The 54,811-nt window shown below is 62.7% G+C and carries 58 protein-coding genes and 1 tRNA gene (2 of these 59 only partly in view); 37 read left to right on the forward strand and 22 right to left on the reverse strand.

What is annotated here, in order from left to right; genetic code table 11:
* On the forward strand, window positions 1–1,027 hold the 3' portion of the coding sequence (locus FJ426_RS18355; RefSeq protein ID WP_140521779.1) for an MFS transporter. Its footprint begins 188 nt before the window's first position; only the last 1,027 of its 1,215 coding nucleotides appear in the window; the start codon falls outside the window, past its left edge; it ends in the stop codon at window positions 1,025–1,027.
* Between the two features lie 14 nt (window positions 1,028–1,041).
* Here FJ426_RS18355 and FJ426_RS18360 read toward each other — a convergent pair whose 3' ends face one another.
* Complete coding sequence (locus FJ426_RS18360; RefSeq protein WP_140494031.1) at window positions 1,042–1,614, reverse strand: NADPH-dependent FMN reductase; 573 nt, start codon at window positions 1,612–1,614, stop codon at window positions 1,042–1,044.
* Here FJ426_RS18360 and FJ426_RS31415 point away from each other — a divergent pair.
* From FJ426_RS31415 to FJ426_RS18385, 5 genes are all read left to right on the forward strand, one after another.
* The gene (locus tag FJ426_RS31415; RefSeq protein ID WP_181165181.1) at window positions 1,531–1,740 is read left to right on the forward strand and encodes a hypothetical protein; all 210 of its coding nucleotides are present in this window, start codon (window positions 1,531–1,533) and stop codon (window positions 1,738–1,740) included. The genes FJ426_RS18360 and FJ426_RS31415 overlap by 84 nt on opposite strands.
* A 79-nt stretch (window positions 1,741–1,819) precedes the next feature.
* Window positions 1,820–2,731, forward strand: coding sequence for an ABC transporter substrate-binding protein (locus FJ426_RS18365; protein WP_140560577.1), 912 nt, complete (start codon window positions 1,820–1,822; stop codon window positions 2,729–2,731).
* A 316-nt stretch (window positions 2,732–3,047) separates the two neighbouring features.
* Complete coding sequence (locus FJ426_RS18375) at window positions 3,048–4,211, forward strand: ABC transporter permease (RefSeq protein WP_140556991.1); 1,164 nt, start codon at window positions 3,048–3,050, stop codon at window positions 4,209–4,211.
* Window positions 4,208–5,146, forward strand: coding sequence for an ABC transporter ATP-binding protein (locus FJ426_RS18380; protein ID WP_140515705.1), 939 nt, complete (start codon window positions 4,208–4,210; stop codon window positions 5,144–5,146). Before FJ426_RS18375 ends, FJ426_RS18380 begins: the two co-directional genes overlap by 4 nt.
* Window positions 5,143–5,892, forward strand: a complete 750-nt coding sequence (locus FJ426_RS18385) for an ABC transporter permease (RefSeq protein WP_140494023.1) — start codon at window positions 5,143–5,145, stop codon at window positions 5,890–5,892. The genes FJ426_RS18380 and FJ426_RS18385 overlap by 4 nt, the downstream gene beginning before the upstream one ends.
* Before the next feature lie 25 nt (window positions 5,893–5,917).
* On the opposite strand, the gene FJ426_RS18390 is transcribed toward FJ426_RS18385, so the two are convergent.
* Window positions 5,918–6,259 carry a hypothetical protein gene (locus FJ426_RS18390; protein ID WP_246675574.1) on the reverse strand — a complete coding sequence of 114 codons (342 nt, stop codon included), beginning with the start codon at window positions 6,257–6,259 and terminating at the stop codon, window positions 5,918–5,920.
* Between FJ426_RS18390 and FJ426_RS18395 the strand changes: the two genes are divergently transcribed.
* Together FJ426_RS18395 and FJ426_RS18400 are read left to right on the forward strand one after the other, a co-directional pair.
* Window positions 6,231–6,731 carry a DUF2165 domain-containing protein gene (locus FJ426_RS18395; protein WP_140560578.1) on the forward strand — a complete coding sequence of 167 codons (501 nt, stop codon included), beginning with the start codon at window positions 6,231–6,233 and terminating at the stop codon, window positions 6,729–6,731. The genes FJ426_RS18390 and FJ426_RS18395 overlap by 29 nt on opposite strands.
* A gap of 230 nt (window positions 6,732–6,961) precedes the next feature.
* A complete protein-coding gene (locus FJ426_RS18400; protein ID WP_140494017.1) occupies window positions 6,962–9,103 on the forward strand; it encodes a sodium-translocating pyrophosphatase in 2,142 nt (713 codons plus the stop codon).
* 246 nt (window positions 9,104–9,349) lie between these two features.
* Here the strand turns inward: FJ426_RS18400 and FJ426_RS18405 are convergent, their stop codons facing one another.
* Complete coding sequence (locus FJ426_RS18405; RefSeq protein ID WP_140494015.1) at window positions 9,350–9,865, reverse strand: outer membrane protein assembly factor BamE; 516 nt, start codon at window positions 9,863–9,865, stop codon at window positions 9,350–9,352.
* 114 nt (window positions 9,866–9,979) lie between these two features.
* Between FJ426_RS18405 and FJ426_RS18410 the strand changes: the two genes are divergently transcribed.
* From FJ426_RS18410 to FJ426_RS18440, 7 genes are all read left to right on the forward strand, one after another.
* Window positions 9,980–10,528 carry a ubiquinol-cytochrome C chaperone family protein gene (locus FJ426_RS18410; RefSeq protein WP_140560579.1) on the forward strand — a complete coding sequence of 183 codons (549 nt, stop codon included), beginning with the start codon at window positions 9,980–9,982 and terminating at the stop codon, window positions 10,526–10,528.
* Window positions 10,525–11,073: a DUF177 domain-containing protein gene (locus tag FJ426_RS18415; protein ID WP_140515709.1), complete on the forward strand. Its 549-nt coding sequence runs from the start codon at window positions 10,525–10,527 to the stop codon at window positions 11,071–11,073. The genes FJ426_RS18410 and FJ426_RS18415 overlap by 4 nt, the downstream gene beginning before the upstream one ends.
* Window positions 11,074–11,192: 119 nt before the next feature.
* Entirely contained in the window at window positions 11,193–12,263 is a 1,071-nt protein-coding gene (plsX, locus tag FJ426_RS18420) for a phosphate acyltransferase PlsX (protein ID WP_140494009.1), read from the forward strand.
* 9 nt (window positions 12,264–12,272) lie between these two features.
* Window positions 12,273–13,244 carry a beta-ketoacyl-ACP synthase III gene (locus FJ426_RS18425; RefSeq protein WP_140494008.1) on the forward strand — a complete coding sequence of 324 codons (972 nt, stop codon included), beginning with the start codon at window positions 12,273–12,275 and terminating at the stop codon, window positions 13,242–13,244.
* Between the two features lie 100 nt (window positions 13,245–13,344).
* The gene (locus tag FJ426_RS18430; RefSeq protein ID WP_140494007.1) at window positions 13,345–13,668 is read left to right on the forward strand and encodes an integration host factor subunit alpha; all 324 of its coding nucleotides are present in this window, start codon (window positions 13,345–13,347) and stop codon (window positions 13,666–13,668) included.
* 224 nt (window positions 13,669–13,892) lie between these two features.
* Window positions 13,893–14,432, forward strand: coding sequence for a MerR family transcriptional regulator (locus FJ426_RS18435; RefSeq protein ID WP_140494005.1), 540 nt, complete (start codon window positions 13,893–13,895; stop codon window positions 14,430–14,432).
* A gap of 100 nt (window positions 14,433–14,532) precedes the next feature.
* The gene (locus FJ426_RS18440) at window positions 14,533–14,835 is read left to right on the forward strand and encodes a hypothetical protein (protein ID WP_140494003.1); all 303 of its coding nucleotides are present in this window, start codon (window positions 14,533–14,535) and stop codon (window positions 14,833–14,835) included.
* A gap of 283 nt (window positions 14,836–15,118) precedes the next feature.
* Here the strand turns inward: FJ426_RS18440 and FJ426_RS18445 are convergent, their stop codons facing one another.
* Together FJ426_RS18445 and FJ426_RS18450 are read right to left on the reverse strand one after the other, a co-directional pair.
* The gene (locus FJ426_RS18445; RefSeq protein WP_140494001.1) at window positions 15,119–15,304 is read right to left on the reverse strand and encodes a hypothetical protein; all 186 of its coding nucleotides are present in this window, start codon (window positions 15,302–15,304) and stop codon (window positions 15,119–15,121) included.
* A 220-nt stretch (window positions 15,305–15,524) separates the two neighbouring features.
* Complete coding sequence (locus FJ426_RS18450) at window positions 15,525–16,136, reverse strand: hypothetical protein (RefSeq protein WP_140560580.1); 612 nt, start codon at window positions 16,134–16,136, stop codon at window positions 15,525–15,527.
* A 286-nt stretch (window positions 16,137–16,422) separates the two neighbouring features.
* Here FJ426_RS18450 and FJ426_RS18455 point away from each other — a divergent pair, with 286 nt between their 5' ends.
* Window positions 16,423–16,707, forward strand: a complete 285-nt coding sequence (locus FJ426_RS18455; protein ID WP_140560581.1) for a helix-turn-helix transcriptional regulator — start codon at window positions 16,423–16,425, stop codon at window positions 16,705–16,707.
* A gap of 151 nt (window positions 16,708–16,858) precedes the next feature.
* Window positions 16,859–17,320, forward strand: coding sequence for a YbaK/EbsC family protein (locus FJ426_RS18460; protein ID WP_140560582.1), 462 nt, complete (start codon window positions 16,859–16,861; stop codon window positions 17,318–17,320).
* A gap of 46 nt (window positions 17,321–17,366) precedes the next feature.
* Here FJ426_RS18460 and FJ426_RS18465 read toward each other — a convergent pair.
* Window positions 17,367–17,443, reverse strand: a tRNA-Pro gene (locus tag FJ426_RS18465).
* A gap of 389 nt (window positions 17,444–17,832) precedes the next feature.
* Between FJ426_RS18465 and FJ426_RS18470 the strand changes: the two genes are divergently transcribed.
* From FJ426_RS18470 to FJ426_RS18480, 3 genes are all read left to right on the forward strand, one after another.
* A complete protein-coding gene (locus FJ426_RS18470) occupies window positions 17,833–19,230 on the forward strand; it encodes a cytochrome B6 (RefSeq protein WP_140560583.1) in 1,398 nt (465 codons plus the stop codon).
* Between the two features lie 23 nt (window positions 19,231–19,253).
* Entirely contained in the window at window positions 19,254–19,856 is a 603-nt protein-coding gene (locus tag FJ426_RS18475) for a DUF4142 domain-containing protein (RefSeq protein WP_140493992.1), read from the forward strand.
* Window positions 19,857–19,973: 117 nt separating this feature from the next.
* On the forward strand, window positions 19,974–20,483 hold the full coding sequence (locus tag FJ426_RS18480) for a DUF892 family protein (RefSeq protein WP_140493990.1): 510 nt from the start codon (window positions 19,974–19,976) through the stop codon (window positions 20,481–20,483).
* A gap of 80 nt (window positions 20,484–20,563) precedes the next feature.
* On the opposite strand, the gene FJ426_RS18485 is transcribed toward FJ426_RS18480, so the two are convergent.
* From FJ426_RS18485 to FJ426_RS18500, 4 genes are all read right to left on the reverse strand, one after another.
* The gene (locus FJ426_RS18485; RefSeq protein WP_140560584.1) at window positions 20,564–21,838 is read right to left on the reverse strand and encodes an O-antigen ligase family protein; all 1,275 of its coding nucleotides are present in this window, start codon (window positions 21,836–21,838) and stop codon (window positions 20,564–20,566) included.
* Complete coding sequence (locus FJ426_RS18490; protein WP_140560585.1) at window positions 21,835–23,370, reverse strand: undecaprenyl-phosphate glucose phosphotransferase; 1,536 nt, start codon at window positions 23,368–23,370, stop codon at window positions 21,835–21,837. The genes FJ426_RS18485 and FJ426_RS18490 overlap by 4 nt, the downstream gene beginning before the upstream one ends.
* Window positions 23,371–23,463: 93 nt before the next feature.
* Window positions 23,464–24,594 carry a glycosyltransferase family 4 protein gene (locus FJ426_RS18495; protein WP_140560586.1) on the reverse strand — a complete coding sequence of 377 codons (1,131 nt, stop codon included), beginning with the start codon at window positions 24,592–24,594 and terminating at the stop codon, window positions 23,464–23,466.
* Between the two features lie 9 nt (window positions 24,595–24,603).
* Entirely contained in the window at window positions 24,604–25,167 is a 564-nt protein-coding gene (locus FJ426_RS18500) for a polysaccharide biosynthesis/export family protein (RefSeq protein ID WP_140493982.1), read from the reverse strand.
* Between the two features lie 253 nt (window positions 25,168–25,420).
* Between FJ426_RS18500 and FJ426_RS18505 the strand changes: the two genes are divergently transcribed.
* Window positions 25,421–27,670: an exopolysaccharide transport family protein gene (locus tag FJ426_RS18505; protein WP_140560587.1), complete on the forward strand. Its 2,250-nt coding sequence runs from the start codon at window positions 25,421–25,423 to the stop codon at window positions 27,668–27,670.
* A gap of 46 nt (window positions 27,671–27,716) precedes the next feature.
* On the opposite strand, the gene FJ426_RS18510 is transcribed toward FJ426_RS18505, so the two are convergent.
* On the reverse strand, window positions 27,717–28,943 hold the full coding sequence (locus tag FJ426_RS18510) for a GNAT family N-acetyltransferase (RefSeq protein WP_140560588.1): 1,227 nt from the start codon (window positions 28,941–28,943) through the stop codon (window positions 27,717–27,719).
* A gap of 88 nt (window positions 28,944–29,031) precedes the next feature.
* Here FJ426_RS18510 and FJ426_RS18515 point away from each other — a divergent pair, with 88 nt between their 5' ends.
* The gene (locus FJ426_RS18515) at window positions 29,032–30,090 is read left to right on the forward strand and encodes a polysaccharide deacetylase family protein (RefSeq protein WP_140560589.1); all 1,059 of its coding nucleotides are present in this window, start codon (window positions 29,032–29,034) and stop codon (window positions 30,088–30,090) included.
* Window positions 30,091–30,107: 17 nt separating this feature from the next.
* Here FJ426_RS18515 and FJ426_RS18520 read toward each other — a convergent pair whose 3' ends face one another.
* On the reverse strand, window positions 30,108–30,323 hold the full coding sequence (locus FJ426_RS18520; protein ID WP_140522178.1) for a DUF2842 domain-containing protein: 216 nt from the start codon (window positions 30,321–30,323) through the stop codon (window positions 30,108–30,110).
* Between the two features lie 183 nt (window positions 30,324–30,506).
* Between FJ426_RS18520 and FJ426_RS18525 the strand changes: the two genes are divergently transcribed.
* Window positions 30,507–31,595: a COX15/CtaA family protein gene (locus tag FJ426_RS18525; RefSeq protein WP_140521817.1), complete on the forward strand. Its 1,089-nt coding sequence runs from the start codon at window positions 30,507–30,509 to the stop codon at window positions 31,593–31,595.
* Between the two features lie 82 nt (window positions 31,596–31,677).
* Here the strand turns inward: FJ426_RS18525 and FJ426_RS18530 are convergent, their stop codons facing one another.
* The 3 genes from FJ426_RS18530 to speB are packed head-to-tail and all read right to left on the reverse strand — an operon-like array spanning window position 31,678 to window position 34,480.
* Window positions 31,678–32,520 (reverse strand): aminoglycoside phosphotransferase family protein, encoded by an 843-nt coding sequence (locus FJ426_RS18530; RefSeq protein ID WP_210240547.1) that lies wholly within the window; start codon window positions 32,518–32,520, stop codon window positions 31,678–31,680.
* Window positions 32,517–33,443, reverse strand: coding sequence for an N-acetyl-gamma-glutamyl-phosphate reductase (argC, locus tag FJ426_RS18535; protein WP_140560590.1), 927 nt, complete (start codon window positions 33,441–33,443; stop codon window positions 32,517–32,519). Before argC ends, FJ426_RS18530 begins: the two co-directional genes overlap by 4 nt.
* Window positions 33,444–33,472: 29 nt before the next feature.
* The gene (gene speB / locus FJ426_RS18540) at window positions 33,473–34,480 is read right to left on the reverse strand and encodes an agmatinase (protein WP_140493966.1); all 1,008 of its coding nucleotides are present in this window, start codon (window positions 34,478–34,480) and stop codon (window positions 33,473–33,475) included.
* 123 nt (window positions 34,481–34,603) lie between these two features.
* Here speB and FJ426_RS18545 point away from each other — a divergent pair, with 123 nt between their 5' ends.
* The 3 genes from FJ426_RS18545 to FJ426_RS18555 all read left to right on the forward strand — a co-directional run bounded on the left by FJ426_RS18545 (window position 34,604) and on the right by FJ426_RS18555 (window position 38,434).
* On the forward strand, window positions 34,604–35,809 hold the full coding sequence (locus FJ426_RS18545; RefSeq protein ID WP_140560591.1) for an acyltransferase: 1,206 nt from the start codon (window positions 34,604–34,606) through the stop codon (window positions 35,807–35,809).
* A gap of 96 nt (window positions 35,810–35,905) precedes the next feature.
* Window positions 35,906–36,964, forward strand: a complete 1,059-nt coding sequence (locus tag FJ426_RS18550; RefSeq protein ID WP_140515740.1) for a glycerophosphodiester phosphodiesterase family protein — start codon at window positions 35,906–35,908, stop codon at window positions 36,962–36,964.
* 81 nt (window positions 36,965–37,045) lie between these two features.
* Window positions 37,046–38,434: an MFS transporter gene (locus FJ426_RS18555; RefSeq protein ID WP_224619368.1), complete on the forward strand. Its 1,389-nt coding sequence runs from the start codon at window positions 37,046–37,048 to the stop codon at window positions 38,432–38,434.
* A 60-nt stretch (window positions 38,435–38,494) separates the two neighbouring features.
* Here the strand turns inward: FJ426_RS18555 and rpsI are convergent, their stop codons facing one another.
* The 4 genes from rpsI to FJ426_RS18575 form a co-directional block, all read right to left on the reverse strand.
* Complete coding sequence (gene rpsI / locus FJ426_RS18560; RefSeq protein WP_140493960.1) at window positions 38,495–38,977, reverse strand: 30S ribosomal protein S9; 483 nt, start codon at window positions 38,975–38,977, stop codon at window positions 38,495–38,497.
* 1 nt (window position 38,978) lies between these two features.
* A complete protein-coding gene (gene rplM, locus FJ426_RS18565) occupies window positions 38,979–39,443 on the reverse strand; it encodes a 50S ribosomal protein L13 (protein ID WP_010915638.1) in 465 nt (154 codons plus the stop codon).
* 274 nt (window positions 39,444–39,717) lie between these two features.
* Window positions 39,718–40,365, reverse strand: coding sequence for a LysE family translocator (locus FJ426_RS18570; RefSeq protein WP_140666791.1), 648 nt, complete (start codon window positions 40,363–40,365; stop codon window positions 39,718–39,720).
* A 62-nt stretch (window positions 40,366–40,427) separates the two neighbouring features.
* Window positions 40,428–40,874: a PaaI family thioesterase gene (locus FJ426_RS18575; protein ID WP_140560593.1), complete on the reverse strand. Its 447-nt coding sequence runs from the start codon at window positions 40,872–40,874 to the stop codon at window positions 40,428–40,430.
* Window positions 40,875–41,026: 152 nt separating this feature from the next.
* On the opposite strand from FJ426_RS18575, the gene FJ426_RS18580 reads away from it, so the two are divergent.
* The 6 genes from FJ426_RS18580 (at window position 41,027) to FJ426_RS18605 (ending at window position 45,454) form a co-directional block, all read left to right on the forward strand.
* Window positions 41,027–41,848: an enoyl-CoA hydratase gene (locus tag FJ426_RS18580; protein WP_140560594.1), complete on the forward strand. Its 822-nt coding sequence runs from the start codon at window positions 41,027–41,029 to the stop codon at window positions 41,846–41,848.
* A gap of 11 nt (window positions 41,849–41,859) precedes the next feature.
* Window positions 41,860–42,282 carry a VOC family protein gene (locus FJ426_RS18585; RefSeq protein WP_140521831.1) on the forward strand — a complete coding sequence of 141 codons (423 nt, stop codon included), beginning with the start codon at window positions 41,860–41,862 and terminating at the stop codon, window positions 42,280–42,282.
* On the forward strand, window positions 42,282–43,064 hold the full coding sequence (locus FJ426_RS18590) for an AAA family ATPase (protein ID WP_140521833.1): 783 nt from the start codon (window positions 42,282–42,284) through the stop codon (window positions 43,062–43,064). Before FJ426_RS18585 ends, FJ426_RS18590 begins: the two co-directional genes overlap by 1 nt.
* Window positions 43,061–43,582 (forward strand): CoA-binding protein, encoded by a 522-nt coding sequence (locus tag FJ426_RS18595; RefSeq protein ID WP_140560595.1) that lies wholly within the window; start codon window positions 43,061–43,063, stop codon window positions 43,580–43,582. The genes FJ426_RS18590 and FJ426_RS18595 overlap by 4 nt, the downstream gene beginning before the upstream one ends.
* Before the next feature lie 157 nt (window positions 43,583–43,739).
* Window positions 43,740–45,020 (forward strand): O-acetylhomoserine aminocarboxypropyltransferase, encoded by a 1,281-nt coding sequence (locus tag FJ426_RS18600; RefSeq protein ID WP_140493947.1) that lies wholly within the window; start codon window positions 43,740–43,742, stop codon window positions 45,018–45,020.
* 83 nt (window positions 45,021–45,103) lie between these two features.
* Window positions 45,104–45,454, forward strand: a complete 351-nt coding sequence (locus FJ426_RS18605; protein WP_181165167.1) for a cupin domain-containing protein — start codon at window positions 45,104–45,106, stop codon at window positions 45,452–45,454.
* Between the two features lie 41 nt (window positions 45,455–45,495).
* Here the strand turns inward: FJ426_RS18605 and FJ426_RS18610 are convergent, their stop codons facing one another.
* Window positions 45,496–46,746, reverse strand: coding sequence for a cytochrome P450 (locus FJ426_RS18610; protein WP_140560596.1), 1,251 nt, complete (start codon window positions 46,744–46,746; stop codon window positions 45,496–45,498).
* 104 nt (window positions 46,747–46,850) lie between these two features.
* On the opposite strand from FJ426_RS18610, the gene FJ426_RS18615 reads away from it, so the two are divergent.
* Window positions 46,851–47,954: an FAD-dependent oxidoreductase gene (locus tag FJ426_RS18615; RefSeq protein ID WP_140493943.1), complete on the forward strand. Its 1,104-nt coding sequence runs from the start codon at window positions 46,851–46,853 to the stop codon at window positions 47,952–47,954.
* Window positions 47,955–47,956: 2 nt separating this feature from the next.
* On the opposite strand, the gene FJ426_RS18620 is transcribed toward FJ426_RS18615, so the two are convergent.
* Window positions 47,957–48,547, reverse strand: a complete 591-nt coding sequence (locus FJ426_RS18620) for a hypothetical protein (protein WP_140493941.1) — start codon at window positions 48,545–48,547, stop codon at window positions 47,957–47,959.
* A gap of 335 nt (window positions 48,548–48,882) precedes the next feature.
* Between FJ426_RS18620 and clpP the strand changes: the two genes are divergently transcribed.
* From clpP to FJ426_RS18640, 4 genes are all read left to right on the forward strand, one after another.
* Entirely contained in the window at window positions 48,883–49,512 is a 630-nt protein-coding gene (gene clpP, locus FJ426_RS18625) for an ATP-dependent Clp endopeptidase proteolytic subunit ClpP (protein WP_027028064.1), read from the forward strand.
* A 295-nt stretch (window positions 49,513–49,807) separates the two neighbouring features.
* Entirely contained in the window at window positions 49,808–51,082 is a 1,275-nt protein-coding gene (gene clpX, locus FJ426_RS18630; protein WP_140493939.1) for an ATP-dependent Clp protease ATP-binding subunit ClpX, read from the forward strand.
* A gap of 272 nt (window positions 51,083–51,354) precedes the next feature.
* Window positions 51,355–53,766 carry an endopeptidase La gene (gene lon / locus FJ426_RS18635; protein ID WP_140493937.1) on the forward strand — a complete coding sequence of 804 codons (2,412 nt, stop codon included), beginning with the start codon at window positions 51,355–51,357 and terminating at the stop codon, window positions 53,764–53,766.
* Window positions 53,767–53,962: 196 nt separating this feature from the next.
* Window positions 53,963–54,235: an HU family DNA-binding protein gene (locus FJ426_RS18640; RefSeq protein WP_006201846.1), complete on the forward strand. Its 273-nt coding sequence runs from the start codon at window positions 53,963–53,965 to the stop codon at window positions 54,233–54,235.
* Window positions 54,236–54,328: 93 nt separating this feature from the next.
* On the opposite strand, the gene FJ426_RS18645 is transcribed toward FJ426_RS18640, so the two are convergent.
* Window positions 54,329–54,811, reverse strand: partial view of an aldo/keto reductase gene (locus FJ426_RS18645; protein WP_140515754.1) — the 3' end only. Its footprint extends 540 nt past the window's final position; only the last 483 of its 1,023 coding nucleotides appear in the window; its start codon lies off the right edge, out of view — the gene reads right to left on this strand; the stop codon is at window positions 54,329–54,331.

A 54,811-nucleotide genomic window follows, 5' to 3' on the forward strand; every position in this document is an offset into this window, starting at 1 on the left:
GGCACTCGGTGCGCTGCCGGCGGCGGCCATCATCCGCGCCATGGGCCAGCGCGGCGGCTTCGTGACCGGTACGATCGTCACCGCGCTTGGCGGTCTGGTTGCGACGCTGGCACTCTTCCATGGCAGTTTTTGGCTGTTTGCCTTCGGCCTGACGGTGATCGGTGTCGGTGGCGCCTTCGTCCAGCAGTTCCGCTTTGCCGCCGCCGACAATGCGCCGCCGCAGTTCAAGGCGCGCGCCATCTCCTTCGTGCTGGCGGGCGGCATCATCACCGCCATTCTCGGACCGCAGATCGTCATCTTCACCCGCGAGTTGTTCGCACCGGTGATGTTTGCCGGTTCGTTCGCATCCATCCTGGTGCTAGCCGCCGTCGGCGCGGCGATCCTGTCATTGCTGCGCCTGCCGGCGAGGGCCGCCGCCGGCGGAACGGAAATTGCCGGCAGCGATGCCCGGCCCTTGGCCGAGATCGTCACGCAGCCGCGTTTCGTCGCGGCACTCTTCTGCGCGGTCGGCAGCTATGCCCTGATGAGCTTCGTCATGACCGGCGCGCCGCTCGCCATGGTCGGCTGCGGCCTGTCGGAGGACGATGCGACGCTCGGCATTTCGTGGCATGTCATGGCAATGTTCGGGCCGAGCTTCTTCACCGGATCGCTGATTCATCGCTTCGGTGCTGAACGCATTGTCGCTGTCGGCCTCCTGCTGCTGATCGGCTGTGCGGTCGTCGCGCTGTCCGGCTTGGCGCTATGGCAATTCTGGACGGCGCTGATCCTGCTCGGCCTCGGCTGGAATTTCGGCTTCATCGGCGCCACGGCCATGGTCGCGGCAAGCTACCGGCCTTCCGAAAAGGGCAAGGTGCAGGGGTTCCACGACTTCGTCCTGTTCGGCTCCGTGGCCTGCGCCTCGCTGATGTCGGGCATGGTCTACAATGCCTGGGGCTGGACCATGCTGAACTGGATGATCTTTCCCGTCACCGTGCTATGCTTCGTCGCGCTCGGCGCGCTGAGGATTGCGAGCTTGCGTCTGGCTTGACGCCCAATTTGAATCTATGCGTCCGGCGGCAGAACCTGAAGCACTCGCGCAATGAACATGTGAAACTCAGCCATGTAGTTGCGCAGGAAGTCCTCAGTGGATTCGACCGTCACCTCGCCGTCGTCGGTGATCAGCCCCGGCGTGAACTGTATGTAGGCTTCAGGCGCGTTCATCTGGGGCGAATTGCAGAAACTCAGAACGCTTCGAAGGCTTTGTTGGGCGACGGCGGTCGCGATGGCGCCCGGCGATGTTCCGATGACAGCCGACGGTTTGCGCGCGAACGAATTCTTGCCGTAGGGCCGACTGGCCCAGTCGATTGCGTTCTTCAATCCTCCAGGGATCGAGCGGTTGTACTCCGGGGTGACGAACAATACGGCCTGGACGGAGGCGATCGCCTTTTTGAAATCCCGGGCTGCCGGTGGGAAGTCGGCGTCATAGTCGTAGCTGTACAGTGGCAGATCCTTGAAGGCGATTTCGGTCATGTCGAGTTCGGGAGGGGCAAGTTGAACGAGCGCCTTCGCGAGCTTGCGGTTGATGGATTCCCGGGCAAGACTGCCGATGAGGTAACCGACTTTGTGTATGGCCATGACACGCTCTCCGTGTTTGCCACCCGCACCCTCACCGCATTATCCGCCAGATGGCAGCAGATCGCCAGCGTCGCGTCGCAATTGGCCTTCCGAACAAAAATATTGCGTCTGTACCACTTGTTATGAAACCGTGTGCCCCGACGAGACGTTGGAGCCGTGCTCATATGCGGCACCGAATTCCGGTTCACAGCAAGGGATTTTCACAATGTTTTCAATCAAGCTTCTGGCTGGCGCGGCGCTCGCGCTCGGCATCACGGCGGCATCGGCGAATGCTCAGGTGGTTGTGTCCTCAAAGATCGACACCGAGGGCGGCGTGCTAGGCAATATCATCCAGCTCGTCCTCAACGCCAACAACATCAAGACCACTGACCGCATCCAGCTCGGCGGCACGCCGGTGGTGCGCAAGGCGATCACCGCCGGCGAGATCGACATCTATCCCGAATACACCGGCAATGCCGCCTTCTTCTTCGAGAAGACCGACGACCCGGGTTGGAAGGACGCCGCCAAGGCGTATGAGACGGCCAAGAAGCTCGATTACGACGCCAACAAGATCGTCTGGCTGTCGCCGTCGCCGGCCAACAACACCTGGGCGATCGCACTGCGCAAGGAGGTGGCCGAAACCAACAAGCTCGCCACCCTGTCCGATTTCGGCAAATATGTCGCCGGCGGCGGCAAGGTGGTGCTCGCGGCCTCGGCCGAGTTCGTCAATTCAGCCGCGGCCCTGCCGGCGTTCCAGACCACCTACGGCTTCACGTTGAAGCCTGACCAGTTGATCACGCTCTCCGGCGGCGACACGGCCGCGACCATCGCGGCGGCAGCCAACCAGACCAATGGCGCCAACGCCGCCATGGTCTACGGCACTGACGGCGGCATCGCGCCCTCCGGGCTGGTCGTGCTCGACGACGACAAGGGCGTGCAGCCGGTCTACCAGCCGGCGCCGATCATCCGCGAGGCGGTGCTGAAGGAGCATCCCGAGATCGAGACGTTGTTGAAGCCGGTCTTCGCCAAGCTCGACCTCATCACGCTGCAGGAACTCAACGGCCGCGTCCAGGTCGGCGGAGAGCCGGTCAAGGGTGTGGCGGAAGACTTTTTGAAGAAGAATGGGTTCTTGAAGTAGTCAGCGCTTAGCTGACCGTGATGCTGGTGCGAGGCGCCCCCCTCTGGAAGCTGCCGATCTCCCCCCTTGCGGGGGAGATGTCCGGCAGGACAGAGGGGGGTGCTGTCCCGCCGACCTCTCAACTCGTCACAGCTGCGCGCTCGGACAGGACCGTTTTCGAACAAGCCGACGCTCGAAAGTTGGCGATCCTTCACACCCCCCTCTGGCCTGCCGGCCATCTCCCCCGCAAGGGGGGAGATCGGAAATCGCGTCGGCTTTCGCCAGTCGCCAGCCAACTGTGTACCTCGTGGCAGATTTCCCCCTTTGAGGGGCAGCCATGACCCTCCGCTTCGACAAGCTCGGCGTGGTCATCGCTGCGATCGCTGCCTATGCGGCTTTCGTAGCACCCTTCGCCACGTTCCGCGCCAATCGCATCGTGCCCGGCCAGGCGCGCTCGATCGTAGAGGCACTTCCGGCAATGGCCGGCCCGCTGCTTTTGGCCATCGTTGTCGCAGCCGCGCTTGTCGCGCTGCTGAAAACGCCGCTCGTCCTGCGCCTTGCCGCCAGCGTGATCACGCTGGCGGCTCTCGCGCTGTTGATCGGCGTCACCGGGACATTCCTGACCCCGGCAGGCAATACCTTCGCGCGCGTTTCGCCGGCCTCCGGGTTTTGGCTGCTGATCTTTGCCTTTACCCTCCTGCTGGCCGACGTGCTGACGAGAATGAACCTGTCTCCCTGGTCACGTGTCGGCGTGCTTGTCGTTGCCGCGCTCGCCATCGGGCTGCTGCTCATATCGGGATCCTGGGACAGCCTTTCGATCCTCAAGGAATATTTCAACCGTGCCGACAGTTTCTGGGCCGAGGGCGCCAAACATGTCACGCTGGCGCTTGGTTCGCTGGCGGCGGCGGTGATACTGGGCCTGCCGCTTGGCATCCTGTGTCATCGCGTCGAGCGCCTGCGCGCCGGCGTGCTCAACGTGCTCAACATCGTCCAGACCATTCCCTCGATCGCGCTGTTCGGCCTGCTGATCGCACCGCTCGGCTGGGTGGCGGCGCATGTGCCGGGAGCGGCCGCGCTCGGTATCCGCGGCATCGGAACGGCACCTGCGTTCGTGGCGCTGTTCCTCTATTCGCTGCTGCCGGTCGTCGCCAATACCGTGGTCGGCCTTGCCGGTGTGCCGCGTGCCGCCAATGACGCGGCGCGCGGCATGGGCATGACCGATCGCCAACGCCTGTTCGGCGTCGAGTTTCCGCTGGCCTTCCCGGTGATCCTCACCGGCATCCGCATCGTGCTTGTGCAGAACATCGGCCTCGCCACCATCGCTGCCCTGATCGGCGGCGGCGGCTTCGGCGTGTTCGTGTTCCAGGGCGTCGGCCAGACCGCGATGGACCTGGTGCTGCTTGGCGCCGTGCCGACGGTCGCGCTCGCCTTCGCTGCTGCCATCATTCTCGACGCGGTGATCGAAATGACCTCAACCAAGCGCAGGGCGGACCCCGCATGATCGAGATCGAAGGCATTACCAAGCGCTACGATGCGACCACGGTGGTCGATGAAGTCTCGATGATCATCGAGCCCCGCACCCTTTGCGTCATCGTCGGCACCTCGGGCTCCGGCAAGACGACGCTGCTTCGCATGATCAACCGGCTGGTCGAGCCGACTTCCGGCGTCATCAAGCTCGACGGCGCCGACAACCGCTCGGTGCCCGGCTACGAGCTGCGGCGCAGCATCGGCTACGCCATCCAGGGCCACGGCCTGTTCCCGCACCGAACGGTGGCGCAGAACATAGCCACCGTGCCGGTGCTGCTTGGCTGGGACAAGGATCGCATCAAGGCCCGTGTCGACGAACTGATGACGCTCTACCAGCTCGACCCGCAGGCCTACGGGCCGCGCTATCCGCACGAGCTCTCCGGCGGCCAGCAACAGCGCGTCGGCGTCGCCCGCGCGCTCGCGGCCGAACCCAACGTGCTGTTGATGGACGAGCCGTTCGGCGCGCTTGACCCCATAATCCGCACCAAGGCGCAGGAAGACCTTCTTGCGATCCAGAGGCGCTTCGGCACCACCATCATCCTCGTCACCCACGACATGGAAGAGGCCGTGCATATGGGCGACAAGATCGCCGTCATGGATGCCGGCAAGCTGGTACAATATGCCAGGCCGGCGGAGATACTGGCGAGGCCGGCCAGCGGCTTCGTCGAGACCCTGGTCGGCGCCAGCGAAAAACCGTTTCGGCTGCTGTCGCTCGGCCGCGTGCGCGACGCAGTCGAAAAGGGCGCGGCGGAAGGTGAGGCGATTCCTGGCGACGCCAGCCAGCGCGACGCGCTGGCCGAACTTCTCTGGTCCGGCCGCCCGGCGCTGCCGGTCAAGGATGCCGACGGCAAGCCGCTCGGTCGCGTTACCGTCGACGGCTTGGTGAAGCGTGCGGCGAGGCCGGCATGAAAGCCTGGCTGCCGTTGCTGCTCAGGCTTGCGCTGGTGGTGCTGCTGGTCGCTTTCGTCACCAGTCCCGGCTGGTTCGAGCCGCTGCTCAAGCCGCTGACCGAGAACGGCGCGCCGGTGATCTACAATCAGGGTAGCCTGCTGACGCTGATGCTGCTGCACCTGCGCACCGTGCTGATCGCCACGCTCGCCGCCACCATCGTGGCGGTCGCGCTCGCCATCCTGGTCACCAGGCCTGCCGGCGCCGAATTCCTGCCGCTGTCACGCAGCCTGGTCAATATCGGCCAGACTTTCCCGCCGGTGGCGGTGCTGGCGCTTGCCGTGCCGGCGGTCGGGTTCGGCGAGAAGCCGACGCTGATCGCATTGTTCCTCTATGGTCTGCTGCCGATCTTCGAGAACGCGCTGACCGGCCTGACGACGTTGCCCGGCAATGTCATGGAAGCGGCGCGCGGTGCCGGCATGACCGGTTGGCAAAGGCTGCTGAAGGTCGAATTGCCGCTCAGCGCGCCGGTCATCCTCGGCGGCATAAGGCTGTCGGTGGTTATCAGCCTGGCCACCGCCACCATTGGCTCGACGGTTGCAGCGAAGACATTGGGCGAGGTGATCATTGCCGGGCTCTTGTCCAACAATCTCGCTTTCATCTTGCAGGGCGGCCTGATCGTCGCCGCCTTGGCCGTGCTGATCTATGATGGGTTGTCGGCGGTCGAACGCTATGCCGCGCGGCGCATGGGGCGCCAGGCCGAGTAGGCTTCTGTCCCGGTGCTCCGATCTTTCAACGTCCACTTGAACGGGCAGGGTGGTCGAGCGTCAGTTCGAGTTCGATGCCTTGCTCTTTGCAGATCCAGCGGCGGCACATGACGGCAAAGTCGTGTTGTGTGCCGGCTTTCACGAGCGAGACAAGATCACCCACGGCGCAATCGCTGCCGAGCTGGAGCGCCTCGATGGGTTCGGCGATGACTTGCTTGCCGGCATAATGTCTTGCGCTGGCCGTGAGCGTAATCAACACCCGCCTGCCAGTTGCGCGATCTTCGGGACTCGGCGATTGATTGGGCCGATGCCCCGATCCTTCAGCAGGAGTTCTTGCCATGACCTTGCGCTTCTCCAAGATCGTCATGTGTCTCTGTCTGGCGGCTTTCGCCTTTCTTGTCGCTCTCGGCAACGTCACCGATTACGGCTCAAACTTCGCCTTTGTCCAGCACGTGCTGAGCATGGACACGACCTTTCCCGGCAACGCGCTGATGTATCGCTCGATCACCAACCCCTCGCTATGGACGACGGGCTACTGGCTCATCATCGCCGGCGAGGCGCTGACCTGTCTGCTCTACCTGATCGCGGCCTGGAACCTGTGGCAAGCGCGCAATGCCAGCGGAGAGGTTTTCAACGATGCCAAGAAATTCGCCGTTATCGCCGCGACGATGGGATTCCTGATCTGGTATCTTGGATTTATGGTGGTGGGCGGCGAGTGGTTCGCCATGTGGCAATCGAGCATCTGGAACGGCCAGCAGAAGGCATTCATGTTCTACATGACCATAATGGCGGTGCTGATCTTCGTCATCCAGCCAGACGGTGATCTGCGCCAAACCTGAGTGCTGATCCGTGATTTCAATCGATATAAAGCAGCAGCGGCATGGCGACACCTGCCGCCGTCTGGCTCTTTTGGGCGAAAGCCGGGCAAAAACCGAACAATATCTTGACGTTCGCGGCCCTGTTTCGCATACACCGCTGCGAAGAGGGGGATTCCGCGCACGGGATTCCGTCTTTGTCTCAACGGCCCAGGGAGGGGTTCTTTTGGGCCAGCAATCGAGGAAAACCCGGCATGACCATAATTTCCGCCGTCATCGCCTGCGGCCTGCTTTCTGTCCTTTACGCCATCTGGGCGACACGTTCGGTCCTCGCGTCGGACCAGGGCAATGCACGCATGCAGGAAATCTCCGCCGCCATCCGTGAGGGCGCGCAAGCCTATCTGGCGCGCCAGTACACCACCATCGCCGTCGTCGGCGTGGTCGTGCTGCTGCTCGCCTGGTGGCTGCTGTCCATCACCGCCGCGATCGGCTTCCTGATCGGGGCCGTGCTTTCGGGCGCGGCCGGCTTCATCGGCATGCATGTTTCGGTGCGGGCCAATGTTCGCACGGCACAGGCCGCTTCCAACAGCCTTGCCGCCGGCCTCGACATCGCATTCAAGTCGGGCGCCATCACCGGCATGCTTGTTGCCGGCCTTGCCCTGCTTGGCGTGTCGATCTACTACCTGATCCTCACCCATTTCATGGGGCTTCAGCCCAATGACCGTATCGTCATCGACTCGCTGGTTTCGCTCGGCTTCGGCGCCTCGCTGATCTCGATCTTCGCCCGTCTCGGCGGCGGCATCTTCACCAAGGGTGCCGATGTCGGCGGCGATCTGGTCGGCAAGGTCGAAGCTGGTATTCCCGAGGATGATCCGCGCAACCCCGCCACCATTGCCGACAATGTCGGCGACAATGTCGGCGACTGCGCCGGTATGGCGGCCGACCTGTTCGAGACCTATGCGGTGACAGTCGTCGCCACCATGGTGCTGGGCGCCATCTTCTTTGGCGGCACCGCGGTTCTGAGTGCCGCGATGCTCTATCCGCTCGCTATCTGCGGCGCCTGCATCCTGACCTCGATCGTCGGTACTTTCTTCGTCAAGCTCGGCTCCAACGGTTCGATCATGGGCGCGCTCTACAAGGGGCTGATCGTCACCGGCCTGTTGTCCATCGTGGGCTTGGGCGTCGCCACCTCGGCCACGCTTGGCTGGGGCGAGGTCGGCACTGTCGCCGGCATGGTCATCACCGGCAAGAACCTGTTCATCTGCGGCCTGATCGGCCTCGTGGTGACCGGTCTCATCGTCGTGATCACCGAGTACTACACCGGCACCAACAAGCGTCCGGTCAACTCGATCGCCCAGGCGTCGGTGACCGGGCACGGCACCAACGTCATCCAGGGCCTTGCGGTCTCTCTGGAATCGACGGCACTGCCGGCCATCGTCATCGTCGGCGGCATCATCTCGACCTATCAGCTCGCCGGCCTTTACGGCACGGCGATCGCCGTCACCACCATGCTCGGCCTTGCCGGCATGATCGTCGCGCTCGATGCCTTTGGCCCGGTCACCGACAATGCCGGCGGCATCGCCGAAATGGCCGGCCTGCCCAAGGAAGTGCGCCACTCCACCGACGCGCTCGACGCGGTCGGCAACACCACCAAGGCGGTGACCAAGGGCTATGCCATCGGTTCGGCGGGCCTCGGCGCACTGGTGCTGTTCGCGGCCTATTCGAACGACCTGAAATTCTTTGCCGCCAATGGCGACAAATATCCCTACTTCCAGGGCATGGGCGAGGTCTCCTTCGATCTTTCCAACCCCTACGTCGTCGCCGGCCTGATCTTCGGCGGCTTGATCCCGTATCTGTTCGGTGGCATCGCCATGACGGCCGTCGGCCGCGCGGCGGGCGCCATCGTCGAGGAGGTGCGCAAGCAGTTCCGTGACGACCCGGGCATCATGGCCGGCACGTCCAAGCCGAACTATGCGCGCGCGGTAGATCTTCTGACCAAGGCGGCGATCCGGGAAATGATCATCCCGTCGCTGCTGCCGGTGTTGGCGCCGCTCGTCGTCTATTTCGGCGTGCTGCTGATCTCGGGCTCGAAAGCGTCGGCCTTTGCGGCTCTCGGCGCCTCTCTGCTCGGCGTCATCGTCAACGGCTTGTTCGTCGCCATCTCGATGACTTCGGGCGGCGGCGCCTGGGACAACGCCAAGAAGTCGTTCGAGGACGGATTCACCGACAAGGACGGCATCAAGCACCTGAAGGGTTCCGAGGCGCACAAGGCCTCGGTGACCGGCGATACGGTCGGCGATCCCTACAAGGACACGGCCGGCCCGGCGGTCAACCCGGCGATCAAGATCACCAATATCGTGGCGCTCCTGCTGCTGGCGGTGCTGGCGCACGGCTGAGCGGCAAAGCTCGACATTGAAAACACCCGCGGGGAGCAATCCCCGCGGGTTTTTATTTGACGGCGGTTTTGGAAGGCGGAAAACGAATTTCAACGGCTGCGTCCGCGTCCTGCCGTCGCTGTCTGCCCATCGCCGACGAGCCGGCCTCTCCCGCCCCATGATAACAAAAACCCGTGGGATCGCTCCCACGGGTTTTTGGTCGCCTGAGATGGTGCTGCCATCCCCAAGGGGAAGGCGGGTCTGAGATCAGGGAGTGCCGCCGCCGGGAATGCCGGGCGCCAGCTTGCTGGCGCCGTTGATGATCTGGCTGAGGAAGTTCTGGTCCTTGCCGCCAGTCGGCGTGGTGCGCGAGATGAAGTCGAAGATCTTGCCGTCCTTCAGGCCGTAATTGGCGATCTGGGTGACCCGCCCATCGGCCCCGAAATAAACCGCCAGCACATGCTGATCGATCAGCCGCGGCTTGTCGAAGGCGACATAGCGCTTGCGAGTCTGCGAGATGTAGTAAAAGGCTTCATTGTCGAAGGTCGCCGTCGTCGAGGGCGTGCCGAGCGCGAGCAGCACCTGCTCGCGGCTTGAGCCGACCGGCACCGAATCGATCGCCTGCTGATCGATGACATACCCCTGCGTCAGCGTTTCGCTGGGGTTCAGATCACCGATCATCTTGGAACTGTTGCAGGCCGAAAGCGCCGCAATGATGGCCAGCAGCGAGATCGCGCCAGCGGGCCTGGAAGAGAAGGTCGACTTGAAATTCAGCGCGCGCAACAACAATTCTCCACTATATCGCCGCAACTTGCGCTGGGCCGCAAAACCGGTAAACCAGCTTGCTTGCCGATGCAACAAGGCCAATTCAACAAACGGTCCCCGGAGACCATCCCCATGTTCCAGCGCCTTTTTGGTCGCGAACGCCACGCCAACCGCGCCATCACCGACGCGCTTTACGCACAAATCGTGGCGGCCGCGCGGCAGACCGTATTTTATTCCCACTGGAATGTGCCGGACACGCCGCTTGGGCGTTTCGAGATGCTGTCGCTGCACATGTTCCTGGTCCAGCACCGGCTGCGTGGGGAAGACGGCGTGGCGCAGGAGATCGCGCATGTGCTGATCGACGAATTTTTCCTCGACGTCGACCATTCGCTGCGGGAACTCGGCATTGGCGATGTCGGAGTGCCCAAGCGCATGAAAAAGCTGGCGAAGATGTTTTATGGCCGCACCGCCGCCTATGACGACGCATTGGAGCGCAATGATCATGATGGGCTCACCGCCGCCCTTGCACGCAATGTCCGGCCCGACGCCGCGGCTTGGGCGGAAGCGTCACGACTGTCCGACTATGTCGCCGATGCCCGCAATGGGCTGGCCACGCAGCCGTGCCGGGCGATCGTCTCCGGCACGGTGACCTTTCCGCTCGCCCAGGAGGCAGATCGATGAAGCACGCCGATCCGCAAAGTCCGGTATCGTTTTTTGCCAACGTCGCCCGCCTGCCGCAGAAGGGCTTGCCGGTGGTCATCGAGGCCGACGCCACCCAGCGCGCGACACTCGCCGAAGAGCACAGCTTGCTCTCGGTCGAAGCCTACCGTGCCGAATTCCTGGTGACGCCGTGGAAACGCAATGGCGTGAAGGTCAGCGGCCGGGTCGAGGCCGACATCACCCAGGCCTGTATCGTCACGCTCGATCCGGTCGGGGCGCATATCGACGAATCATTCGAGGCTCTGTTCCTGCCCGAGGATTCCAAGCTTGGACGACAGGGATTCGAAGGCGGCGGCGAGATCCTGCTCGACGCGGATGGACCTGACAGTCCCGAAACATTTTCAGGCGACACGATCGATGTCGGGGCACTCGCCGAGCAGTTCTTCGGACTGGCCATCGATCCTTATCCGCGCAAGCCGGGTGCGTCGCTTGATGCCGGCCGCGAGGCCGAACCGGTGGAGAATGAATTTCAGCAGAAACTGCGATCGCTGTTGGGAAAATCCTGAAAACCTCACCCGCGACGGAAAAGTCGGTTGTGCGAATGTCCAAAACCGCTATTTTCGCCGAACCTTCGCGATCACTAAAACGATCCGCCGCCTAAGCAAAACCGTGAGATGAATACCGCGTGATCAGGATTTCCATCGATGCCATGGGCGGCGATCACGGACCAGCCGTGGTCATTCCGGCGCTCATGACGGTCGCGACCCGCCGTCCCGACGTCCGCTTCGTCATCTACGGGCGGGAGGAGGCCGTACGACCCGAACTGGCCAAATTTCCCAAGCTGGCCGGTGTGAGCGAATTCTTCCACTGCGAGGTGGCCGTCAGGATGGACGACAAGCCGAGCCAGGCACTGCGCCATGGCCGCTGGAAGTCATCGATGTGGAAGGCTGTCGAGGCGGTCAAGTCGGGTACGGCGGACGCCTGCGTCTCGGCCGGCAACACCGGCGCGCTGATGGCGATGTCGAAATTCTGCCTGCGCACCATGGCCACCATCGACCGCCCGGCGATCGCGGCACTTTGGCCGACGCTGCGCGGCGAAAGCGTGGTCCTCGACGTCGGCGCCACCATTGGCGCGGATGCGCACCAGCTCATTGATTTTGCCATCCTTGGAACCGGCATGGCCCGATCGGTCTTCGGCGTCTCGCGGCCCAGTGTCGGCCTGCTCAATGTCGGCGTCGAGGAGATCAAGGGCCAGGAAGAGGTCAAGGAGGCTGGGCGCATGCTGCGTGAAGCCAATATGGCCTCGATGAACTATCACGGTTTCGTCGAGGGCGACGATATCGGCAAGGGCGTGGTCGACGTCGTCGTCACCGAAGGCTTCGCCGGCAACATCGCCCTGAAGACGGCGGAAGGCACGGTGCGCCAGATTGGCGGCTACCTGCGGGCGGCGATGAGCCGTACGCTGATGGCCAGGATCGGCTATATCTTCGCCAAGGGCGCGTTCGATCGCCTGCGCGAAAAGATGGATGTCGGCCGCTCCAATGGCGGCGTTTTCCTGGGGCTGAACGGCATTGTGGTGAAAAGCCACGGCGGCGCCGATTCGGATGGTTTCGCCGCCGCCATCGAACTCGGCTACGATATGGTGCGCAACAATCTGCTCGACCGCATCGAGGCCGACCTGGACTTGTTCCATGCGCGCAATCCGCATGCCCAGACATCTAGGAAATCCGACGTCGTCAGCGACGCAAAGGAATAGGAAAGAACTTTGATCAGATCAGTCGTGCGCGGCATGGGCGCCGCGCTGCCCCGCCGCATCATGAAGAATGCCGACTTTGAAGGCATGGTCGAAACCTCGGACGAGTGGATCGCCCAGCGCACCGGCATCCGCCAGCGCCATATCGCGGCCGACGACGAGACCACCGCTTCGCTGGGTGAGGCGGCGGCGCGCGCAGCGCTCGCCGATGCCGGCCTGACGCCCGGAGACATCGACCTGATCGTGCTGGCGACCTCGACGCCCAACAATACTTTTCCGGCCACGGCCGTCGAGATCCAGAACCGGCTCGGCATGCATCACGGCTTTGCCTTCGACCTGCAGGCGGTATGCTCGGGCTTCGTCTATGCGGTAACCACGGCCGACCTCTATATTCGCGGCGGCTTGGCCAAGCGCGTGCTGGTGATCGGCTCGGAAACCTTTTCGCGCATCCTCGACTGGACCGATCGCTCGACCTGCGTACTGTTCGGCGACGGCGCCGGCGCCCTGGTTCTTGAAGCCGGCGAAGGGGGCGGCAGTATTGCCGACCGCGGCGTGCTAGCGATGAGCCTGCGCTCCGACGGCGCGCACAAGGACAAGCTCTTTGTCGACGGCGGGCCTTCGACGACGGGAACGGTGGGCTACCTCAGGATGGAAGGCCGCGAGGTCTTCAAACATGCGGTAGGCATGATCACCGACGTCATCGAGGCGACGTTTTCGCAGGCCGGCATCACCGCCGACGACCTCGACTGGTTCGTGCCGCATCAGGCCAATAAACGGATCATTGACGCTTCCGCCAGGAAGCTCGGGATAGCCGAGGAAAAGGTGGTGGTGACGGTCAATCTGCACGGTAACACCTCGGCTGCTTCCGTGCCGCTGGCGCTTTCCGTGGCTGTTGCCGATGGCCGCATCAAAAAGGGCGACCTTGTGCTTCTGGAAGCGATGGGCGGCGGCTTCACCTGGGGCGCGGTTCTGCTTCGCTGGTAAGTGCCGGACGGTCGGGTTCGGTCCTTGACCTTGCCGGATCAATTACTTAGGCTCTGCCGCTGTTGTGTCGATTTTATGTTTGAGCTGATGGGACGGTCGCATGGGGGGAAAGACACTTACGCGCGCCGACCTTGCCGAAGCCGTTTACCGCAAGGTAGGTTTGTCGCGCACTGAATCGGCCGAACTCGTCGAGGCGGTGCTGGACGAGATCTGCGAGGCGATCGTCCGTGGCGAGACGGTGAAACTGTCGTCTTTCGCGACGTTCCACGTCCGCTCCAAGAACGAGCGCATCGGGCGCAATCCCAAGACCGGCGAAGAGGTGCCGATCCTGCCGCGGCGGGTGATGACCTTCAAGTCGTCGAACGTGCTGAAGAACCGCATCTTGCGCTCCCACCAGAGCGGCAAGGCGAAGGGCGGCAAGTAGGCTCGCTGCAAATGCACGGTTGAAAACAGGCCTTGCGATGATGCCGGGCTTGAATATTGCCTCACAAACCGCTGAAATGAGACCCGATTCGGCAACATGGCCGGATTGGTGTTCCGCGTGATCGTTACGCGCAGCCGGAATGAGCTCCCCTCCTGTCGAGGGAATCCCGTTCGAACGCCGGTTCCCATGTCCCGGGATCATGCTCCAGTGTGAGGATTTCGCCCATGGACAAGAGCCCTGACGCCTTTCGCACCATCAGCGAGGTCGCCGAAGACCTCGATCTGCCGCAGCACGTGCTGCGCTTCTGGGAAACGCGTTTCAACCAGATCAAGCCGATGAAACGCGGCGGCGGCCGCCGCTACTACCGGCCGCAGGATGTCGAACTGATCAAGGGCATTCGCCATATGCTCTACGACCAGGGCTACACCATCAAGGGCGTGCAGAAGCTGTTGCGCGAAAACGGCAACCATTTCCTGGTTGCCATCGGCAATGGCGATATGGCCGCCGTCGAGGCGATCTCGCAACGAAAGCAGGCCGACCAGGTGCCGTTGACGGCGGCAGCGCAACCGCGCGGCGGAGATGACGAACTGGTTGGCCAGCCGAGGGTCAAGCCCAGCCGCCGTTTCTTCGGTCTTGGCAAGAGCGACGAGGAAGGCCCGGTCCAGCCGGACGCTTCGAAACTGTCGCGGGACAATCGCGCGCTGTTGCAGGAAGCTTTGTTCGACCTCCTCGAATGCAAGCGCCTCCTCGACCAAGTGCGCTGACGGGCAACCGGCCGGCGCCTGAAGAACGGGAACCCGCCTTTGGGTGATGCGTTACGTTTTCTTGAGCAAGACAAGGCTTGAGCAGACAAGGAAACGCATCATGGCATTATTCTCGACCCTCTCGGACGTCGATCTCGACAGGCGGGTCGCTGCACTCTCCAGGGAATTGGCGGCCCTGAAGAAGGCTGCGTCCAGGCGGGGCGGCGCCTATTACGAAGACGGTCGCGACGCGGCGCTTGACACGTATTCCGACCTTGCGGAACGTCTGCACGATGCGTTGCCGGCGATCCGCGAGCGGGGCAGGGCGATCGAGAAATCCGCCCGCGAGCATCCGGCGGCGGCCGCAGCGATCGGCTTTGTGGTGCTTGGTCTGGTCGCCAGTCTGCTGTTCAGCCGGCGCTGACCTTTATTTTATTCCTCGGTTCCGCTGGATCGGTGCGCGGGCGATTCATGTTGCCCGAAAGTGCACCCGGTTTAGGACAGCGGCGCCTGTGGGTGCCACGAAAAAAGGGCCATAGCCCCAGCTTGTCGGTCTGCAGCACGAACAGGGGTTTTTTCGTCAGAGCAGGCGCTCGTTGTAGCGCTGCGAGATCGCGCTGATACGGCGCGTATCCGGAGGAAACCAGGAGAAGACCGGCTTCGAACAAGAAGCCAAAGCCGGTCTTCTCATTGGCAGTCGGTTAAGCTCAGGCCTTCTTGCCCATAACCTTGTGGTGGTGGTGATGATGGTAGTGGTGGCTGCGATGGTGCTTGCGATGATGACGATGATGCTTGTGCATCGGCGCCGCATCAGCGCTGGTCGCGCCGAGGATTGGCATGGTGAATGCAAGTGCAACTGCAAGCCCGAGGGCCGAGAGGAGGGACTTCTTCATGGATATCTTCCTTTTTTCGCAGGCAATCTGAATCAGGCCAACAGCCTGTTCGCCGCGAGCGGGATTACGCTCCCGTTTTTTTTCGTCAGTATTTCCCGAATATAGAATTTTGTTTCTGGAATGTGTCTGGCGGCGAAGGCTGTGGGCTCCACCGACAGGCTGAGCCCACAGCGCCGATGAGCGGGAGAAATTTCGGTACGGGGCCGCAGACGCAACCGGCTTACATGGGCGGGACCACGCCATTGTTGCCGACCACGACGCGGTTGGCACTCAGCGTGCCGTCGGCGCCGCGCGTCGCGGTGACCACGACGGGCGCGCCGGGCTTGAGATCGGCCGGCGTGGCCGGCGCAAAGGTGACGACCGGCGTCTTGTCGGGGATTGAGATCTTCTTTGTCTGGCCGTTGTCATAGGTCAGCGTCACCGCGCGGCCATTCACGTCGGTCACGTCGGCGACGGTGCCGTTGGTCATGCGGCTGTTGGGCTTGAGGTCCCAGGCGCGGTCGCCTTCGCCCGTGCCTTTCAAGGCTGCGGGAAACACCACGACCTCGAGCGCGCCGCTGCCGCCATCGGCCTTCGACACGGACGCTATGCCGAGGAAATCGCCGAGCTTGATGTCCTTTACCGACGCGCCCGCGACGCCCGATATCTTCCATCCGGCGGCGAGCTTGATCTTATCCATGCCACCCTGGCGGTTTTTCACCGTCAGCTGGGATTGGTCGGAACTGGCCACGACGCCGCGCACCCGCACCGTGTCTGCCGCCGGCGCGCTGGTTGCAGCAAGGCCAAGGCTGGAAAGCGTGCCGAGCACGATCATGATTGTCCGCAATTTCATCGCATCGATCCTTTCAGGAAAATGACAGCCGCGCCGGCAACGGTCCTGGGTTTCGCGCCGGCGCAATTGAACCAACGAACGGGGTCGTAAAAATCATCGAGCGACGAGGTGATCAGGTGTTCAAAAGAACTTGATCGAGAGCGGTTGCGAGCGGCGTGCGCCAGGCATGGTTCACGATGCTGTGACGGCCAGTTTGTGACTTGGCAAATCACCCGCAAGCGGGCATGTTCTCGCCGTCTCAGGCAACACCATTTTCATCAAACTCTTTCAGCCAACGGAGTTGCCAATGCCATACAGTGCAAAGCGCGAACCCCTCCCGGAACTGGTTGCCAGCGAAGCCGGGCAAGGCCATAGCGCCCTCAGAACGATTCGGGAAACCAAGGGATACAGTGTCGAGGAGCTTTCCCTGACAACCGGTCTGGCGGTCGACGAAATCGAGGATATCGAGAACGGCAGGACGGCCGATCCGTCGCAGCTGCGCCGTATTGCGTCGGCGCTTCGGCTTCCTCAGGAGGCGCTGCTCGGCACGGCCGTGCAGGCGCGGGCCGCGCAAGACCGCCCCGCGCTGTAGCGCCAGTGCCATGCATGTTCGAAAACCCGCCGGGGACCTTGGCGGGTTTTCTGTTTGCCGTGACTGAAGGCTTGCCTGCTTACCCTTGGCACGTGTTTATGGACGCGCCGGCCTAGCTTGCTGCTTCGTCATTTCGATCCGCGGGGTTTCGATGAGCCTGGAATCCGTTCGTGCCTTTTTCGCCAGCAAGGCGCCCGATATCGACGTGATCGTGACCGAGGCGAATTCGGCGACCGTAGCATTGGCTGCGCAGGCACACGGCGTGTTGCCGGCGCAGATCGCAAAGACGATCTGCCTTCGCGTCGGCGAACGCACCATGCTGGTCGTGACCAGCGGCACCGCCAGGCTGGACAATCGCAAGTTCAAGGATCGGTTCGGCAGCAAGCCGCGCATGCTGGAGGCCGCTGAGGTTATCGAGGCAACCAGCCATCCGGTCGGCGGTGTCTGCCCGTTCGGCCTGCCGGCGCCGCTGCCGGTCTATTGCGACGTGTCGCTGCGCGGTTTCGAAGAGGTCGTGCCTGCCGCCGGCGCCACCAACGCGGCGGTGCGGATCGCACCGCAGCGCATGGCTGATCTCACCGGCGCCGAATGGGTCGATGTGTGCCAGGGGTAGATGGCGATCGATGAGACGGACTTTGGGGGTAAGTCCTTGTTTAAAATGGTCGGAGTGGCCGGATTCGAACCGACGACCCCTTGACCCCCAGTCAAGTGCGCTACCGGGCTGCGCTACACTCCGGACCGCGCAAAGCCATATATATTCGAGGCTTGGCGCGCAAGCGCTAAAACCGCCTCCGGAAGCAGAACCAACCATCGCCGATAAATCGCGTCAAACCTGACCGGAAGTCCCACGGGCGTTCCCGGGTCGCTCCGTGGACCATGCCATGAGCAAGGCTTCCTTCAGAGTAAATGCCTCCACCTGTCGGGGCCCTCTTGGCCGGGAATTGCTTTCCAAACGTGGCGTCGCCGTTCGAGGCGGGGAAGATGTCGCCCTGCATTCAGAGATGACGAGCCCGGCGATGGCTCAATCCGGTGGCGGAAATAAATTCCCTTTCGCCAACTCCCGCCTTGGAACAAACCGCCCCCGGTCCGGTTTGGCAACCGTCCGGGGAACTTAGGAGGGACGAAATGACCGGCAAACTCCATATCGGCCTTCCGTGCGCGATCATCGTCGCGGCGGCCAGCATGAGTGCGTTCTCGGATCCGCTGCCTCCTGACATCACCTATCGGCCATTGCCGAGCCAGCCCTTTTCCGCGGTGAAAGCCGATGACGAGGCGCAGAAGCCTGGCGTGATGGAGCGTCAGAAAAAGCTTTTGGAGCAACGTTATGATCTGGCTGACCGTCCGATACCGGGCGTGATGATGACCGACGGCAAGAAGCCGGTCCAGGGTGGCGTCAGGGTCAAGCTGGCGGGTGCCTCGACCTGGGACAGGCTAAGCTCGATGAGCCCCGGCGATATTCGTGACCAGGGTCTTCTGCCGGCTGGCTTCCTGCCGCTACCTCATGTCAAGCAGGCTGCCGGTGGCCAAGTGTTTCCCGAGAAGGAAATCCGCGAGATCGGCCGCCAGGAAGGCCGTGATCTGCGCCGCTTCGACGTCGATTTCGATCTTCCCGATCACCTGACGCCCGAATTCCCGCCACCGATTTTCCTGACCACCCACCCTGAGCTCGGCGATGTCTCGCGCGGCGAGCTGCTTACCATCCGCAATTACTACGAGATCATGAACGGCATCATCACCCCAGTACAGATGGAGGGTTTGCGGCTTCTGCTGACGCCATTCCCGCAGGAAGAGTTCAATCAGACCGAGGACCGCAAGGTCGCTGGCCAGAGCATGGGTGTCGCCTGCCTTGATTGCCATTCCAATTTCAACACTAACGCCGCCTTCCATCAGACACCCGACATCAGGCCGCAGGCGGCGCGCTTCCGTCTCGACACCACCAGTCTGCGCGGCCTCTTCAACCAGCAGATACATGGATCGAAGCGCTCATTGCGGTCTGTGGAGGATTTCACCGAATTCGAGCAGCGCACCGCGTATTTCAATGGCGATCATGTCAGTGCCACCCGCAAGGGCGTCAACCTGCCTGACCGCCCGAACCAGGTGGCGATGATGGCACAGATGCAAAACATCATCGATTTCCCGCCGGCGCCTAAGCTCGATCCGTTTGGCCGCCTCGATCCGGCACTGGCGTCAGCAGAGGAATTGAAAGGGGAAGCGGTGTTCATGGGCAAGGGCCGCTGCTCCCAATGCCACAATCCCCAGACGTCCTTCATGGACAACAACATGCACGATCTGAAGCTCGATCGTTTCTACAAGGCAGGACAGACCGTCAACGACATGGTCGAGCTTCCCGACGGTCCGATCAAGACGTTCACGCTGCGCGGCATCAAGGACACGCCGCCCTATTTGCATGACGGCCGCCTGATGACGCTCGCCGACACGGTCGAGTTCTTCAATCTGGTGCTGGGCACCAAACTCGACCAATCGGAAAAGGACGCGCTGGTCGCCTATCTGCTCGTGCTCTGAGAAAGCTTCCCGAGGAGGTTCGCATGCGTCTACTCGCAACTGTCGTGGGGCTTGCGCTTCTGCCTGCCGCCACCGCCTTCGCCCAGTTCGGCAATCCGGCTGGCATGGCGCCGGACACGATGAAGGAATCTCCCGGCAAGCCAATGCCTCACCAAACCAACTATCAGGACCGGCTGTTCGCGCAGCTTACCGCTGCTGGCGGTCTGGCCGAGGTCCGCTTCGGCGAGCTTGCCGGAAAATCCGAAAATGCCGCGGTGAAAGACTTTGCCCGCAGGATGGTTGACGACCACCAGAGGGCGAACGACAGGCTGAAGTCGCTCGCCGAAGCGGCCAAGATGCCGCTTCCGCCTGGGCTGGATGCCGAGCACGAGGAGATGCGTACCAGGCTGGAAAAGCTTACAGGCGTCGAATTCGATCTGGCTTACATCAGCGGCCAGATCGTCGAGCATCAGAAGACTGTGCAACTCCTTGAATGGGAGATCGGCTCCGGCCAGGATCCGGATGTCCAGCATTTCGCCTCGGATATCCTGCCGGCCGTACTTGAGCATCTGCGAATGGCGCGGGACGTCCGCAGCAAGCTGGTGAACCCGGCATTGGCCGATGCCTCGGGCCAGAGCAAGAAGTGACCGTCGCGTCGGCGGCCAATCCGCGCGTCGGCCGCGCCTCTGGCCGAACCTGCCATAGTCCGGGCGGAACAATGCTCTCCACTCGCGGTTTGGGCGAGCAACCCAAGGGAGACCTTCATGACACAATCGCGCGACTGGTTGATACAGTGGCTGAGAGACGCTCACGCCATGGAGGAGCAGGCCGAGACGATGCTCTCCGGGCAACTGTCACGCCTCGAAAGCTATCCGGAACTCGGCGACCGCATCCGTCAGCATCTCGACGAGACGCGGCAGCAGGCCTCGCGCCTCAAAAGCTGTCTTGACCGGATCGGAGAGGGATCCTCCGCGATGAAAGACGCAGGCGGCAAGCTCACCGCCATGGCCCAGTCGATCAGCGGCGTGTTTGCCGGCGACGAGGTGATGAAGGGCTCGCTCGCCAGCTATACTTTCGAGCATATGGAGATTGCCTCCTACACGATGCTCATCGCCGCGGCCAACGCCGAAGGGGAGGCCGAGGTGGCGCGTGTGTCTGAGCAGAATCTGCGCGAAGAGGAGGCGATGGCGGATTGGCTCAAGAGCCATCTCGCCGAGACGACGCAGATGTTCCTGTCTCGCGCCGCGGCCGACAGCGATGCCGCAAAACGATAATCGGGCCTGTCATCGCGTCGAATTTCGCCGGCCATGATCGTGCGACAGCGGTAGCGCGCGCTGCCTGTCGGCGGCGGCGACTATCGAGCCGATAGCGCTCCGCGGTCAGGTGAAGCTTTCGGCATCGCCAGCCGTAATTGCCGCTGATGACGGTGTTCCAGCGCGATCGCGCCCCAGACCAATCCGAGCAGCAGATAGACGTGGCGCCAATGGTCGATGTCGATGAAGGTGCCGAGCCCGACATTGCCGATGAAGGCGACATAGGCGCACAGGAGATAGGGCTGCCATGGCCGGTCGCGCAGCAGGATGCGGAATCCGGCACATATCGTCCAGAGGACAAGCGTCAGGAACGATACGAAGCCGAGCCAGCCATAATCCATCAGCATCTTCAGCCAGATGTCGTGGGTGTCCTCGCCGAAGATGGTGCCGAACACCAGAGGCCCGATGCCGAACGGGTGCTCCATCGCCATTTGGAAGCCGATTGCATAGCGGGCGAAGCGGCCGAGGCGGGCGGTGTCGTAGCTCTGTTCGAGATGGGCACGGTTGGAGAACATTTCCGCCACGCCCGGCAGCTGCAGGATGACGATCATGGCGATCGTCAGCAGCGACAATGCCGCGATGGTCATCACCACCACGCGCAGCCGGAACATGCCGCTGTTGCTCTGCAGGAACAGGCAGCCGGTAAGCAGAACGGCAGAGACGGCAAACATGCCCCAGGCGCCGCGCGAGAAGGAGAAGAAGATGCCTGATGTGATGATGAGCAGCGGCACCGCCAGCAGCGGCATGCGCGAGACCGGCCCGGTCAGCAGCAGATAGAGCAGATAGATGCCGGGCAGCACCAGGAACGGCCCGAACACGTTCGGGTCCTGGAAGGCGCCTGCGGCGCGGTCGTATTTGGTGAACATCTCCGCGCCCGGGAAGGCATGGAAATACCCTGCTATGCCGAGCAGCGAAGTCATCACCGCGGATACGACATAGGCAATGAAGATCAGCCGGTAGAGGCTCGGCTGCGTGGCGGTGACCGATGCGAAGAAGACCGCGCTGAAGGCGAGAAACAGCGACACTGCAAGGTAGAGCGGCGTGTTGGCGAGGTCTGACATCTGCGTCATGGCGATCATGCCGCCGATATTCATCGTCACCAGAAGCACCAGCAGCGGCGCGGCCGCGTGCGAAATCCTCAAACCGAAAAGCGCCCAGATGGCGATCAGGCCGGCCATGTAGATCTCGTAAGGAGCCGGCTCGCTGATGACGAAGCCGGAAAGCAGGATGCCGAGCCCGACCGCGCCCGAGGAAATCAGCGCGATCAGCTTCGCATTGACCGCCGCGCGCGGCAGGTCATGGGTGACCGCGCTCAATAGGCGTTTTCCGTGTTGAGCAGCCGAATCGGCGTCAGGAACAGGATCCGCAGGTCGAACAGCATCGACCAGTTCTCGATATAATAGAGGTCGTATTCCGTCCGCATGCGGATCTTCTCGTTGGTGTCCATCTCGCCGCGCCAGCCATTGATCTGCGCCCAGCCGGTAACGCCGGGCTTGACCTTGTGGCGCGCGAAATAGCCGTCGACCACTTCGTTGTAGAGCAGGTTGTGCGACTGCGCGGCAATCGCGTGCGGCCGCGGGCCGACCAGCGACAGCGAACCCAAGAGCGAATTGAAGAACTGCGGCAGCTCGTCGATCGAGGTCTTGCGGATGAAGCGGCCGACGCGGGTAACGCGCGGGTCGTTCTTGGTGACCGTCTGTCTGGCGGTCGGGTCCGACCGGTCGGCATACATCGAGCGGAATTTGTAGACTTCGATCACCTCATTGTTGAAACCATGCCGCTTCTGGCGAAACAGCACCGGTCCCATGCTGTCGAGCTTGATGGCGATAGCGGTCGCCGCCATCACCGGTGAGAACACGACGATGCCGATCAGGCTGAAAACGATGTCGAAGGCGCGCTTGGCCACCGAATCCCAGTCGTTGATCGGCTTGTCGAAGATGTCGAGCATCGGCACCGAGCCGATGTAGGAATAGGCGCGTGGACGAAACTGCAGCGCGTTCGAATGCGCCGACAGCCGGATGTCGACCGGCAGCACCCACAGTTTCTTCAGCAATTGCAGCACGCGCGATTCGGCGGTCAGCGGCAGCGACACGATCAGCATGTCGATGCGGGCGATGCGGGCGAATTCGATCAGCTCCGAGATCGTGCCGAGCTTGGGATAGCCGGCGACGATAGGCGGCGAGCGTTTGTCGCTGCGATCGTCGAAAATGCCGCAAATGCGGATGTCGTTGTAGGGCTGCCTCTCGACCGAGCGGATCAGGACCTCCGCTGCCTTGCCGCCGCCGACGATGACGGCGCGCCGCTCCATGTGGCCGTCGCGCGCCCAGCGCCGGATCAGCTTCGACATCACCAGCCGCAGGCCGAAGATGAGAATGAAACCGACGGCGAACCAGGTGCCGAACAGCAATCGTGAATAGTTTTCAGATATCTTCATCACGAATGCCGTCAGCGCCATGAGGGCGAACGTGCCGGCCCAGACCAGCAGCAAACGTCCAAAATTGGCGATCGGCCGCATGAGCGAGACGATCTGGTAGCAATCGGTGACGTCGAGCAGCACCACTGCAAGGAACGACGCGGCGGCGATCGTCAGCGGATATTGCCAGGCGAAATAGTTGAAGAAGCCGACAAAGTAGAAATAGACGCCGAGGCCGGAAAGGAACAGCACTGCGAACTCGACCATCCGCAGGACGCCGCTGACCATGATCGGCGACATCGTATCGCGCCGGTATTGCGAGGCGACCTGACGGGCGACATCATTCATGCCGCCCGGCATGCCGCCATCGGTCGGGGTGTCGAGTTTGCGCACAGCCTCTGCCGAAAAGCGGTGCACGGGATCGATCTCGTTCATGGGATTTCCGCAAGCTTCCCCCAGGCAATAGCAAAAGAGAGCTAAGAAACCCTTGAAACAACGCGTGGCTTTGGAAGGGCTTGGGCCGGTGGTTTATTTGGCCAGCGCCGCGAAATACGCTTTCTCGATCTCGGCAGCCATGACATCGGCTCCGAAGCGTGCCTCCAGATCGGCGCGATCGGGCATCAGTTTTCGATAGGCGGCGGGATCGGCCAGCGCTTCGGCGATCTTGTCGGCAAGCTGCAACGGATCAGGTCTGATCAGGGCAGGGGAATCGGCGCCGAAGATCTCCGGTATGCCGCCAACGGCCGTGGCGATCATCGGTTTTCCCGCCGCCAGCGTCTCGAGCACGACATACGGCAATGCTTCGGCGCGCGAAGGAACGACGACCAGCGCGCCCAGCGCAAAGGCATCCCTGGCCGGCATCGGCGGCAGGAAACGCACATTGCCGTCAAGCCCGAGCCGCCTCACTTGCGCGCGGTACCGAGGCAGGTTGTCGCCGTCGCCCACCATGACCGCGCCCAGCGGGCGTCCGAGCCGTGTCCCCGCAAGGGCCAGCGCGTCGATGAAGATGTCGGGTCCCTTGAGGTCACGCATCATGCCGATGTAGAGCAGGTCCACCATTCCGGGCTTCTCCGGAACGGGGTCGAACTCAGCCGCGCGCAGGCCATTGTAGATCAGCGCGTTCGGAATGGGCGCCTCGCCGACCTTCCTGCGATAGGTGCGTCGCTCATAGTCCGAGACGAACAGCAGACAGTCGGTGAAGTGAGCCATGGATCGCTCGAGCGCGAAGAACAGCTTTCCCGTGAACGTGCTCTCGTCATAGTGGAGAGAACCGCCATGCGGCGAATAAAGGCGGGCTACGCGAGACCTTGATACCCGCAACAGTGAGCCGAACAGACGGGCATAGGCGCCACCCTTGGCGCCGTGCCCGTGCAGCACGTCCGGCCGCAATTCCTTGATGATTCCGTAGGTGCGCGAGGCCGAGGCGAGATCGCCCAGTCCGACATGGCGCTGCATCGGCGTGCGATGGATGCCGAGCGCCAGCATGGCCTTCATCCGCTCGAACAGGCGCTCCTCGTATTCCCCGCCTGTGGTCGAATCGCACACGATGCCGACCGAATGGCCGGCGGCGACCTGAGCTTCCGCGAGGTCCCGCACATGCCGAAAGATCCCGCCGACAGGTGAACGAAAGCAATGGACGATCCTGAGTTTGTCCGCCACGTGTGTTCGTCAGAACAGACGTTCACGCACATAGACAGTATCTCCGGGCAGCAGCGGGTCTGACGTGACAACCCGGCCGGTCATCACCTTGCCGTTGATATCTCGGGTGATGTCTACGCTTTCCTGGTTGGCGCGCGGCGTGAAGCCGCCGGCAATGGCGACGGCTTTCTGAACGGTGAGGCCGGGCACATAGGAATACTGGCCGGCGGCGCCCACTTCGCCCATGACGAAGATAGGCCTGTAGCGGTCGATCTCGACGGAAACATCGGGATCGCGCAGATAGCCTTGGCGCAGTTTGTCGGCGATTTCCTTTTCCATCTGCTGGGCGGTGTGGCCGCGGGCCGGCACGGCGCCGACCAGCGGGAAGGAGAGATATCCGGACTGGTCGACACTATAGGTGTTGGTCAGCCCGTCCTGCTCGAACACGGTGACGCGGACGCGGTCACCGGCGCCCAGGCGATAGGGTTGATCGAGCACCTCGTGGAAGGCGGCCGGCGTCGGCCGGTAGCTGGAGCAGCCAGCAAGCATCGACACGGCAAGCAGCGCGCGAAAGAGGGAAGCAGTGCTTTTCATGACAGGACACATACCTTCGACTGGCCGCTGCGGCGTCGCAGCAAACATCTGAGAGCGCGTCCGTTATCGTCCTGTTAGGGTTAATGGCCGGTAAAGGGCGCGATCGATACGGCATCGATCGGCAGGAGTTTTATAACTTTGACGGTTTTGCTTGGCGCCTGCCAGTAAGTCCTGACGGAAGCTTCCTGTGATCTTAACGGCTGAGTTACCATAGTTGTTTACGGTGCATGCGATCCGTATCGGAGTAGGATGCATGTCCGTTCAGTCCACGGCCGCAGACGTTGACGTCGATCTCAGGCAGCTCTTCGCCAGCCTGGCGAGGAACTGGCTGCGAATATTGGTCGTCTCCCTGGTGGTTACCGGGTTGGCGTTTGCGCTCGCTTCGCTGGCAACCAAGCACTACAAGGCCCAGACGCAGGTTCAGATCGATACGCGTGAATCCGTCTACACGCGCCCGGCCGGCAGCAATGACAGCGACAAGCCTATCCTCGATGAGCAAGGCGTCGCCACCCAGGTCCAGATCATTTCGTCCAACGAAATCCTCAAGCAGGTAGCGCAGAAGCTTGATTTGTCGCGATTGCACGAATTCGACGAAACTGTCGATATGTCGCCTCTCAACCGCCTGCTGATCCTGGTGGGGTTGAAGAACGATCCCATGGATATTCCGGTCGACGAACGCGTCCTGAAGAAGATGCGCGAGAAGCTCAACGTCTATGGCGTCGAAAAGACGCGTATCATCGCCATCGAGTTCTCCTCGGAAGATCCCAAGCTCGCGGCTGCTATCCCCGATGCCATTGCCGCCGCCTACATTGCCGGGCAGGGCGCGGCCAAGCTCGAATCCAACACCGCCGCGGCGGACTTCCTGGCTCCCGAGATCGCCGATCTGCAGAAGCAGGTCAGGGATGCCGAGGCCAAGGTCGCCGCCTATCGCGCCCAGTCGGACCTTCTGGTGGGCGGCAACAATTCTGTGCTCGCCACCCAGCAACTGGCCGAACTGTCGACCGAATTGTCGCGGGTGCGGGCCAACCGCGCCGCCGCCGAAGGCACCGCCGACAGCGTGCGCAAGGCGCTGCAGAATGGCGGCTCGCTGGATTCGCTGCCCGAGGTGCTGTCATCCGATCTGATCCAGCGCTTGCGCGAACGGCAGGTCGAACTGCGCGCCAACATCGCCGACCTGTCGACGACGCTGCTCGACAATCATCCGCGCATCCGCGCGGCAAAATCGCAGCTAGCCGATCTCGACGCGCAGATCCGCAGTGAAGCTCAAAAGGTGATGAAGGGCCTGGCGATGCAGGCCGATGCCGCCAAGTCACGTGAGAGCCAGCTCGTCGCCGACGTCAACACGCTGAAGGCGGCTTCCGCGGAGGCAGGCGAACAGCAGGTCGGTCTCGATGCGCTGCAGCGTGACGCTGCCGCCAAGCGCCAGCAGCTCGAACTTTACCTGACCAACTACCGCGAGGCGGCTTCGCGCCAGGATCGCAATTACGTGCCGGTCGACGCGCGTGTCATCTCGAAGGCCGTAGTGCCTTCCGAGGCCTACTTCCCCAAGATCGGGCCGATCGTCGGTGCTGCTTTTGCCGCCTCGCTTTTGCTCATGTCGGTGTTCACGCTGCTGCGCGAACTCTTTTCCGGCCGCGCCATGCGCCCGGCCAGCGGCGCTCGCTTCGAGCCGATCGACGAGGTGGCGATGCCGGTCGCGGCCAGGGAAACGACGATCATTCCAGAGTCCGGGCCTGAGCACCACGCTGAGAAAGCGGTGGAACCGGAGATGATGGTGGAACCGGATCTGCCCTCGCCGGCGGAATCTGTCATAGAGGTCGAACCCGCCGCCGGCGCACCGGTCGCCGAAACCGTCCCTGTTGCCGAGGCCGTCCCGGTCGCCAAAACCAGGCCGCGTTCGGTGCTGGGCGAGATCGACGTTGAAAAAGCGGCGGAAAAGCTGATCGCAAGCGGCGCCGCGCGCGCCATCTTCGTGTCGCCCGAAGGTGACGAGGCGGCCGCGTCCGCGATCCTGGTAGCGCGTGAGGTCTCCGACGCCGGCCTGCGCGTGCTGCTGCTCGACCTCACGGCTTCCGGCGCCGCCTCGCGACCGATGCTCGACAGCGGACTGTTCCCGGGCATCACCAATCTGCTCGCGTCGCAGGCGCAGTTCAGCGAAGTCATCCACCCCGACCTCTATTCCGACTGCCATGTCATTCCTGTCGGCACCGCCGATCCGGTTCGCGCCATGCGCGCCGCCGACCGGCTGCCGATCATCATGCAATCGCTGACCACCGCCTATGACCTGGTGGTGGTCGAATGCGGTCCCGCCGACGCCCAAGGCATCAGCCGTCTGGGTGGGGATGCGACCGAGGTGTTCCTCTCCATGCTGGAGCCGGATGATGAGGTGACGCAGGCCGCCGTCAAGCTTATCGAGAATGGCTATCCGGAGTTGACGCTGGTGACCCCGCTCGGCCACGAACCGCCGGGCACTCCGGTGCCGGGAAGGCGCTCGGCGGCTTGAGTCCGATGAGCGGCGCTTGTGGTCATCACGTTGGAAGGTGGGCGGGTTAGCTACCGTCCTCGGCGGGCGCCGGCGCCTGGCCAGCGGCCTTGCGACGCAGCAGCTTGGTCAGCTTCCAGATCGTCGGACTGTTCTTGACGACGGCTTTCAACCTGGCGCTTTGCCGCAGCCCCAGCGCCAGTGCGCGGCCTTTCGACGTCAGCGGAACCAGCACCTCGAAGTGCTGCGTTTCGATATCGCACCATAAACGCTTGTACGGCTCGTCGCCGACCGAGAAATCATAGACGTCGAAACCCGCCTCGCAGGCTTCCTGGATATTGTCGAAGAACAGGAAGTCGCCGGGGCTGGTGTGGGCGAGGTCATCCTCGGCGATCGCGCCGAACTCGCAGATCAGCCGTTTGCCCGAGCGGCTCGATCCGGTCACGGCGCGAAGCTTGCCGGCGACCTCGAGCCCGTGCAGCACGAAGGAGGGCTTATCCTCGGCAAGCGCCTCGGTGAACAGAGCACGGAAGAACGCGCGCACTTGATTGTCGCCGAAGACGTTGGCGATGCCCATCCTGCGGAAGCGGGATTCCTTCATCTCGAAAAAGCCGTCGAGCAGCCGGCCGACCTCGTCCACGGTCCGCGCCTCGATGCGCCGATGGCTGCCGATGGCCTCGAACTTGCGCGTCTGCGAGCGGTGCTTCTTGCGTTTGCGCTTTCCGTTTGCGCGAGAGAGCAGTGCATCGAAACCGCCGACCAGGTCGACGGCGAGCGACAGGTTCGGGCTGTCGAAATAATCGAACGAGGCGAGTGGGTTGGCTACGCCATCGAGGTCGGGCAGCAGGCGTTCGAAGGCGACGAGATCGATGTCGGGGCGAGCCTCGGCTATGGCCGCCAGGGTCGAACGAATAGCCGCACTGTCCGCCCTGGCAAGCCATTGCGGGTCGGCGGCGACGAAATTGCCATTGGCGTGGCGGCCGCCCATGAAGCGCGCAACGCGGAACGGCCCACGGCCGACGACCTCCAGCGCCAGTGCGAAAACCGGTCTGCCTTCGCAATTCAGCATCGCCACGACCGGGTCCGGCTCGACCTGCGCGGCCCAGTTGCGGACCCAAACCGCACTCTGCGCCGGCGCGAACACGGCGGAGCGGCAGAACGCGGCATAGGCCGCGAGCCCATCGGCGGAAGCGGTGGAAACCGACAGCCCAGCCGGCTCTATTGGCGGCACACTGGGCGAGGCTTCGATTGCCGCCAGGCGATTGCCGTCAAATGACGCGGCCGCGTCAACCATACCTCAATCCTTAGGGCGTATTGCTGCCGATTTGGGGGCGCTCAGGCGTATCCGTGCTTGGTTCAGCCTAGGCGCAAAAGGTGAAGGAATGATCGACGGCGGGGAGGCAATCCGAAAGCTGGCGCTCAACGTCGCCCGCTATACCGGCCTCGCACCGCTGGTCAAACCGCTGGTCGGCGGTATTGGCGCCATCCTCATGCTGCACCGCGTTACGGCAAAGCCCGAAAAGCCCGACAGCGTCAACCGTCATCTCAACATTGCGCCCGGCTTCCTCGACGCCATGATCGCCGGCCTGAAGGCGGATGGCTACGCCTTCGTCTCGATTGACGAGGCGGTGGAGCGTATCGCGGCGCGCGGCAAGGGCGGCCAGTTCGCCGCCATCACCGCCGACGACGCCTATCGCGACAACATGACCGAGGCCTTGCCGGTGCTGGAAAAGCACGGCGCGCCGATCACCATCTATGTGGCTCCGGGGCTTATCAACGGCACTGCGGATCTGTGGTGGGACGTGGTCGAGGATCTCGTCAACGCGGGCGATCGCCTGACCCTGACGACGTCCGAAGGGAAAACGACGATCGACTGCACCAGCCCGGCCAAAAAGCTCCAGGCCATCGCACGGCTGCACACCTATCTCACCAGCGAGGTTCGCGAGGAGGACCTGCGCGCCGTGCTGCGCGAACTGGCGCATGCGAACGGCGTCGACGCCGGCCGGCCGCGCGTCGACACGCTGATGACCTGGTCGGAGATCCGCGCGATCGCAGCGCATCCGCTCGTAACGATCGGTGCTCATACGATCAACCACAGCAATCTGAAGCGGCTTTCAGAAGCCGACGCGCGGCACGAAATCGTCGGGGTGAAGTCCATCCTGCGAGCCGAGCTGGGCGAGGAGCCGCGCCATTTCGCCTATCCCTACGGCTATGCCAGCGCCGTCGGCTGCCGCGAAGTGGGCTTTGTCCGCGATGCCGGCTACACCTCGGCCGTGACCACCCGTCATGGCGTGCTGCGCGCCGAACACGCCGGCTTCCTGCACGCATTGCCGCGCATCTCGGTCAACGGCCGTTATCAGAACCTCGCCCACATCCGCACCATGCTGTCTGGCGTGACGACGCCGCTCGCCAACGCCGGAAAGATGGTGGTCACCATCTGAGGCCGGCCGGCAACGGTTCAGCGCTTGGGCCGAGGCTCCAGCATCAGCCATTTGATGATGCCCATGGCCGGCAGCACCCAGAGCAGGCCGCTTAGCAGGAAGAACAGGAAATGCGTCCACGGGCCCGCCTCGGACAGCCGGGCGACCGCGAAGATCGATGCGACCAGCGCGTAGATGATGACAAGCGCCACCAGCAGGAACATTCCGATCAGCTTTTTCAGGCGCACGGGCATGGTTGGCCTCCTGGAGCCGGGGTAAAGTGCGGCCCAGCTCAATGTGTCGGCTTCGCCATAGGCCTTGACGCGAAGCTGTGCAACCCGACAGACGCGGCGCGACGGCGTGCCGCGCCGCCCGGTCTTGCATGCGGGAATGCGATGGTCCACCAATCCGCGACTTCAACCTGCCGGGATAAATCCATGGCCGCCATTACTGCCGCGCCTTACGAGGCGCGTGACCGCGATCTGCACAACCGCGCGCTGGTGCGCGGCTGGCTCTACGTCGTGCTTCTGGTGCTGTTCGCGCTGGTGCTGGTCGGCGGCGCCACAAGGCTCACCGAGTCCGGCCTGTCGATCACCGAGTGGCAGCCGATCCACGGCGTCATCCCGCCGCTCAACGACGCCGAATGGCAAGAGGAATTCCAGCGCTATCAGCAGATCCCGCAATATGCCGAGCTCAACAAGGGCATGAGCATCGAGGCATTCAAGTCGATCTTCTGGTGGGAGTGGGCGCATCGTCTCCTGGCGCGCAGCGTCGGTCTGGTTTTTGCCTTGCCGCTGCTGTTCTTCTGGGCGGCGCGCCGCATCGAGCGCGGACTGGGGCCGAAGCTGGTCGGCATCCTGCTTCTCGGCGGTCTGCAGGGCGCCATCGGCTGGTGGATGGTTGCCTCCGGTCTGGTCGACCGCGTCTCGGTCAGCCAGTACCGGCTCGCCACCCATTTGACGCTTGCCGCGCTGATCTTCACGGCGACCATGGTCGTCGCGCGCGGCTTGGCGCCGCATTCGGAACCTGCGGCCGATCGTTCGACCCAGAAACTGGCTGGTCTCGTAGTGCTTCTGGCGCTGATCCAGATCTATCTCGGCGGTCTGGTCGCCGGGCTCCACGCCGGCCTGAGCTACAACACCTGGCCGCTGATGGACGGAAAGATCATTCCCGGCGATCTGCTGATCCTGGAGCCGGCATGGCGCAATTTCTTCGAAAGCCCCAAGACGGTGCAGTTCGTGCACAGGATCGGCGCCTATACGGTGTTCGTCGTCGCCTTGTGGCACATGATCGCCGCGCGTCGCCGTCTGCCCGGTTCAACGCATGCTCGTCGCGCGACGCTGTTGTTTGCCCTGGTGCTGGTGCAGGCCTCCGTCGGCATCGGCACGCTGTTGATGCATGTGCCGCTGCACATGGCGCTGACCCACCAGGGATTCGCGTTGGTCCTGCTGGGGTTCGCCGCCGCGCATTGGCGCGGGACCAAGGGCGCATATCCCTTGCCCCACGAGATCGCCCTCGGACGCTGAGTCTCTCCGGTCACATCCAGAACGTTCGACTGCGCCATCGTCTTGTCGCCGTCGAATTCCGCCTGACGCAAGGCGGCACGGATCAGAAGCCGAGCCGTACCGTTCGGATCGCTGCTGCGACCGACAGCTCGCGGTTCTCCTCGATCGCGTTGTCGTCCTCATGGTGCCAGGAAGCCGACAGGCAGCCATAGGCGATGGCGTGATCCAGTATTGCCGCCGGCGTCTGGCTCAGCGTTCGCGCAAAGACTTCAGCCATCCCGGCAATCCGTGGGGGATCGAGACAAAGGTCGTCGCGATCAAGAGGATTGTAGAACATGTTCGCGGCATCGAATCCCGGGTCGCCGAGAACGCCCTTCGGATCTATCGCCAGCCAGCCGCGTGCTCCGTGCATGATGTTGTCGTGATGGAGGTCGCCATGCAGCGGCCTGACATCATGCGGACCACCCAGCAGCCGGTCGGCGATTTCCGCCGCTTCGACATAAAGGCTGTTCCGGCCAACGACACGGTCGGCCTCCGCTTTCTTGAACAGGCTGGAAAATCGTTCCCGAAGCGGCTGCAGGTCGGGCGGAGCGGGGTGATCCGATGGCGAAAACAGCTTTGCCATCACCTCCGCCGCGATTTCCGTGGCGGCCAAATCTCCCTGCTCGGCAAGAACATGCGACAGCATGGTCTCCCCGGCATATTCGAGCAACATGGAATGCCCGTCGCGGCCCAGCAGCCGCACGGCGCCTTCGCCGCGCCGCCAGGCAAGGAAATGCTCGCCGCGCAACTCGTCTGCGACGTCATCGAATGGCTTCAGCGCCTTGACGATCGCCGGCGAGCCGTCCTCGCGCCGCACCTTCCAGATGCGGCTCGAAAAGGTCTCGGCGATGAGCTCGGGCGCGCTGATCTTCCAACGGTCCGGAAATGCCGGTGCCGCCATCAGAGGCCGAGCATCAGGTCCATGTTCTGTACGGCAGCCCCCGATGCCCCTTTGCCGAGATTGTCGTAAACGGCGAGCAGCAGGGCCTGCGCGCGCTTGTCATTGGCAAAGACGTAGAGCTTCATTCGGTTGGTGCCATTGTAGATTTCCGGATCGATCTCCGGAATGCGCTCCACATGCGCATAGGGCGCCACTTCGACCACGCCGCCCTTGATGGCGGCGAAATGGTCGGCGATGGCTGCATGGAGTTCCGCACCGGTCGGCACATGGTGGAGGCCACCGAGCTGCAGCGGCACCACCGTGATCATGCCTTGCGCGAAATTGCCCACCGCTGGCTGCATGATCGGATCGTGCGACAGTTTCGCATAGGCCCTGAGCTCCGGCACGTGCTTGTGCTGGAGGGTGAGCCCGTAGGGTAGAAATTCAGAGGCGTCCTCGCCCTTGGCGACATAGTCCTCGATCATCGGGCGGCCGCCGCCCGAATAACCGGAGATGCCGTTGACGGTGACCGGGAAATCCGCGGGCAGAAGGCCGGCGGCGACCAGCGGCCGCAGCATCGCGATCGGTCCTTGCGGCCAGCAGCCGGGATTGGCGACGCGTTTTGCCGCCCCGATCTTCTTCGCCTGCTCCTTGTCCATCTCGGCAAAGCCATATTCCCAGCCTTGCGCGACGCGATGCGCGGTCGAAGCATCGATGACTCTGGTGGTCTCGTTGGAGATCAGCGACACGCTTTCCTTCGCCGCATCGTCCGGGAGACACAGGATCGCAACGTCGGCGGCATTGAGGAATTCGGCTCGCGCCGCCGTTTCCTTGCGGCGCTCGGCGGGAATTGAAATGATCTCCAGGTCGCCGCGCTCGGCAAGCAGCGCCCGGATCTGGAGGCCGGTGGTGCCGTGCTCGCCGTCGATGAAGATTCTCGGTTTCATTGGCTGATCAAATTCCCTGATATCGAAAACTATATGCCGTTGCCTTGATTCACCGCGGCGCCGTTGTGGCTGCCGTTGTTCAGCTCTTCGAGCCGTGCTTTCCGCTCGGCCAGCAGGCCAAGATACTGCATGGCGATCATCGAGCCGGCAATCGCCGTTATATCGGCGTGATCGTAGGCCGGCGCAACCTCCACGACATCGGCCCCGACAATATCGATCTGATTGAGCTGGCGCAGCGTCGACAGGATCTTTGCAGAGGACGGCCCGCCGGCGACCGGCGTGCCAGTGCCGGGTGCATAGGCAGGATCAAGGCAGTCGATATCAAAGGTGAGATAGGTCTTCTTGCCGCCCGTCCTGTCGACGATGGCGTAGGCGATGTCGGATGCACGCATCTCCTCGATCTCGTGACCGTAGAGGATCTTGATGCCGAACGTGTCGGGCGCGTGGGTGCGGATGCCGATCTGGATCGAGCGGTCGGGATCGATAATGCCTTCCTTGACCGCGCGGCCGACGAAGGATCCGTGGTCGATGCGTTTGCCGTCATCCTCCCAGGTATCCTGGTGCGCATCGAACTGCACCAGAGCGAGCGGGCCATGGATTGCGGCATGTGCCTTGAGCAGGGGCCAGGTGACGAAATGGTCGCCGCCCAGCGACAGCAGGAAGGCACCTGACTTCAGGATCTTGGCCGCCTCGCGTTCGATCGTCCCCGGCGTCTTCTGGTGGTTGCCGGTATCAAGCAGACAATCGCCATAGTCGACCACCGCGAGGTGCTCGAACAGATCGCGCGAAAAGGGATATTGCGGATCGTTGTCGAGGATTGCCGAGGCGCGGCGGATCGCCTGCGGCCCGAAACGCGCGCCGGGCCGATTGGTGACGGCGGCATCAAAAGGGATGCCCCAAACCACAGCGTCCGCGCCCTTCACATCCTTCGTGTATTTGCGTCGCATGAACGACAGCGCGCCGGCATAGGTCGGCTCCAGCGAAGCGCCCGTCTTCGAGCGGGCTGTGAAGGCATGGTCGATGTTCTTGTTCGCCATTACGGATCCTTGGTTTTCATCGGGGTGCAACAACTACAGAACCGGCACGCAACATGCCAGTCACAGCTTGGGGAAACGAAACGGCGCGGGCGCGGTGCCGCCGCGAGACAGGATTGTATCATCATGACGCAGACCGCGTTTCTTGATTCTCCCCATGGCGCGGCGTCGATCCAGTCCGGCACGGTGGCGGGTGAGCGGTTCCTGGTTCTCGATTCGTGGCGCGGCATCTGCGCCCTGCTGGTGGCGCTGTTCCACTTCCCCACCGCTTCGACGATCTCGCAAAGCGCCTTTGTCGGTTCGTCCTATCTGTTTGTCGACTTCTTCTTCGTTCTCTCCGGTTTCGTCATCGCCAGCTCCTATGGCTGGCGGCTGAACCAGCCGCGGGAGGTCGCACGCTTTGCGCTGGTGCGCTTCGGCCGCATCTATCCGCTGCACCTTCTCATGCTCGCCGCCTTTGCCGGCTTCGAGCTGCTGCGGCTGATGCTGCCGCAGGTGCATGGCGCCGGTGCCGCTCCCTTCACCGGCGGCTTCAGCCTCGAGAGCCTGCTTAGCAATCTGCTGCTGCTCCAGGGGGTCGGCTTCGATGACCAATTGACTTGGAATGCGCCAAGCTGGAGCATTTCGGCGGAGTTCTTCGCCTACCTGTTGTTCGCGGGAGTGGTCTTCACCGCCGGGGCACGCGCCTGGGTGTGGTTCGTCGCCGCCATCACCGCGCCTCTGTTTCTGCTTGGCTTCTCGACCCACCATATGGATGTGTCCTTCGATTTCGGCTTCATACGCTGCCTGTACGGCTTCTCGCTCGGCGCCTTGCTTGCCTCGTTCCAGCATGATTCCATTGCAGGCGCGCGACAGGCGCTTGCCCGGACCGGCCCGTTGCTGAGCTGGACCCTTGCCGAAATCGTCATGGCGGCTGTCATTGTGCTTTTCGTCGCACTGGCGGGCGACAATGATGCCGGGATCGCAGCACCGCTGGTGTTTGCACTGGCATTGTTTCTCTTTGCTCATGAGGGGGGCTGGATCAGTGTCTTTCTGAGAACCCCACTCATTCTGACGCTCGGCGCGCTGTCCTACTCGATCTACATGGTCCACATCTTCGTCCAGGCGCGCATGATCAATGTCGCCGGCCTGGTCGAGCGCAAGCTCGGCCTCGGTCTTGTCGGCGACATCGTCTTGCGCGGAGAGCCGGCGACCGGCTTCGGCGCCGGCTGGGCGGGGGACGTTGCGATCCTCGTCATGCTCCTTGCCACGATAGGTGTCTCCTGGATTACCTGGCGTTTCGTCGAGATGCCTGCGATGGCCTGGTTCCGCCGACTGTCGAAACGCATCTGAGGCGACATATCGCTGGCAACCGCTAGCCGGCTTCGTTCACCTAGACGTCACGGGCATCGCCTATTCCCGGTTCGATCCGGAATGGAGCGATTCTCGATGCGGACCTTCTGGCCGAGCCTTCTGTTTTCCGTCACGCTGGCGGCTTCCGCCAGCCAGTCAATGGCGGGCGAAACCCGTGCGAGGCAGATCCTCGACCGCTTCGAACATGCCAATCAGTGGCGCGACCACGTCATGGTGGTCGCGCATCGCGCCGGCAGCATGCAGGCCGGCAAGACGCTCTATGCGGAAAATTCGCTCGCCGCCGTCGAAGGCTCGATCGCGATCGGCGCCGAGATCGTCGAGGTCGACATCCGGCGCTCGAAGGACGGCGAGTTTGTCGTCATGCATGACAGCTGGCTTGATCGCACCACGACCTGCAAGGGTGAGGTGGTTAAGTACACGCTGGCCGAACTGAAGAGTTGCCGGCTGGTGATCGAAGGCACGGGCGCCGTAACCGACGAGACAGTCTCGACGCTGCGCGAGATGCTGCTGGCGACCCGGGACCAGATCCTCATCAATCTCGACAACAAGCTCGAGGTTGGGGACCTGTCGGGTATGGTCGCGGTGGCGCGAGATCTCGGCATGGCCGACCAGGTCATCGTCAAGGAAAACCTGTGGAACCAGACCAGGATCGCTACGGTGAAGGCTGCCATGGAAGCGGTCGGCGGCGGCTTCCAGTTCATGCCGATCATCGCCGACGACGCAGTGCATGACGCCGGTTTCGCCGCGACGGTCGACCATGCTTTTGCGCCGCGCGCGATCGAGCTGATCAACTGGCGCGCCGGCGCGGAGACGTTGACCGAGACTGGCGGGCCGCTGTTCAGCACGCGCATGCGCGCGGCCGCGGTGAGGGGCGACTGGCACATCTGGGCCGACACCTACGCCATCGTCAACAAGCCGGGCGGCTTCCTTGCCGGCGGCCGGGGCGATGAACTGGCGGTTCAGGCCAGCCTGCCGCGTGAAGCCTGGGGCTTCTGGGCCGATCGCGGCGCCACCATCATCCAGACCGATGAGCCAAAGGCGGCGATAGGCTGGCTGGCGGCAAATGGGTTTCGCGTGCCCTATGCGGAGACGGGCGAACGCGTCGAACCTGCCGCGACCGCCAGCATCAATTGATTTGCCGCGGCTGAAGTTCCGGCCTTGTTGTCGCAGGCCGGCGCCTGCTGACGCAACGGTGTCAGGGGAAACCCGTTATCCATGGGCATGCCCGATACCATCGTTCTCAAGCGCCCTGCCGCCTATGCCGCCACCGTTGCTGCGACCAGCCTCGGCTTCGTCGTCGTGCAGCTTGATGTCTCCATCGTCAACATCGCGCTGAACAGGATCGGTACTGGGCTGTCGATGGGGGTCGGCGGCCTGCAATGGGTCGTCGACGCCTACACGCTTGCCTTCGCCTCGCTGCTGCTCGCCGGCGGCGCCCTCGGCGACAGGGTCGGCGCTCGCCGCGTTTTCGTTGGCGGCATGGCGCTGTTCAGCATTGCTTCGCTGGCTTGCGGCTTGGCTCAGAGTGCCTGGTTGCTGATTGCGGCGCGCGCTGCACAAGGCGCGGGTGCCGCCTTGCTGATGCCGTGTTCGCTGGCACTCCTCAATCGCGCCTACGCGTCCGACAAGGCGCGCCGGGCACGCGCCGTTGGGCTGTGGACGGCGGCGGGCGGCATCGCGCTGTCGGCAGGGCCGGTGCTCGGCGGCTTCATGGTCGCGTCGCTTGGCTGGGCCAGCATCTTTCTGGTCAACCTGCCCATTGGCGCTCTCGCCATCTGGATGGCTTATCGGTTTCTGCAGGAAACGCCGCTCAAGGCCGAGCGGCCGCCGATCGACTGGGTGGGGCAGGGACTTGTCGTGCTGGCGCTGTTTTCGCTGACCGGCGCCTTTATCGAAACCGGTTCATCGGGCTGGACTTCGATGCCGGTCATCGGCGGACTGGTATTGGCGGCGGTGGCCGCAAGCCTGTTCCTGCTGGTCGAGAGCCGGACGAGGGCGCCGATGTTTCCGCTCGGTCTCTTTGCCAGCCGCGTGCCGGCTGTGACGAGCCTTGTCGGACTGGCCGTCAACCTGACGCTCTATGGCACGATCTTCATGCTCAGCCTGTATTTCCAGCAGGAAAGGCATTTTTCTCCCGAGATGACAGGGCTCGCCTTCCTGCCGTTCATGGCGGCGGTCACCCTGTCGAACATTGCCGCCGGGCGCATTGCCGCAAACCATGGCCCACGATTGCCCATGGCGGTTGGCCTGTTCGTCGGAGCAGCCGGTTTCGGACTGATGGCGCTGATCCAGGCCGAAACATCCTACCTGTCGCTGCTGTGGCGCCTGCTGTTCCTGCCGGTCGGCATCGGCCTTGCCGTACCGGCCATGACCACCGCGCTCTTGTCTTCCGTTCCGGCGGAGATGTCGGGAACGGCATCGGGCGTACTCAACACCGTGCGCCAGTCGGGTGGCGCGATCGGGGTGGCGCTGTTCGGGTCCGCCTTGGCGCTGGGCACGATCGATGGCATGCAACTGGCATTCCTGGCCTCGGCGCTCGCGGTGGCCGGCTCGGCACTTTGCGCGTTCCTGTTCATCCGCGACGCCGACCATTCCGCTCAATAGTGATGCGCAACGCAAAAAGGCCGCCCGGAGGCGGCCTTTCGATTGTGAAGCTGCCTGCGCCTAGCGCTTCGAGAACTGGAACGAACGACGGGCCTTCGCCTTGCCGTACTTCTTGCGCTCGACGACGCGGCTGTCGCGGGTCAGGAAGCCGCCCTTTTTGAGCACGGCACGCAGCGCCGGCTCATAATAGGTCAGCGCCTTGGAGATGCCGTGACGCACAGCGCCGGCCTGGCCCGAAAGGCCGCCGCCGATGACGGTGGCGACGATGTCGTACTGGCCCGAGCGGTTGGCGGCGATGATCGGCTGGTTGAGGATCATCTGTAGGACCGGACGCGCGAAATAGGTCGCGAATTCCTTGTCGTTGACGACGATCTTGCCCGAACCTGGCTTCACCCAAACACGCGCGATGGCGTTCTTGCGCTTGCCGGTGGCATAGGCGCGGCCCGACTTGTCGAGCTTCTGGACATGGACGGGTGCCGCGGCCTGCGTATTGGTGTTGCCGGTAGCGGCGCCCAGTTCTGCGAGCGAGGAAAGCTCAGCCATCTTATGCGACCTTCTTGTTCTTGGAATTCAGCTTGGCCACGTCGAGCACTTCTGGCTGCTGGGCGACATGCGGATGCTCGGCACCTGCATAGACGCGCAGGTTCTTCATCTGGCGACGGCCGAGCGGGCCACGCGGCACCATGCGCTCGACGGCCTTCTCGACGACACGCTCGGGGAAACGGCCTTCAAGCAGTTGGCGCGCGGTGCGCTCCTTGATGCCGCCGGGGTGCCCGGTGTGCCAGTAATAGACCTTGTCGGTGAACTTCTTGCCGGTGAACACCACCTTGTCGGCATTGATGACGATGACATTGTCGCCGTCGTCGACATGCGGGGTGAAGGTCGGCTTGTGCTTGCCGCGAAGATGATTGGCGATAACGGTGGCGAGCCGGCCGACGACGAGACCTTCGGCGTCGATCAGGATCCACTTTTTCACCACATCCGCAGGCTTCTGCGAAAAGGTTGTCATGTTTTCTGCTTTCGGTTCGGACCTTCCCCAATCCACAAAGGATAAGGAAGGCGTTTCTTGTTGCTTGGATTGGCGAAAAGCGCTTGCCCGCCGCCAATAACAAAACGGCGGCCTTTGCGGGCCGCTGCTTCGTGAGGGCTTATAGGGGAGAAGGGTAGCCCTCGTCAAGCATCATTGGGAGTCAACGAAAACGAAAAACCGTTAAATTTCAACGGCTAAACTATGTGGTATTATTTTACAACACGGCCTACCGCCAAAACGGCTGGTATTTCGCTCACCGCCGGCCACTCGTCACTGCAAGCAGGAGTCTGATGCCAACGCCGACCATAATGGCTCCGGCTAGCCTTCCCTGCCACACGACGAAGCTGCTTCGGCGCGACAGCCAGCCGCCGACCGCGCCGGAGGTCAGCGCGATGGCGCCGAGGACAACCATTCCCATCATCTTCATGGTCGTGCCGAGAATGACGAACTGCAACGCCGCTGGACCGGCCCAAGGGTGAACGAATTGCGGCAGCATCGCTAACATGAAGGCAAGCGTCGTCGGATTGGTGAGATTGCAGATCATGCCCTGCCGGAAAGCGGCAGCAGTGCCACCGGTGTTGGCAAAGGCAGAGGTACGACTTTCATCCTGCCGGCGCGCCAACAGGAATTTGACCCCGATGGCGATCAGATAGATGGCGCCGACGATTTGGAGAAAGCTGTAAAGAGGCGGCGAGGATGTGATCAGCGTGGCAAGTCCCATCGCAAGTAATGGAATTTGTACGACGCCGGCCGATACGCAGCCTGTCGCGGCCGCCAGCGCGTGGCGCCAGCCCTGTCCGACGCCGCGACTGATCACAAGCATCATATCGGGCCCGACGCCGGAAAGCTGGTAGGCAAGCACGGCGCCGAGAAAGGCAAGGTATGTGGTCAGATCGGGCATGCCGCAAAACGGACGTGTCGATCGGGAGTTCCGGCCAGGATGCCGGATCGGCCTTCTCCGTGTCAGCGTTTCGGCGGGATCGAATAGGTTCCGGTGGCGTGCGCCACTGTCTGCCCCTCCGGGCCGGCGACGATGTCGATGTCGAAGACCATCAGGTTCTTTCCGAGCTTCAGGATGCGGCAATGGCCATCGATCGGTCCTGCCTCGGCCTTGCGGACGAAATTGATGTTGAGATTGGTGGTGACCGAGAGCGCATTGGGCCCGGCATGGCTGAGCACGCAGACATAGCCGCCAATGTCGGCCAGCGTGAACAAGGCGGGGCCGGACACCGTACCGCCGGGACGCAAATGCCGTTCGCCGGCATTAAGCCGCACGGTGCAGCCGCCGGGAAACACGTCGGTTGCCTCAAAGGCCGGGCCCTTTTCGTTAAGCTGCGGAAACACGGTCTCCATCAGCGCATTGACCTGGGCTGCTGTCAGCACCGGCTCGAGCTTGGTCTGGGCGGGCATCTCGGTCCTCATTCTGCGCCAAGCCTGTATGGGCGAAGCGGCGCGTTTCTGGCAACACCTTCATCCTACTGGCGCAAGCGATACGGTGTTGATGAAACCCCAGCCGATATTAGATACGCTGCCAGCGGAATGGAATCGCGGAGACCTTAGCCATGGCCGAAATCCTTGCCATCAAGCCTGTCGCAGTTGAAGGGCCGGTTGCGGCTAGCCGCGACGAGGGCGTGCTGCGCCTGACGCTTGCCAATCCCCCCGCGAACGCGCTTTCCCTGGCGGTGATGGCGGCGCTGACGGAGGAACTGGACCGCGCCACGGCCGACAAGGCCGTTCGCGTCATAGTGCTGTCGGCGGCCGGAAAGGTATTCTGCGCCGGCCACGATCTGAAGGAGATGACAGCGCGCCGCGCCGACACCGATCACGGCAAGGCCTTCTTCGAAGAGACGTTTGCCGCCTGCGCCACGCTGATGCAGGCGATCGTGCGCCACCCCAAGCCGGTGATCGCCGAGGTCGATGGCCTGGCCACCGCCGCCGGCCTGCAGCTTGTCGCCAGTTGTGACCTCGCCATCGCCTCGCATGAGGCGACGTTCTGCACGCCGGGCGTCAATATCGGCCTGTTCTGCTCGACGCCGATGGTGGCGCTGTCTCGCAACGTCTCGCGCAAGCACGCCATGGAAATGCTCCTGACCGGCGAAACCATCGATGCCGCGACCGCCAAGGAGTTCGGCCTGGTCAACCGCATAGTGCCGCGCGAGTACCTGAATCAGATTGTCAACAAATACGCGCAAACCATTGCTTCAAAATCACCTTCGGTGCTGAAGACCGGCAAGGAAGCGTTTTATGCGCAGGCCGAGATGGGGCTGGCGGATGCCTATGCCTATACCGGCCGGGTCATGGTCGAGAACATGCTGGCGCGTGACGCCCAGGAGGGCATCGGCGCCTTCATCGGCAAACGCAAGCCGGAATGGATCGACGAATAGGGACGAAAGTCATGGAGCCGCGCATCTCCATCATCACCATCGCCACCGACGATCTCGATCGTGCGGTGCGCTTCTACGAGACGATGGGCCTGAAGCGTCATGCCGGCATCACCGATGGCGTCGCCTTCTTCCAGATGGGTGGTGTTATACTCGGCCTGTTCCCGCGCGTCAGCGCCGAGGAGGATTCCGGCATCACCTTCGCCAAGGCGCCTTCCGCCGTCTATCTCGCCTACAACACCCGCTCCGATGCCGAAGTCGACGCGGTGCTTGCGATGGCTGAAGAGGCCGGCGGCCGCATCGTCAAGCCGGCAGGCCGTGCCTTCTGGGGCGGCTGGTACGGCTATTTCGCCGATGCCGACGGACATGTCTGGGAAGTGGCGCACAACCCGGCCTTTCCGATCGCGGAAGACGGTACGATCTCGCTGCCCGATTGATGGCTCACCGCAGGCAGTTGACGCGGCTCAAGGCGCCCTATCTCAAGCGCATTCTGCTCGATTCCGAGCGGGTGACCGATTGGGAAAAATACCCGTGGAACCTGCCGCTGTTTCGCGGTCACGCCTTCGAACTCGAATTCACCACACCAATTACCATCATCGTCGGTGAGAACGGCACCGGCAAATCGACATTGCTCGAGGCGATCGGCGCGCTCGCCGGTTACGACGAAGCCGGAGGCGGCAAGGGCTACCGGCCTGTCGACCATTCCGGCGCCATCGACAGGAGTGGTGCCGCGCTGGCAGATACCTTCCGTGGCCATTGGTTGCCAAAAGTCACCGCCGGCTGGTTCTTTCGCGCCGAATCCTTCTACTCGGTGGCTCGCTATCTTGACCAGGTGGCCCTGGAAGATCCGTTCAAGCCACCTCCGCCCGACTTTCTGTCCTGGTCGCATGGCGAAGGGTTCATCCGCTTCTTCGAGGAACGTTGCCGCAGGCAAGGCATCTACATCCTCGACGAGCCCGAAAGTGCGCTGTCTCCATCGCGCCAGATCGAACTTCTCAAGATGCTGCGGCGCATGGATCGGTCGGGCACTGCGCAAGTGATCATGGCGACGCATTCGCCGCTGCTGATGGCCTGTCCAGGCGCGCGGCTGTTCCGCATCAGCCGGTTCGGGCTAGATTCGACCGATTTTCGTGATACGGACCACTTCCGCATGATGCGCGATTTCAGCAGTGATCCTGATGGCTTTCTCGCCGAGGCGTTGTATGAGGACGAGCCATGAATCACGATAGCTATGACAACGGCTACATCGCCGGCATCCTCAATTCGGTGAAGACCATCGCCATGGTCGGCGCGTCCGCCAACGACGTTCGTCCAAGCTATTTCGTGTTGAAATACCTGCTGGCCAAGGGGTTTGAGGTGTTCCCCATCAATCCGGGCCATGCTGGCAAGGAGATACTCGGCCGTACGGTCTATGGCAGCCTTGCCGAGATTGCCCAGCCCATCGACATGGTCGACATCTTTCGCGCCTCGGCGGCGGTGGCCGGCGTTGTCGACCAGGTACTGAAGCTCGATCCCCTGCCGAAAGTGATCTGGATGCAACTCGGCGTGCGCCACGACGAAGCCGCCGCACGCGCCGAAGCCGCCGGCGTTAAGGTGGTGATGAACCGCTGCCCCAAGATCGAATATGGCAAGCTGTCCGGCGAGATCGGCTGGACCGGGGTCAATTCCGGTGTGCTGTCGTCGAAGAAGCCGCTGATGCGGTCGGGATTCCAGAGTTTCGGCGTGCGGCAAAAATAGACAAGGGGAAGGCGCAAAATTATTCCGGCAGGAGCCGTATTTTCCTGCTGCCTGGTCGAAGATGACACGCCGAAGGGTATTTTCTTCTTTGCATTCGTGGTTGAGCTTGGCCAAGAATGGCCGGCGAATTTCAGAAGTTTTTTCGAGGGAGGTTTCAGTGACCCGCACGCCCGGTTTCAACACGCTCGCCGTCCATGCCGGCGCCAAGCCCGATCCGGCCACCGGCGCACGCGCCACGCCGATCTACCAGACGACCTCCTTTGTTTTCGACGACGCCGATCATGCTGCCTCGCTGTTCGGGCTGAAGGCCTTCGGCAACATCTACACCCGCATCATGAACCCGACGCAGGCGGTGCTCGAAGAACGCATAGCGGCGCTCGAGGGCGGCACGGCCGCCCTTGCGGTGGCGTCCGGCCACGCCGCCCAGGTAATCGTGTTCCACAATCTGTTGCAGCCGGGCGACAATTTCGTTGCCGCCAACAAGCTCTATGGCGGTTCGATCAACCAGTTCGGCCATGCCTTCAAGAACTTTGGCTGGGAGGTGCGCTGGGCCGAAGCGAACGATCCGTCAACCTTCGAGAGCCAGATCGATGACAAGACCAAGGCGATCTTCATCGAGAGTCTGGCCAATCCCGGCGGCACCTTCGTCGACATCGAGAAGATCGGCGACATCGCGCGTAAGCATGGCCTGCCGCTGATCGTCGACAACACCCTGGCCTCGCCCTACCTGATCCGGCCGATCGAGCACGGCGCCGACATTGTCGTCCATTCGCTGACCAAGTTCATTGGCGGTCACGGCAACTCGATCGGCGGCGCCATCGTCGATGGCGGCACGTTCGACTGGTCGAAATCAGGGAAGTACCCGATGCTGTCGGAACCGCGCCCCGAATATGGCGGCCTGGTGCTGCACGAAACCTTCGGCAATTTCGCCTTCGCCATCGCCGCGCGCGTGCTTGGCCTGCGCGATCTCGGCCCGGCGATTTCGCCGTTCAACGCCTTTCTCATTTTGACAGGCCTCGAAACCTTGCCGCTGCGCATGCAGCGCCATTGCGACAATGCGATCACCGTCGCGGGCTGGCTGTCCAACCATCCCAAGGTGGCCTGGGTCAACTATCCCGGCCTTCCCAGCGACAAGAACAACGCCCTGCAAAAGAAATACTCGCCGCAAGGCGCCGGCGCGGTCTTCACCTTCGGCCTCAAGGGCGGTTACGAGGCCGGCGTCAAATTCGTTGAAGCGTTGGAGTTGTTCTCGCACTTGGCCAATGTCGGTGACACCAAGTCGTTGGTCATCCATCCGGCGTCGACCACGCACCGACAGCTGTCCGACGAGCAGAAGGTCAAGGCGGGTGCGGGACCGGACACGGTGCGGCTGTCCATCGGCATCGAGGACGTCACCGACATCGTCGCCGACCTCGAACAGGCACTCGCCAAAGTTTGATCTATCCTCCCCCTCGTGGGAGGGTCGGCGCAAAACGCCGGGGTAAGGCGAGCCGGCCCGAGGCCGGTTCTTCATGGAGGCAAATCCTGTCCGAGCATTACCTGACGATATCGACGGATTCTGTCGACGCCGAAGAAGGCGCGCCGGCGCCCGATCGCCTGATCTCGGGCGATCCGAAATTCCGCACCTGGAACGTCGAGGAGCGCGAAGGCGGTCTTTATGCCGGTATCTGGGAATCGACTCCGGGCAAGTGGCGCATCGTCTACGACGAATGGGAATTCTGTCACATCCTTTCCGGCGTTTCGGTGATCGAAGAGGAGGGTGGCGAAGCGCGCACCGTCAGGGCCGGCGACAGCTTCGTGCTGCGACCTGGCTTTAAGGGAAGCTGGGAAGTGCTTGAAACCACCCGCAAGGAGTATGTGATCAGGCTGTGATCCTTTACTGCGCGCAGCTCACAGCTCAGGCCTGCGCTCCTTCAGAAGCCGACGGTGAGCGCTTCCAGCCCGTGGAAGTGATACGTGTCGCGGAAGCTTGGGCTTTCGGCAAGACGAAGCTTTGGGTGCCGCTCGAACAATGTTTTCAGCGACACCTGCAATTCGAGCCTGGCCAGGGGCGCGCCGATGCAGAAATGGATGCCGGCGCCGAACGACACGTTCTTCTGGTCGACACGACCCGGCCGGAAGGCCCGCGGCTCGGCAAAGGCATGAGGGTCATGGTTGGCCATGCCAAGCAGCAGACCGATCGTCTGGCCGGGCGGCACGACGATCCCGGGAGCGATTTCGATCTCCTGGTAGGCGTAGCGGGTGAACATGTGCAACGGCGCGTCGAAGCGCAGGCATTCTTCGACAGCGGCCGCTGTCGCCTCGGCTGAGGTGAAGAAACGGCGCGGGTCGCCACCTTGCGCCAAAATCGAGCGCACCGCATTGCCGGTCTGGTGCACGGTCGCTTCGTGGCCGGCATTGAGCAGCAGGATCGCCGAGGACACCATTTCGTCTTCCGACAATTTTTGGCCGTCCTCCTGCGCCGAGATCAGCAGCGACAGCAGGTCGTCGCCGGGATTTTTGCGCCGTTCGGCGATGGTGCCGCGCAGGAAATCGGCGAAATCCTGCGCCGCGCGATTGGCCGTCTCCTCGATCTCGCGAGTGCGGCCATGCACGTACATGGCGACCATTCGATGTGACCAGTCGAGCAGTTGCGGTCCCATTTCGACCGGCACGCCGAGCATCTCGGCAATGATGGTGATGGGCAGGGGAGAAGCGAAGGCGGGCAGCAGGTCGACTTGCTTGCCCGGCTCGAAACGATCGATCAGTTCGTTGGCGAGTGCCTCCACGCGCGGCCGCAGCCGCTCGACCTGGCGCGACACGAAGGCGCGGTTGACCAGTGTTCGAAGCTGCGTGTGTACCGGCGGCTCCAGTTCCAGCATGGAATTGGCTTCGATGCCGTCGAATGCCTTGAGATGTGTTCTATCCCGGCCGATGCCACGACTGTCGGGAATGCCCGCCGGGTTCTGGCGGCCGAAGCGGCGGTCGCGCAACAGCTTGTTGACGTCGTCGAAGCCGCCAAAGCACCAGAATCCGAATTCTTCCCAGAAAAAGGCATTCGATGCATCGTGCAGGAACGTGTAGGCCTCGTACGGATCCTGGAAGAAAGCCCGCTCGTGCGGGTCAAGCCTCAGGTGACGGGTCGCTGGATCAAAGGCGAGGTAGGATGGCGTCGATTTGGTCATGCCAGACCAATAGCGCGGCTTGCCAGCCTGGTTCCAGACCGTATGTTGGCGGCCGCAATCCAATGCGTTGAGCCAGCCGCAACGGCTGCGGAAAGTCTGATTTGATGAATGTGATCGTTGTCGGCGCGGGCATCGCCGGTCTCTCCACCGCATGGTCGCTGGTCAAGGCTGGCCATAGCGTTTCCATCGTCGAGCAGGGGCCGATCCCCAATCCGTTGGCGGCATCCGGCGACCATCACCGCATCATTCGCCGTGCCTACCGGGCCGGGACCGGCTACGGCCGGCTGATCAGCGAGGCCTATGAAGCCTGGGACGAAATGTGGGCCGACCTCGGCGAGAACCATCTCGATTCCAGGGGCTTCCTCTGCGTCTCGCGCGAGCCGGGCGACGAAGCCGAGGAATACCGGGAAGGGCTGGAGGAGGGAAACTATCCGTTCGACCTGCTGGAACCTGATGCCGCGGTCGAACGCTGGCCTTTCCTGGAGCCGGGCTCGTTCCGCTACGCCTACTTTTCGCCGGAAGGCGGCGCGCTGCATTGCCGCAAGATCGCGTCCGGCCTGGCCAAGTGGCTGCGCGCCAACGGCGCCAACGTCTACGAGAACAGCAAGGTGACGGCGGTCGACTCCGAGGCAGGGCATATCGTGCTCGCGTCCGGCGAGACGATGCAGGCCGACCGCATCGTCGTCGCTGCGGGCGCCTGGGTGCTGAAACTGTTCCCCGAACTCGGCGGCGAACTGAAGACGTACCGAACCGCGCTCGCCTATGTCGAACCGCCGGCGGACCTCAAGGCCGTCTGGGAAGTTGCGCCCGTGGTCCTCGATGTAGGTGGCAAGACCGACGGCTACATGATTCCGCTGACCCGAGGTGCCGGCATGAAATTCGGTTCAGGCCTGCACAGGGTGCCGACCAGCGACGCCGACTGGAACCGGCAGCCGGTGCCGGGCGAGGGCGAGGCGATCCGCAACCTGTTTTCACCGCCGATCGCCCGCATCGAGGAGTATGAGGTGACCGAAGTGGTCACCTGCGCCTACACATTCACGGACGATGAGAAATTCCTGGCGCATGAGACGGGCAAGTGCCTGATCGTCTCGGCCTGCTCGGGCCATGGCTATAAATTCGGGGCGGCGGTCGGCCGGCGTGTGGCGGCGGCTGTCGATGATGGCGATATTGCCGGCCTGAAACGTTGGTTGCGAGCCGAAATCGCCTGAATTCAGTCCTGGCAATGCCTGGGAATATGCACGCGCCGCCAGCCGGATGAGCCTTCGCGCACCAGCACGCGCCGCGCGACGGTCTGGTAGGCGCCGGGAATGTCGATGACGCGCCTTTGCTCCGGTCGCACCAGCACCTCCTCGGCGATCCTGTCATATTGCGCCGGAATGACGACGCGCCTTGTGCGCTCCGGCCGGATCACCACCGTTTCGGCGACGCGTTCATAGCGCGCCTTGTGCCGGACCTTGCACAGCACCTTGCGGCCGTGGATGACGCGCCATTCCCAGGAATAGCCGCCATCATCGACCTTGACTGTGTGGTAGACCGTACGGGTGATTGCGGGCACCACCTCATAGGTCACCTGTGCCGGAACCGTCATCACCACCCGCTCGCGCGTGCCGTAGATCGGCGCTTCATAGTCGACCTGCTGGCTGGGCGGACTGATCATCACGTCCTCGTAGACCGTGTCATAGACATCAGGCGTTTGGACCGGCTCATAGCATTCGACGGCGCGGCCGCCGGCCGCCGTCTGCGAAATCGAGCCGAGCATGGTCAGCCCGGCCATGGCGAAGCATGCGGTTTTCCTGGACATGACGTTCCCCCTGTTGAACCGCGGACACAAGTTCAACGTTGAATTGTAGGGGAAGCGGTCCGCGAGAAAAGCGGGTTCGGCGCATTCGTTAAGTGACGCGGTTAAGAAACTGCTACCTGTCAGGCCGCAGGTGCCGTCGCGAGCCGGCGGAAGCGCCCGCCGTTGCGAATCTCGCCTGGAAAGCTTGATTCGACTTACCCAGATGGCTAGGAGGGGTCGGCCTTGCACAAGGATGAGCCGGCATCCTATTTACACAATAACGATCCCGAACCGATTCTGCCCGAGTTGCCAGCATGTCCGGCGCCGGAATCCCACCGCGAGACAAGAGATAACGAATGAAGAACCCCGTCGAAACCTACATGAACCTCGTTCCGATGGTGGTCGAACAGACCAATCGCGGCGAGCGGGCCTACGACATTTTCTCGCGCCTCCTCAAAGAGCGCATCATTTTCATCACCGGTCCGGTCGAGGACGGCATGGCGACGCTGGTCTGCGCGCAGCTTCTGTTCCTGGAAGCCGAGAATCCGAAGAAGGAAATCAACCTCTACATCAATTCGCCCGGTGGCGTCGTCACCTCGGGCATGGCCATCTACGATACCATGCAATTCATCAAGCCGGCCGTGTCGACGCTGTGCATCGGCCAGGCGGCCTCCATGGGCTCGCTGCTCCTGACCGCCGGCCACAAGGACATGCGCTTCGCCACGCCGAACGCCCGCATCATGGTTCACCAGCCGTCCGGCGGCTTCCAGGGCCAGGCGTCCGACATCGAGCGTCATGCCCAGGACATCATCAAACTGAAGCGCCGCCTCAACGAGGTGTACGTCAAGCACACCGGCAAGAGCTACGACGAGATTGAAAAGACGCTCGACCGTGACCATTTCATGACCGCGGACGAGGCCAAGGACTTCGGCCTGATCGACAAGGTCATTTCGTCGCGCGAAGCGGCCGAAGGGGCGCTGGCATAACGGCATATTGGCAGTTGGATGGCGGCATCACGCGCTTTTGGCGCGTCTTGCGGCATTTCGGCCACAATTGGCTGTTCCCTCGACGATCGGGATTGCCTACGTTAAGGCTATGTTGATTTTCGACGGCTTAGCTTTGTGTGGGGTTGCTGCGAATCATTGCCACGTTTTCTGATTTGTGTTTCGTACGGAATACGTTGCGGGAGCCGGGATACTGGCGGCGGCGGATTCCCGCGATAAATAGAGTATGCGCCCTTTCAGCCAGACCATCGGCGGGCGGCCATGAAAGGACATGAAAATGAGCAAAGTCGGCAACAACAGCGGCGATTCCAAGAACACGCTTTATTGCTCGTTTTGCGGCAAAAGCCAGCATGAGGTGCGCAAGCTGATCGCCGGCCCGACGGTCTTCATCTGCGACGAATGCGTCGAGCTGTGCATGGACATCATCCGCGAGGAGAACAAGACCTCGATGGTGAAGTCGCGCGAGGGTGTGCCGACCCCGCAGGAGATCCTCAAGGTTCTCGACGACTACGTTATCGGCCAGCCGTACGCCAAGCGCGTGCTTTCGGTGGCCGTCCACAATCACTACAAGCGCCTCGCCCATGCCGGCAAGAACAACGATGTCGAACTGGCCAAGTCCAACATCCTGTTGATCGGCCCGACCGGTTGCGGCAAGACGCTGCTGGCGCAGACGCTGGCCCGCATCATCGACGTGCCCTTCACCATGGCCGATGCCACGACGCTGACCGAGGCCGGCTATGTCGGCGAGGACGTCGAGAACATCATCCTGAAGCTGTTGCAGTCGGCCGACTACAATGTCGAACGCGCCCAGCGCGGCATCGTCTACATCGACGAGATCGACAAGATCTCGCGCAAGTCCGATAACCCCTCCATCACCCGCGACGTGTCGGGCGAGGGCGTGCAGCAGGCGCTGTTGAAGATCATGGAAGGCACTGTCGCCTCGGTACCGCCACAGGGCGGCAGGAAACATCCACAACAGGAGTTCCTGCAGGTCGACACCGCCAACATCCTGTTTATCTGCGGCGGCGCCTTCGCCGGGTTGGACAAAATCATATCGGATCGTGGCCGCAAGACCTCGATCGGCTTCGGCGCCACCGTGGCATCGCCCGAGGATCGCCGCACCGGCGATGTCTTCCGCCTTGTGGAGCCAGAGGATCTCTTGAAGTTCGGCCTCATTCCCGAGTTTGTCGGCCGTCTGCCGGTCCTGGCGACGCTGGAAGACCTCGACGAGCCGGCGCTGATCCAGATCCTGACCGAACCGAAGAACGCGCTGGTCAAGCAATACCAGCGGCTGTTCGAGATGGAGAATGTCGACCTGACCTTCCACGAGAACGCATTGTCTGCGATCGCCAAGCGCGCCATCGAGCGCAAGACCGGCGCGCGTGGCCTGCGCTCCATCATGGAAGCGATCCTGCTCGACACCATGTTCGAACTGCCGGCGCTCGAAGGCGTGCGCGAAGTGGTGATTTCGGAAGAAGTGGTGACCGGCAGTGCCCGGCCGCTCTACATCTATTCCGAACAGAAGGAAAAGAAGGGCAATGTCAGCGCCTGACATGCCACTTGAACCCATATTTTTGTGGAACGGCGCCCTCGGGGCGCCGTTTTGCCATGAGAGGCATGCGACCTTCGCGAGGGAATGGAACGCCGGCGATGTTAACTCTTGATCTTTGGCCCTCCTGCATCCACCTAACACGAGAAGGCCGAGGTGCCCGATTTCTGTGCTGTAAAACTCCCGTCACAACGGTGGTAGGCGGAACGATCCCCGGTCGTTAATATAAGATTCGCGGTTGGCCGATTGGCGGCCGCGACATGAAAGGTTGGACAATGGCCAAAATAACCAAGGCTCCCAGCGACGGCGTCTTCGCAGTCCTCCCACTGCGCGACATCGTGGTGTTCCCGCACATGATCGTTCCGCTCTTTGTCGGGCGTGAAAAGTCGATCAAGGCGCTGGAAGAGGTGATGGGTCAGGAAAAGCAGATCCTGCTCGCCACCCAGATGAATGCCGCCGATGACGATCCGGAGCCCGATGCCATCTTTGATATCGGCACGCTCGCCAACGTGCTGCAATTGCTGAAGCTGCCCGACGGCACCGTCAAGGTGTTGGTCGAAGGCGCCTCGCGCGCGAAAATCACCGCCTTCACCGACCGTCCCGACTTCCATGAGGCCCGCGCCACCGCGCTGGTCGAGCCGGAAGAGGAAGAGGTTGAGGTCGAGGCGCTGGCTCGTTCGGTCGTCACCGACTTCGAGAACTACGTCAAGCTCAACAAGAAGATCTCGCCCGAGGTGGTTGGTGCCGCCAGCCAGATCGACGACTATTCCAAGCTCGCCGACACGGTCGCTTCGCACCTCGCCATCAAGATCCCCGAAAAGCAGGAGATGCTGGCCACGCTCTCGGTCAAGGAGCGGCTGGAAAAGGCGATGGGCTTCATGGAGGCCGAAATCTCCGTCCTGCAGGTGGAGAAGCGCATCCGCTCGCGCGTCAAGCGCCAGATGGAGAAGACGCAGCGCGAATACTACCTCAACGAGCAGATGAAGGCGATCCAGAAGGAGCTCGGCGAAGGCGAGGATGGCCGCGACGAGGCCGCCGAGATCGAGGCCCGCATCAAGAAGACCAAGCTCTCCAAGGAGGCTCGCGAAAAGGCGGAAGCCGAATTGAAGAAGCTGAGGACGATGTCGCCTATGTCGGCGGAATCCACCGTGGTGCGTAATTATCTCGACTGGATCCTGTCGATTCCGTGGGGCAAGAACTCCAAGGTCAAGCAGGACCTGGCGTTCGCGCAGAACGTGCTCGACACCGACCATTTCGGTCTCGACAAGGTCAAGGACCGTATCGTCGAGTATCTCGCCGTGCAAAGCCGCCAGAAGAAGCTCAAGGGGCCCATCCTGTGCCTCGTCGGCCCTCCCGGCGTCGGCAAGACCTCGCTCGGCAAGTCGATCGCCAAGGCGACCGGCCGCGAGTTCATCCGCATGGCGCTGGGCGGCGTGCGTGACGAGGCCGAGATCCGCGGCCACCGGCGCACCTATATCGGCTCGATGCCCGGCAAGGTCATCCAGTCGATGAAGAAGGCGAAGAAATCCAATCCGCTCTTCCTGCTCGACGAGATCGACAAGATGGGCCAGGATTTCCGCGGCGATCCGTCGTCGGCTTTGCTGGAGGTGCTCGACCCCGAGCAGAACTCGACGTTCATGGACCACTATCTGGAGGTCGAGTACGACCTGTCGAGTGTGATGTTCGTGACGACGGCGAACACGCTGAACATCCCTGCGCCCTTGATGGACCGCATGGAAATCATCCGTATCGCCGGCTACACCGAGGACGAGAAGATCGAGATCGCCAAGCGGCATTTGCTGCCGAAGGTGGTGCGCGATCACGCGCTGCAGCCGAAGGAGTTCTCCGTCAGTGAGGACGCGATCCGCGCCATCATCCAGACCTACACCCGTGAAGCGGGCGTCAGGAGCCTGGAGCGCGAGCTGATGAAGCTCGGGCGCAAGGCGGTGACCGAGATCCTGAAGACGAAGAAGAAGACTGTGAACATCACGGCGGACAATCTCGCCGATTATCTCGGTGTTCCGCGCTTCCGCTTCGGTCAGGTCGAGGCAGACGACCAGGTCGGCGTCATCACCGGACTTGCCTGGACGGAAGTCGGCGGCGAGCTGCTGACGGTCGAAGGCGTCATGATGCCCGGCAAGGGCCGCATGACGGTGACCGGCAATCTGCGCGACGTGATGAAGGAATCGATTTCGGCGGCGGCCTCCTATGTCCGCTCGCGCGCTCTCGATTTCGGCATCGAGCCGCCGCTGTTCGACAAGCGCGACATCCACGTCCACGTGCCGGAGGGTGCCACGCCCAAGGATGGGCCGTCGGCCGGTGTGGCGATGGCGACCGCGATCGTCTCCGTGCTGACCGGCATTCCGGTCAGGGCCGATGTCGCCATGACCGGCGAGATCACGCTGCGCGGCAGGGTGCTGCCGATCGGCGGTCTGAAGGAGAAGTTGCTTGCCGCACTGCGCGGCGGCATCAAGAAAGTGCTGATCCCGGAAGACAACGCCAAGGATCTGGCGGATATTCCTGACAACGTGAAGAACGGTATGGAAATCATCCCGGTCTCGCGGGTCGGCGAGGCGTTGCGCCACGCGTTGGTGCGTATGCCGGAGCCAATCGAATGGGTCGAACCGGTCAATCCTCCTGCCGCGACGGACACTGCGGATGACGCCGGAAAGTCGCTTGCGCATTAGTTCTTGCTAAAGTTGCAGCGCACAAACAGAAAGCCGGGCCTCGCGCCCGGCTTTTTCATGTGAAAAACCCCGGAATTCCGGGCTTTTTTCCATTCTTTCCCGGCTTTTCGACTTGGTTGCGCGAGCGCTTCTTTCTAAAGTCCGTTTCCTGCCGGATGAGTCGTGAGTTCCGGTGTTCTCATGGAAGGGAATTTTTATGAACAAGAACGAACTGGTGTCCGCTGTTGCCGACGCCGCGAGCATTTCGAAGGGTGACGCGCAGTCGGCTGTCGATGCGGTATTCTCCGTCATCACCGGCGAACTGAAGAAGGGCGGCGATGTCCGGCTTGTCGGCTTTGGCAATTTCACCGTGTCAAAGCGCGCAGCCTCGACCGGCCGCAACCCTCAGACCGGCGCCGAAGTAAAGATCCCGGCGCGCACCGTGCCGAAGTTCTCGGCCGGCAAGGGTCTCAAGGACGCCGTCAATTAAGCGCCTTTTTTAAATTTCAAAATATCAGAAAAGCCGGGCAAGCCCCGGCTTTTCTTTTGCGCTCCTACTGGTCGATAGGTTCGTGATTGCGAGCTACCCGGTCGGCGCGTCCGCCCGCATCAGGCCGTCCTTCTTCAGGTCGGCCCAGAGTGCCGCCGGCAGTCTCGCATCGAGCAGTGACCGATTGCTTTCGACCTCGCTTGGCCGCTGGCCACCGGGGATCACCGACACGACGGACGGATGCAGCAACGGGAACTGCAGCGCTGCTTCGATCAAGCGCACGTCATGCCGTCGGCAGACCGCCTCGATGCGCGCCACCCGGTCGAGCACGTCCCGCGGCGCTTCGGTGTAGTTGTAGAAGGCACCCGGCTTCGGCCCCGTGGCCAGGATTCCGGAATTGTAGGGGCCGCCCAAAACGATGCCGATGCCGCGCTTCTGGCAGAGCGGCAGGAAGGATGTCAGCGCCTCCTGCTCGAGCAGCGTATAGCGGCCGGCGAGCAGGAACAGATCGAAATCACCGCGCTCGGCCAATGTCTGGGCAACCTGCCATTCGTTGATGCCGCCACCGAAGGCCTT

Source organism: Mesorhizobium sp. B2-6-4 (genome assembly GCF_006441495.1).
Taxonomy (GTDB): Bacteria; Pseudomonadota; Alphaproteobacteria; order Rhizobiales; family Rhizobiaceae; genus Mesorhizobium.

Excerpts from the sequence above, each read along its gene's own strand:
- FJ426_RS18475 (WP_140493992.1), top strand. The coding sequence starts at position 19,254 with ATGCGTCTACTCGCAACTGTCGTGGGGCTTGCGCTTCTGCCTGCCGCC.
- FJ426_RS18570 (WP_140666791.1), bottom strand. The coding sequence starts at position 40,365 with ATGCCCGATCTGACCACATACCTTGCCTTTCTCGGCGCCGTGCTTGCC.
- FJ426_RS18480 (WP_140493990.1), top strand. The coding sequence starts at position 19,974 with ATGACACAATCGCGCGACTGGTTGATACAGTGGCTGAGAGACGCTCAC.
- FJ426_RS18520 (WP_140522178.1), bottom strand. The coding sequence starts at position 30,323 with ATGCCCGTGCGCCTGAAAAAGCTGATCGGAATGTTCCTGCTGGTGGCG.
- FJ426_RS18590 (WP_140521833.1), top strand. The coding sequence starts at position 42,282 with ATGGCTCACCGCAGGCAGTTGACGCGGCTCAAGGCGCCCTATCTCAAG.
- FJ426_RS18440 (WP_140494003.1), top strand. The coding sequence starts at position 14,533 with ATGGCATTATTCTCGACCCTCTCGGACGTCGATCTCGACAGGCGGGTC.
- FJ426_RS18430 (WP_140494007.1), top strand. The coding sequence starts at position 13,345 with ATGGGGGGAAAGACACTTACGCGCGCCGACCTTGCCGAAGCCGTTTAC.
- rpsI (WP_140493960.1), bottom strand. The coding sequence starts at position 38,977 with ATGGCTGAGCTTTCCTCGCTCGCAGAACTGGGCGCCGCTACCGGCAAC.
- FJ426_RS18365 (WP_140560577.1), top strand. The coding sequence starts at position 1,820 with ATGTTTTCAATCAAGCTTCTGGCTGGCGCGGCGCTCGCGCTCGGCATC.
- FJ426_RS18545 (WP_140560591.1), top strand. The coding sequence starts at position 34,604 with ATGACGCAGACCGCGTTTCTTGATTCTCCCCATGGCGCGGCGTCGATC.
- clpX (WP_140493939.1), top strand. The coding sequence starts at position 49,808 with ATGAGCAAAGTCGGCAACAACAGCGGCGATTCCAAGAACACGCTTTAT.
- FJ426_RS18470 (WP_140560583.1), top strand. The coding sequence starts at position 17,833 with ATGACCGGCAAACTCCATATCGGCCTTCCGTGCGCGATCATCGTCGCG.
- FJ426_RS18360 (WP_140494031.1), bottom strand. The coding sequence starts at position 1,614 with ATGGCCATACACAAAGTCGGTTACCTCATCGGCAGTCTTGCCCGGGAA.
- FJ426_RS18460 (WP_140560582.1), top strand. The coding sequence starts at position 16,859 with ATGAGCCTGGAATCCGTTCGTGCCTTTTTCGCCAGCAAGGCGCCCGAT.
- FJ426_RS18415 (WP_140515709.1), top strand. The coding sequence starts at position 10,525 with ATGAAGCACGCCGATCCGCAAAGTCCGGTATCGTTTTTTGCCAACGTC.
- FJ426_RS18390 (WP_246675574.1), bottom strand. The coding sequence starts at position 6,259 with ATGACGATCTTGGAGAAGCGCAAGGTCATGGCAAGAACTCCTGCTGAA.
- FJ426_RS18595 (WP_140560595.1), top strand. The coding sequence starts at position 43,061 with ATGAATCACGATAGCTATGACAACGGCTACATCGCCGGCATCCTCAAT.
- FJ426_RS18510 (WP_140560588.1), bottom strand. The coding sequence starts at position 28,943 with ATGGTTGACGCGGCCGCGTCATTTGACGGCAATCGCCTGGCGGCAATC.
- FJ426_RS18515 (WP_140560589.1), top strand. The coding sequence starts at position 29,032 with ATGATCGACGGCGGGGAGGCAATCCGAAAGCTGGCGCTCAACGTCGCC.
- argC (WP_140560590.1), bottom strand. The coding sequence starts at position 33,443 with ATGAAACCGAGAATCTTCATCGACGGCGAGCACGGCACCACCGGCCTC.
- FJ426_RS18395 (WP_140560578.1), top strand. The coding sequence starts at position 6,231 with ATGACCTTGCGCTTCTCCAAGATCGTCATGTGTCTCTGTCTGGCGGCT.
- FJ426_RS18585 (WP_140521831.1), top strand. The coding sequence starts at position 41,860 with ATGGAGCCGCGCATCTCCATCATCACCATCGCCACCGACGATCTCGAT.
- speB (WP_140493966.1), bottom strand. The coding sequence starts at position 34,480 with ATGGCGAACAAGAACATCGACCATGCCTTCACAGCCCGCTCGAAGACG.
- FJ426_RS18445 (WP_140494001.1), bottom strand. The coding sequence starts at position 15,304 with ATGAAGAAGTCCCTCCTCTCGGCCCTCGGGCTTGCAGTTGCACTTGCA.
- FJ426_RS18410 (WP_140560579.1), top strand. The coding sequence starts at position 9,980 with ATGTTCCAGCGCCTTTTTGGTCGCGAACGCCACGCCAACCGCGCCATC.
- rplM (WP_010915638.1), bottom strand. The coding sequence starts at position 39,443 with ATGACAACCTTTTCGCAGAAGCCTGCGGATGTGGTGAAAAAGTGGATC.
- FJ426_RS18455 (WP_140560581.1), top strand. The coding sequence starts at position 16,423 with ATGCCATACAGTGCAAAGCGCGAACCCCTCCCGGAACTGGTTGCCAGC.
- FJ426_RS18525 (WP_140521817.1), top strand. The coding sequence starts at position 30,507 with ATGGCCGCCATTACTGCCGCGCCTTACGAGGCGCGTGACCGCGATCTG.
- FJ426_RS18375 (WP_140556991.1), top strand. The coding sequence starts at position 3,048 with ATGACCCTCCGCTTCGACAAGCTCGGCGTGGTCATCGCTGCGATCGCT.
- clpP (WP_027028064.1), top strand. The coding sequence starts at position 48,883 with ATGAAGAACCCCGTCGAAACCTACATGAACCTCGTTCCGATGGTGGTC.
- FJ426_RS18555 (WP_224619368.1), top strand. The coding sequence starts at position 37,046 with ATGGGCATGCCCGATACCATCGTTCTCAAGCGCCCTGCCGCCTATGCC.
- FJ426_RS18380 (WP_140515705.1), top strand. The coding sequence starts at position 4,208 with ATGATCGAGATCGAAGGCATTACCAAGCGCTACGATGCGACCACGGTG.
- FJ426_RS18615 (WP_140493943.1), top strand. The coding sequence starts at position 46,851 with ATGAATGTGATCGTTGTCGGCGCGGGCATCGCCGGTCTCTCCACCGCA.
- FJ426_RS18385 (WP_140494023.1), top strand. The coding sequence starts at position 5,143 with ATGAAAGCCTGGCTGCCGTTGCTGCTCAGGCTTGCGCTGGTGGTGCTG.
- FJ426_RS18550 (WP_140515740.1), top strand. The coding sequence starts at position 35,906 with ATGCGGACCTTCTGGCCGAGCCTTCTGTTTTCCGTCACGCTGGCGGCT.
- FJ426_RS18575 (WP_140560593.1), bottom strand. The coding sequence starts at position 40,874 with ATGCCCGCCCAGACCAAGCTCGAGCCGGTGCTGACAGCAGCCCAGGTC.
- FJ426_RS18450 (WP_140560580.1), bottom strand. The coding sequence starts at position 16,136 with ATGAAATTGCGGACAATCATGATCGTGCTCGGCACGCTTTCCAGCCTT.
- lon (WP_140493937.1), top strand. The coding sequence starts at position 51,355 with ATGGCCAAAATAACCAAGGCTCCCAGCGACGGCGTCTTCGCAGTCCTC.
- FJ426_RS18490 (WP_140560585.1), bottom strand. The coding sequence starts at position 23,370 with ATGAACGAGATCGATCCCGTGCACCGCTTTTCGGCAGAGGCTGTGCGC.
- FJ426_RS18580 (WP_140560594.1), top strand. The coding sequence starts at position 41,027 with ATGGCCGAAATCCTTGCCATCAAGCCTGTCGCAGTTGAAGGGCCGGTT.
- FJ426_RS18505 (WP_140560587.1), top strand. The coding sequence starts at position 25,421 with ATGTCCGTTCAGTCCACGGCCGCAGACGTTGACGTCGATCTCAGGCAG.
- FJ426_RS18500 (WP_140493982.1), bottom strand. The coding sequence starts at position 25,167 with ATGAAAAGCACTGCTTCCCTCTTTCGCGCGCTGCTTGCCGTGTCGATG.
- FJ426_RS18400 (WP_140494017.1), top strand. The coding sequence starts at position 6,962 with ATGACCATAATTTCCGCCGTCATCGCCTGCGGCCTGCTTTCTGTCCTT.
- FJ426_RS18435 (WP_140494005.1), top strand. The coding sequence starts at position 13,893 with ATGGACAAGAGCCCTGACGCCTTTCGCACCATCAGCGAGGTCGCCGAA.
- FJ426_RS18640 (WP_006201846.1), top strand. The coding sequence starts at position 53,963 with ATGAACAAGAACGAACTGGTGTCCGCTGTTGCCGACGCCGCGAGCATT.
- FJ426_RS18610 (WP_140560596.1), bottom strand. The coding sequence starts at position 46,746 with ATGACCAAATCGACGCCATCCTACCTCGCCTTTGATCCAGCGACCCGT.
- FJ426_RS18620 (WP_140493941.1), bottom strand. The coding sequence starts at position 48,547 with ATGTCCAGGAAAACCGCATGCTTCGCCATGGCCGGGCTGACCATGCTC.